Origin of the sequence: Streptomyces sp. x-19, from assembly GCF_046549115.1 — a bacterium.
Lineage (GTDB): Bacteria > Actinomycetota > Actinomycetes > Streptomycetales > Streptomycetaceae > Streptomyces > Streptomyces albulus_C.
In genome coordinates this window covers 171,038-226,274 of the sequence record NZ_JAJPWK010000004.1, presented here as the reverse complement: position 1 = coordinate 226,274, position 55,237 = coordinate 171,038, and the positions used below count along the sequence as shown (strand labels likewise).

Below are 55,237 nucleotides of genomic sequence, written 5' to 3'. Positions count from 1 at the left end.
ACCTCCGGCATCCGCTGCCACCCTCGCCCTCGCCCACACCCCGCCGGACGTGCCGAAGAACAGCTCCTACGCCATGGGCCGGCGGCGCAGCCGCGACGCCGGCGGTCCCGAACAGAGCCGCCACACCGGCGAGTTGCTGACCCACAACGCGATGGCGACCCTGCTGCCCGACAGCGGCATCGGCATCGCGGTCGTCACCGACACCGGCATGGTCTGCGGCGGCGACGCGCCCCAACTCGCCGAGGGGACTGATCGAACTGGCCGAGGGCAGGACCCCCGAGGTGGCCGAACCGTTCTCGATGACGGCCGACCGGGTCCTGGCCGGCCTGACCCTGCTGGCCGCCGGCCTCGGCGTGCGCGGGGTGCTGCGCGCCGGCCGCTGGGGGCGGCGCACCGCGCAACGGTCGTGGTGGCGCGGAACGCTCCGGCTGCTGCCCTACGCCCTACCGATCCTCTTCGCCATTCAACTGGCCATGCTGCTCGGCCTGTTGATGCATCGTTCGGGGACGCTGGAACAGGCCGCCTACGCCTGGCCCGCCCTCGCGGTCTGGGCGACGGCCGGCGCCCAGACCGCCACCGCTGTCGTCGTCGCCCGGTTGCTCGCCCTGCGCACCTACCGGCGGCGCCGCTGAACGGACCCGTTGATGTGGGGGCGGGCGCGCGGGTTCGGTACGCCCGGGCGGTCAGGGACGGGGAGCGGTCCGGACCTCGAAGCCGGCCAGTCCCGCCGGCTCCTCGTCCCGCACCTCGACCGCGGTCACGTGCGCGGTCGGTGGCCCTTGGCGGGCCCACTCGACCATCTGGGCGACGCCCTCCGGCGGCCCCTCGAAGACCGCCTCGACGTCCCCGTCGGGCAGGTTGCGCACCCAGCCGGAGACGCCGCGGGCCAGCGCGCTCTGGCGGCAGGAGTCCCTGAAGAAGACGCCCTGCACCCGTCCTGACACGATCACGTGCTTCCGCACCATGGGCAGGACTGTAGATCACGGGGCCCGGCCTGGGGACGACCTCCCGCGGCCGGCGTGCCCCTGTTCGGCGCCCGGGGCGCCGTCCGTCACTGCGCGGTGGCCGGCCGTACGTGTTTGACGTAGGCCGCGTCGAGGTCGCGGACCTCGACGGAGGCGTGCACCGTGCGGTCGGTCGCCGCGGCCGTGTGGGCGCGCACCAGCTCCAGCACCGCCTCGGCCAGGCGGGTCTTGGTGTCCGTGCTGCGTCCCGGCAGGATGGCGAAGTCCACGTGGACGAGGGCCTGTTGGGGCTCGTCATGGGCGATGACGGCCTCGTCGACGCAGCGGAACCGCGTCTTGCAGCTCTCGACGGTGATGCCGTCCACCGTCTCGGCGGCGAGGGCGTGCAGTGCGTGGGCGAAGCGGCGGGGGTCCAGGGCCTCGCGCAGCGACGCGTCGTGGTCGACCAGGATGTGCGGCATGGGGGTCTCCTCAGGAGCAGGGGGTGGCGGTGGCTGTGGGGTGAAAGCTAATGGACGGCCCAGCCGCGGTCGCGGAGGGCCTCGGTGAGGGGGCGTGCCACGCCCGGGGCCACCTTGAGGCCGACGGAGTCCGCCGCGGTGCCGGTGCCGCGGCGGTCCTGGCGGTGCGGTTCCAGACCCGCCAGGTCCACGTCGTCCAGCTCCAACCGTGCCTCGTCCACGTCGTCCAGGAGTCGCGACAGCGGCCGGTCGTGGTCGCCCAGGGCGACCGAGAGCATGGTGTGCGGGCGGGACGCCGGGTCGTTGTACGGGGGCGTGATGCGCGCGCGGCCCTCGACGCCGCGCTGGAGGAGCGCGGTCAGGTCGGCCAGGGCCTCGGCGGTGGCCGCCGGGTCCGTGGTGGTGGACAGCTGGGACAGTGCCTCGGCGGCGGTCGCCAGGTCCGCGCGGAGCTCGGTCAGGAGTGGGGCCAGGGCGGTGGCGTTGGCGGCGAGGATGTCGGCCCAGAGAGCGGCGTCGCCGGACGCGACCCGGGTGGCGTCGCGCATGCCGCGACCGGCGAGCCGGACCGCGTACTCCTCGCCCTCGCGCAGCCGACCGGCGGTGAGCGTCGCCATGAGGTGGGGGAGGTGCGAGACGAGGGCCACGGCGCGGTCGTGGTCCGGCGGTTCCAGCAGCGCCGGCACCGCTCCGCACAGCGACACCAGTTCCAGGGCCCGGTTGAGGGCGGCCTCGGTGGTGTCCGGCGTGGGGGTGAGCACCCAGTGGTGGTCCTGGAAGAGGTCGGCGCGGGCCGCGAGCGGGCCGGAGCGTTCGCGGCCGGCCAGCGGGTGGCCGCCCACCAACGTCGTGGTGTCGCAGCCGAGGGCCAGGCACTCGGCGTGCGGGAGGGCCTTGACGCTCGCCACGTCGGTGTAGACGCGGGCGAGCCCGGCCCGTTGGTGCTCGGCGAGGGCCCGGGCGGTGCGCGACGGGGGAACGGCGATGACCGCGATGTCCACCGGTTCCGACGGGGGCCCGGGGGTGCCGGCGCCGCGTGCGGCGGCTATCCGGACGCGGTCGGGATCGCGGTCGAGCAGATGCGTGGTGACTCCGCGGGCGGACAGGGCCAGGGCGATCGAGGTACCGATGAGACCGGTGCCGACGACTGCGGCGGTGTGCAAGGTGACGCTCCTCGGCCGTACGGGGGCGGACGGTGCGGGGTCCCGGGCCCGACCGGGACGGCGGACGGACGGGCCCGGGAGGGGCGTGCATGCGGTACGGGTGGTGCCGGTCGTGCCGGGTGGTGCCGCTACCGGTCGGCCGGGGCGGGTGCCGAGGGTTCCCCGGCCGGGGCCGGTTTGCCGGTCAGTCGCCGCAGCAGTGCCGGGTTGGTGAGCATCACCGCGTTGCCGAGGAGGATCAGCGCCACGCCCGCCAGGTCCCGGCCGGTCCAGGTGAACTTCTCGAAGACCGTGGACAGCAGCAGCGCCACGATCGGGAAGAGCACCATCGCGTAGGCGGCGCGTTCGCCGCCGATCCGGCCGAGCAGGGTGAGGTACGCACCGAAGCCCACCACCGAACCGAACACCGCGAGGTAGAGCAGCGAGCCGGTGTACTTCACGGTGGGTTGGAACAGCGCCCCGTGCCCGTAGAACGCGGCGAACGGGGCCATCAGCAGCGCCCCGTACGCCATGGCGTAGCCGGTGCCCTGGACCACCGGGACGCCCGCCGCCTGGGTCTTGCCGGAGACCACGTTGCCCAGGCAGAAGACCAGGGTGCCGACCACGGAGAGCGCGATGCCCTGGCCCGAACCGGAGGACAGGCCGAAGTGCTGGAACTCCGGCCAGAACACCGTGACGATCCCCAGCAGCCCGATGGCCCCGCCGACCAGCATCTTCGCCGTGATCGAACGCCGGAAGAAGACCCGCGCGAACACCATGTTCACCAGCAGCGACATGGCGAAGACGATCGAGACCAGTCCGGTGGTCAGGTACTGCTCGGCGAAGTAGAAGCAGACGAAGTTGGTCGAGAACATCAGCCCGCCCATGAGGACGAACTGACCGTGCACTCGCAGCGGGTAGCGCATCGGCAGCCCGCGCAGCCGGGCCCAGGCCAGCAGGATGACGGCGGCCAGCGCGAAGCGGTACGCGATCGACGCCGTGGGGTGCACGTCCCCCAACTGCCCCTTGATGGCCAGCCAGGTGGAGCCCCAGATCAGCACCGTCACGACGTACAGGACGGCGTTCATCCGCACCTCCCTTCCAACAGGGCGACCAGTCGGCGGGCGCCCTGCGCCACTTGAGTGGGCGTCAAGTAGCTCAAGGAGAGCCGTATTTGGTGACGTCCGCCGTCACCGTCGGGATAGAAGTAGCTCATCGGTGTCCAGATCACTCCGTGCTCGCGGGCGGACTCTTCCAACAGTGCATTGTCCGCCGGAACCGGGAGCGTCATGGTCAGGAAGAAGCCACCCGACGGCGCGTTCCAGCTGATTCCGGCCGCCTCCCGCCGGGCGCGGGGGAGCAGCCGGTCCAGACTGTCCAGCAGGACCCGGAGGTTGGACTGGTAGAAGTCCGCGGCCGGCTTGTTGGCCTCCCGCAGCCGGAAGTCGTGGCTGACCAGCATGCCGCCGATGACCGCCTGGCTGAGCGCCGGGGTGTTCACCGTCACCATGCCCTTGATCTTCGACAGTTCGTCGGCCAGCAGCGTGCGGGTGCCGTCCGGGGCCCGTACGTGCTGGTCGGCGACCACGTAGCCGACCCGGGCGCCGGGGAAGCAGGTCTTGGCGAACGAACCGAGGTAGACCACCCGCCGCCGCTCGTCCAGTGCCTTGAGCGTGGGCAGGCCGCTGCCCGTCGGGGTGAAGAACCCGTAGGGGTTGTCCTCCAGGACGAGCAGGTCCTCGGCCTCCGCCAGCTCCAACAGTCGCCGCCGTTCGGCGACCGGCAGACAGGTGCCGGTGGGGTTGGAGAAGTCCGGCACCACGTAGAACGCCCGCGGGCGCTTGCCGGCGGCCCGCAGTTCGGCGACCGTGCGCCGCAAGACGTCCGGATCACACCCCTCGGGACCCTCCGGCACGTGCACCGTCTCGATGTCCAGCAGCCGGGCCGCGCCGGTGATGCCCACGTAGCACGGCGAGGAGACCAACAGGACGTCCGACGGGTCGGCGAACAGGGCGCGCAGGACCAGGAACATGCCCTCCTGCGCGCCCACCGTGACGACCAGGGATTCCGGCTCGGCGGTGATGCCCTCGTCGTGCTGCAGGGCGCGCGCGACCAGTTCGTGGATCTGGCCGTTGGTGCGCCCGTACTGGAACAGCAGGGTCCGGACCTGGTCGGGGGTGCAGCCCCGGTCCTCGATGAGGTACCGCTGGTAGGCGGCGAGGTAGTCGCCGATCCGCTCGACCTCGAAGAGCCCCTCGTAGGGGCGGCCGGGGCCGAAGGAGATCGCCTCCGGGTAGCGGGAGGTGACCTCGTTGAGGAAGTTCATCACCTCCATCAGCGGATCGGCGAGCGAGCCGTGCAGCGCGCGGCTCGGCAGCTCGATGGTGGGTGGGTCCTGGCTCACCTGGCGTCCTCCCACAGGACCGGGCAGAAGTCCGGGTCCGTGTAGTCGGGGTTGCCGGCGGCGTCCTTCCGGACCAGCACGTCGTTGTTGTAGACGACCTGGCCGCCGTCGGACAGCTCGAAGGGACGCCACTGGTTGGTGCGGTCCTGGAGGTGCAGCGAGATGGCCCGGCGGGGCCGGTCGCTGACGTTGTAGCCGCTGCCGTGGTAGGTGCGGCAGTGGTGGAAGCTGATGTGCCCCTTGGGGATGGTGATGGGCACCTTGCGGACCTCCACGTTGTTGAAGGCGGCGTTCTCCGAGAGCATGTCCTCCAGTTCGGAGCGGTCGCGCTCGGCGAAGTGGCGGCTGGTGGAGTCGTCGGTGCCGGTCTCCTTCCAACGGTGGCTGCCGTCCACCATCGTGATGGTGCCCATCTCCTCACCACAGTCGTGGAACGGGATGAAGGCGGTCAGCATCTCGTCGGAGGAGCAGGTCTGCCAGTAGTGCCGGTCGAAGTGCCAGGGCACGATGTTGCGCTCGTCGTCCGCCCGCTGCGGCTTGTGGATCAGGGTGCTGTTCCACAGGCGTATCTGGCTGGTCCGCGAGATCAGGCCGGCGACCGCCGCGATGATCGGCTTGGCCAGGATCGAGCGGATGGTGTCGTCCTCGTAGAAGATGTAGTCGTTGTGCCGGTGTACGTCGCCCTTGTCCGGCTCCCAGTACGCCAGCCGCGGCGGTCGGGTGGGCAGGGTGCGGTCCCGGTGGCCGGCGTAGAAGCGGTCGGCCGCGGAGTCCAGCAGGTCGACCTCCTCGTCGGTGAGCAGCTTCTTCGACAGGTAGTAGCCGTGTTCCTGGAAGAACTGCACCTCCTCTTCGGTGGGCAGCAACTCCCGCTCGGCGGCGGTCAGTGGGAAACGGGCGTCGTCGATCGTCATGCCGGATCCTTCGTCTCGGTGGTGTGGGGTTGCGTGGGGAGGGTCGGGTGGTGCGGCTGGCCCCCGGCGGGGCGCAGCAGATCGCGGGTGACGTCGCAGAGCCGGGGCCGGCCGGTGAGTGCCATCGCCTCCTCCAACTCCGCCCGGAGGGTGGACAGCACCTGCGCCGCGCCGGGCTCGCCGTCGACCGCCAGGCCCCAGAGGACCGGCCGGCCGACCAGGACCGCGCGGGCCCCGAGCGCCAGTGCCTTGAGCACGTCCGTGCCGCGTCGGACGCCGCCGTCGACGAGGACCTCGCACCGGTCCCCGGCGGCCGCGACCACCTCCGGGAGCGCCTCCAACGCCGGTACGACTCCGTCGAGTTGACGCCCTCCGTGGGTGGACACGATCAGCCCCGCCACGCCCAGCTCGGCCGCCCGGTGGGCGTCCTCCGCGGTGAGCACGCCCTTGAGGACCAGCGGCAGGTCGGTCAGCGACCGGATCCACGCCAGGTCGTCCCAGGTGAACGCGGCGTCGTGGTGCCGGGCGGCGTGCCCGGCGAGCGAGGAGCCGCCGGCGCCGCCCTGGTGCAGCCCGGCCTCGTGGTCCCGGTCGAGGTTGGCCGGGCGGATGTGCGGCGGCAGGCGGAACCCGTTGCGCAGGTCGCGCTCCCGGCGGGCCATCCGCGGGGTGTCGACGGTGATCACCAGGGCCCGGTAGCCGGCGGCCTCGGCGCGCCGCACCAGCGACGCGGTGACCTCCCTGCGGCGCAGCACGTACAGCTGGAGCCACAGCGGTCCGCTGGCGGCCGCGGCGACGTCCTCCAGCGACGTGCTGGCGAAGGTGCTGGCGATGGTGAGTGCCCCCGCCGCGCCGGCCGCGCGGACGGTGGCGAGTTCGCCGTCCGGGTGCACCAGCTGGTGGTAGGCCATGGGCGCGATGCCCACGGGGAACGCCACCGGGTGGCCGAGCAGGGTGGTGGCCGGCTCGCAGTGGGACACGTCGACGAGGGCGCGGGGCCGCAACCGGTACCGGCCGTAGGCCGCGCGGTCCTCGTGCAGGGTCAGCTCGTCGCCGCTGCCGCCGGCGATGTAGTCCCACACCGACCGGTCGAGGCGGTCCCGGGCCGCGGACTCGTAGTCCCGCGGATTGAGCAGCAGGTCGGACCGGGTGCCGGGGGAGGTGGTGGGCGCGGTCACCCGCCGGCCCTCGCCGCGGCACCCGCCGGTACGGCGTTGTCGCGTTCCCGCTCGACGGCTTCGTAGAGGGCCTTGATGTTGCCGCTGCCGAAGGTGCGGGCGTCGAGCCGCTGGATCAGCTCGAAGAACACCGTGCGGCGGGCGTACGGGGAGCGGGTGAAGACCTGCACGAGCTGGCCCCACTCGTCCCGGTCGGCCAGCAGCCCCAGTTCCTGGAGGACGGCCGGGTCGACGCCCACCTCGATCCCGCGCTCGGCCAGCGAGGCGTAGTAGCCGGCCGGGGTGCTGAGCAACTCCACGCCGGAGCGGCGCAGTTCCCGGGCGGCGGTGACGATGTCGTCGGTGGCGTAGGCGACGTGCTGCACGCCGGGGCCGTCGAAGCCGTCGAGGAAGTCGTTGAGCTGGCCGCGGTCGCTGGTCGGGTCGGGCTCCACCATGGTGAAGGTGATGCCACGGGTCTCGTCCTGGACCACCTTGGAGGCCATCGCCTGGCCGCCGACGACGATGTACTCGTCGTAGGTGTGCTTCAGGCCCAGTGCCCGGCCGTAGAAGTCGACCATGGTGTCGAGGGATCCGGGGCGCAGGACGAACGCCAGGTGGTCGACGGACCGCAACAGCCCGGCGTCGGCCGCGTCGTCGTCGACGGGCAGATAACGCTGCGGCAGGAACGGGCCTGACGGATCGTCACGTTCGATGAAGGTGTGCACCAGGTCGTTGGTCGCGGCGATGGTGGCCCGGACGACCCGTCCGCCGGCGTCCTCGAAGGTCTCGGGCGCGGAGACCGGATCGGCGCCCGCGGCCACCGCACGGGCGAAGTCGCCGGCCGCGTCCGTCGACCGCAGGGCCACGTCCCGGATGCCGTCCCCGTGCTTGCGGACGAAGTGGGAGGCGGCGTGGTCGGCGTGCAGGGCCGAGGTGAGCACCAGGCGGACCCCGCCGTGGGCCAGGACGAGCGACCGGGCGCCGGCCAGTCCGGTGAGCGGGCCGGCCTCGGCCACCACCCGGAATCCGTAGGTGCTGCAGTAGTAGTGGGACGCCTGGTTGACGTCACCGACGAAGAACTCGACATGGTCGACGGAATGGGCGGTCACACTGGTCCAATCTCTCGAACTGAAGGGTGTGCGGGCGCACCGGCCGGCCGCGCCGCGGAACGCCGCGGGCGGGGGAGACGGTGCGGTCAAGGAGAGGGGGTCGCGGGTGCCCCCGCCGCTTCGGCGAGGGCGCGGAAGACGTAACAGGCCGAGGTGGCGCCGGGATCCTGGTGCCCGATGCTGCGCAGCCCCAGGTACGCGGCGCGGCCCTTTCTGGCCTGCAACGGGATGGTGGCGAGCATGCCGGTCTCGGCGGCGCGGGCCGCGGCGCGGGCGGCCGAGGCGAAGTCGCCGCCGGACTCCGCGGCCGCCCGGAAGGCGCTGACGGCGGGTGAACAGGCGTCGATCATGGTCTTGTCGCCGGGGACGGCCGCGCCGAGACGCTGCATGGTGGCCAGCGCGGCGGTGAGCCCGGCCGCGAACCGGAGGGTGCCGACTTCCGGTGCGGTGCCGAGGGCGGCTCCCCACGTGCGGAAGGCGCCCCCGTACAGGGGACCTGAGGCGCCTCCGACGACGGAGACGAGGGTGCTGCCCGCGGCCGTCAGGGCGGCGCCGGGGGAGGCCGGTGGTCGGGACGGGGCGTCGAGCGTGACGCGGACCGCGGCGAACCCGCGGGCCATGTTGGCCCCGTGGTCCCCGTCCCCGATGGCCGAGTCGAGGTCGATGAGGTGGTGCTGGTGCTGGTGCATGGCCGTGCTGACGCGTCGCAGCCAGTCGAGGACGAGGGAACTGTCCACCACGTCCCGACCGGGCACGTCGGCACGGCCCCGTAACGTCTCGGGCTCCCCCGCAGGCTCCCGCATGGCAGGCGCTCCTTCGATCCCCCGCGCCGCAGTGTTCCGCGGCTACTGGATTACCAACGCATTACCGAAAGGTGTTCGGCATTACCGAATGCCGATAGGAAGCAAAACCCAGCGACCCCGGCTGCGTCAAGGTTTTCCCGCACACGTGATCGCAGGCTTGACGGTCGTGGGGCGAAGCGCGGCCTGCGGAAGGCGGGTTGATGAAGCGGGGGTGACGTGGAGGTGCGGTGGCGGGACGGGAGTCCGGCCGCGGCTCGGGCGCCGGTGCGGGCCCGTGAATCCCGCGGCGCTGAAGGGGGAGGGGCGCCCGGCAACCTCAACCGCAGGCGTGCAGGCCGGCGTTGCGCGGGGCGCCGAGGTCCCGGGACAGGCTGCGGGCGGCCTCGCGCACCGCAATGGCGTGTTCCTGGCGGGTGCTTTCGGCCATGAGCCGCTCCACCGGACCCACCAGGCCCAGCCCACCGACCACTTCGCCGGTGCGGTCGAAGACCGGCGCCGCGATGCCCGCATCGCCGAGCGTCAACTCGTTCTCGTCCACCGCGTAGCCGGTCTCGCGCACCCGGTCCAACTGGGCCTCCAGGCGCTCCGGATCGTCCAGGCTGAATCCGGTGACCCGCGGCAAGGCGCCCGCCAGCAGTGCCCCACGGCCCGCTGCCGGCAGGAAGGCGGCGATCGCCTTGCCCAGCGCGCAGGCGTGCCAGGGCAGGCTGGCCCCCGTCTCCAACACCTGCACCGCCCCGCCCGGGCGGAACGCGTGGTGCACCACCAGCACCTGGCCGTCGGTCAGGATGCCGGCCCAGACCGCGGCCTCGGACTGGGAGGCGAGCCGGTCGGCCCAGGTCACCGCACGGGTCCGCAACTCGTGCGAATCGAGATAGGCGTTGCCCAACGTCACCAGGCCCGGACCCAGTTGGTACTTGCCGCTCTCCCGGTCCTGGACGACCAGGCCCTCCGCCTCCAGGGTGCGCAGCAGTGCGTGGGCGGTCGGCTTGGCGACGCCGACCCGGTCGGCCAGCTCCGTCACGCCCAAGCGCGGGGTCGCCGTGGCGAGTTCCCGCAGTACGTGGATCGCTCTGTGCACCGCCTGGACCATGAACCACTCCTCGGTCAGTATTGCTGAACAGCGTTCCGACCCATAGGGTCCTTGTTCATGACACCGCTGGTTGGCATCGTACTTGTGTCGCACCGTGCGGAAATCGCCCTGGGCGTACGGTCGCTGGCCACCGAGATGGCCGGTGGCACGGTCACCGTGGTCGCGGCGGGCGGCACCGACGACGGCCGCACCGGAACGAGTTACGCCCGCGTGCTCGCCGCGCTCGACCGCGCCGCCACCGGCGCCGGCGTGCTGGTCCTGCCGGACCTGGGCAGTTCGGTGCTCACCACCCGCCTGGTGCTGGACGAACACCCCGATATCCACGCCGTGCTCGCCGACGCCCCGTTCGTCGAGGGCGCCGTCGCGGCGGCCGTCACCGCGGCGACCGGCGCCGCACTGCCCGCCGTCGCCCGGGCCGCGGAGGAGGCCCGGACCCTCAGCAAGTTCTGACCGCACGCGAGGCCCGGCGCCGGTGCCCGAACGGCCGGCCGCGGCCGCCACCCGGGCCGCGTTCCGCCGGGCCCGTTGCCGCACAGCCATAGACGACAGCAATGGCCGCCATCGGAACTGCGTCATTGCCCCGCCGGCCGCCGTCGATCAAGGTGGAGGACATCGCCGCCCCCGCCCGTGCCCCCGATCAGAATTGCGGACCGTCAGCCATGACCTCCTCGCACGCCGCGCAGTCCCGTCCCCGCACCGTCGTCTTCCGCGGCGTCCGGCTCCTCGGCGGGCCGCCCGTCGACCTCACCGTCGTGGACGGCGTCGTCGACGCCGTGGCCGCCGCCGTGGCCGCCGCCACCGGCGGTGCGGCCCCTGGGGCGGCGTCCGAAGTGGTGGAATGCGCCGGCCTGCTCGCGCTGCCCACGCTCGTCGACGCGCACATCCACCCCGACAAGACGACGTGGGGCGAGCCCTGGTACACCCGCCGCCGCCCCGCCCACGGGATCGCCGACCACGTGGCGCAGGACGTCGAACTCTCCCGGGCGCTGCCCACTCCGGTCGGCGTGCGGGCGCACCGGCTGATGGCCCACGCGGCGGCGTGCGGCACCCGCGCCATGCGCGCGCACGCCGATGTGGCACCCGCCTTCGGGCTCGAAGGGCTCGTCGGCATCAACGAGGCGCGCGCGGCCCTCGCCGGCGTCCTCGACGTCCAGACCGTCGGATTCCCCCAGCACGGCCTGCGCCAGGCACCCGGCACCGACGCGCTGCTGGACGAGGCGGCTCGCAACGGCCTGATCGACCTGGTCGGCGGCATCGACCCGGCGGGCTTCGACGACAACCCCGAGCACCTCGACACCGTGTTCGGCCTGGCCGAGCGCCACCGCCTCGGGGTGGACGTCCACCTGCACGACCGCGGCGCCCGGGGCCTGGTCCCCCTGCGCGAGATCATCGCGCGCACCCGCGCCCTGGACATGGGCGGCCACGTCACCGTCAGCCACGTCTTCTGCCTTCCGGGACTTCAGCCGCGGGAACTCGACGAGCTGGCCGACGAACTCGCCGCGGCGGGCGTCTCCTTGACCACGGTGGCCGCCGACTCGGGGTCCGTGCTGCCGCACCGTCGGCTGCGCGCGCACGGGGTGCGGGTCGGCATCGGCTCCGACGGCGTGCGCGACGCGTGGAGCCCCTTCGGCACCGGCGACATGCTGCACCGCGCGCACCTCCTCGGATACTGCACCGGCGCCCGGCTCGACGAGGAGCTCGACGCCTGTTACCTGGCCGCCGCGCACGACGGGGCCGCGCTCGTCGGGTTGCCGCGTGCCGACTTCACTCCCGGGGCGCCGGCCGACTTCCTCCTCGTCGACGGCGAGTGCCTGGCCCAGGCCGTGGTGGACGTGCCGCAGCGGCGGATGGTCGTCCGGGCCGGCCGGGTGGTCGCCCGCGACGGCGCCCTCTGCTGACCGGCCGGCCGGCGGCGCACGGTCGACGCCGACATGAACGGGGCGATGCCCCGCCGGGCGGTCCCGTCCGGGGGAACCGGCCACGCCGGTGGCGCGCGGTGTCCCAACGCGGCCCGGTCTCCCGGGCGATGCATGCCTGGGAGTGTCCACGCGCGGCGTGCCGCACCCCCTGTGCAGGCACCCGCAGCCGGTGCTGGGCATGGCGGGCGAACCGATCGGCCGAAGTGGATCACGGCGCCCCGCAGCCTGCCCCGCACGTCACCGTCCCGGCCCCCGGAAGGGCCTGTGCGAGAGGCCACTTGGAGAGGGAAAACGCAACTTCGACATGGCCCGCAGAGGCAGCTACCTTCACCTGGTCTTCGGTGGTCGCCCACGGTCAGACGGGAGTTCCGTCAGGCTGAGCCACCCGTGACGGGACGCGGTGGTCACGCCCCACGAAGCCTCACCCCCTTGGGTAAGCCACCGAACCGGGTCCACGCCAGGCACCCCCCAACCAGGGAGAGACGCATGCCCCATCTTGCTCTGTACACATTCGGCGTCCTGAAATCGCCCCTCGCCGATCCCGCACCTCTCGCGCGCGAGTTCTACGACAGTGGTGAGGCCGTCTACCGGAAGATCAGTCAGCACCCCGGGTACCTCGCCCATGCTGAAGCGGCAGAAGGCGGCCGGGGCTCACACTTCGACTTGGACTGGGGTGCCTGGGGCGAGTTCGCCGTACCGACCTGGTACGGAAAGGGCCGCACGGTGGAAACCATCGCCCTGGCCGCGACCCTCTCGCTCTGGACCGATCTGCGCCCCGCCTTCGACGCCATCTACACCGGTCTGCACCGTGACGCGCTGAACAGGCGTTACGACTGGTTCGAGCGGGCGGCACACCCGAATTACGTGTTCTGGTGGGTCTCCGACGGGGTGACACCCACCTGGCAGGACGGGGTCTCCACGCTGGAACGGCTCCACGACCACGGCCCTGCGCCGCATGCCTTCACCTTCCACCACGCGTTCGCCCCGGACGGAACTCCGACCAGGATCAAAGGCATCGGGCCGAAGAGCGACCAGGCTCGCTGACAAGGAAGCCTGAACGACTGGGTTCGCTGTCGAACGCCCTCCACGCCCTCCCTTATATTCCCTAACCTTCCCTATTGGAGTTGCCGATAGGGAAGGTTAGGGTATTTTCATGAGTGATCGTCTGTACTCCGTGGAGCAGGTGGCCGAGCGGTTGGGCCTGCACGTGCGCACCGTCCGCAACTACGTGCGCGACGGGCGGCTGCCCGCGGTCCGCATCGGCAAGCAGTACCGCATCGCGCACGCGGACCTGGAAGCCTTCACCGGCCGCCCGGTGCCCGCGCCGCACGACGAAGCGGTCGGCCGGGAGCGTCACTGCGAGGCGTCGAGCATCGTCGAGATCGAGGACATCGACACCGCGACGGCCGATCGGCTGGCCGCGCTCCTGATGTCCGCCGCCACCAGCCGCGGGCCGGGGGAGCGACCGCTGCGGATCCAGACGGTCCACGACAAGGACCGGGCCCGGTTGAAGGTCGTCGTCCTGGGCGGACTGGCCGACACGGCCCGGCTGTTCGACTACATGGAGGGGGTACTCACATCGTGAGCACGAGCGAGGGCACGAGCACGGGGACGGGCGGCGGGACGAGCGCGCTGTACACGTCCGAGGCCGGCGCGGCGGAGATCCGGCGCCGCTACCAGGAGGCGCTGGACGCGTGGCCGGTGCCGGCCGAGCGGTTGCGGGTGCCGACCCGGCACGGCGAGACCTTCGTCGTCGTCTCCGGCCCCGAGAACGCCCCGCCCGTGGTGCTGCTGCACGGTTCGGGCGCCAACGCCACGATGTGGCGGGGCGACATCGCCTCCTGGGCGCAACACTTCCGCACCTACGCCGTGGACGTCCTCGGCGAGCCCGGCCTGAGCGCGCCCCACCGGCTGCCGTTGGCCTCGGACGCGCACGCGCAGTGGTTGGACGACGTCTGGCAGGGGCTCGGCCTCACGGCCGCTGCGGTGGTCGGGACCTCCCTCGGCGGGTGGCTGGCGCTGGACTACGCCGACCGCCGCCCGGAGCGGGTGACGCGGTTGGCGCTGCTGTGCCCCGGTGGTGTGGGCCGGCAGAAGATGGGGTGGCTGTTCAAGGCCCTGCTGCTGCGGGCCTTCGGTCGCCGGGGGATGCTCCGTTCGGTGCGTGCGGGGACGGGCATCAAGGACCCCGCGCTCCAGAACGTCCTCGACACCGTGGTCCTCACCTTCACCCACTTCAAGGCGCGGACCGAGCGGCTGCCGGTCTTTCCCGACGAGGCGCTGAGCCGACTGGGCGGGCCGGTGCTGGTGATCACCGGGGACCAGGACGCCCTGTTCGACGCGGCGGAGACCGCTCGGCGGATGCGCCGTTGCGTCCCACAGGCCACGGTCCACCTGCTGCCCGGCGTCGGCCATGCGATCTTCGGCCAGACCGAGGTGATCCGGGACTTCCTGCGGGACTGAACTGGTCGTCGTCAACGACGTTGCGGGAAGGGTCAGTTGGGGGCGGGTGGTGTGGTGTCGGTGGAGGGCGGAGCCGGCGTCCGGGCAGGGGTGCGCCGGCGCCCGGGCATGCGCCCCCTACGCCCCCACGCACCCCGCGAGGCTCTCTGTACGGCCCCCAGGGCGGGCCCTAGCGTCACGCGTCGTGACTAGCATCCCGCAGGCTCCTGACATCCTGTCGGCACAGTTCGCGACCGACCCCTACCCGGCGTACCGGGTGCTGCGCGAGCACTATCCGCTGCTGCACCACGAGGGCACGGGCAGCTATCTGCTCTCCCGCTACGACGACGTGGAACGGGCCTTCCGCGAGCCGGTGTTCACCAGCGACAACTACATCTGGCAGCTGGAACCGGCGCACGGCGGACGCACCCTGCCGCAGCTCAGCGGCCGCGAACACGCCGTGCGCCGGGCCCTGGTGGCCCCCGCCTTCCGCGGCCGGGAACTGCGCGAGACGTTCCTGCCCCTCATCGAGCGGAACGCCCGCGAACTGATCGACGCCTTCCGCGACGACGAGGTGGACCTGGTGGCACAGTTCGCCACCCGACTCCCCATCAACGTGATCGTCGACATGCTCGGACTGGACCGGGCCGACCACGACCGCTTCCACGACTGGTACACCGCGGTCGTCGGCTTCATCGCCAACCTCGCCCAGGACCCCGCGATCGCGGACGCCGGGCGCCGGGCGGGGGAGGAACTCGCCGCCTACCTCCACCCGATCATCCAGGAACGGCGCGCCGCACCCGGCGACGACCTGCTCTCGCGGTTGTGCACCGCCGAGGTCGAAGGCGTCCGGATGAACGACCAGGACATCACCGCGTTCGTCAGCCTGCTGCTGTCCGCGGGCGGCGAGACCACGGACAAGGCCATCGCCCTGGTCGTCCGCAACCTCCTCGCCCACCCCGAACAACTCGCCGCGGTCCGCGCCGACCGCTCCCTGGTGCCCGCCGCCTTCGCCGAGACGCTGCGCCACACCCCGCCGGTACAGATGATCATGCGGCAGCCCGCCGAGGACGTCACCGTCAGCGGGGGCACCGTGCCCGCCGGCGCCACCGTCACCTGCCTGATCGGCGCGGCCAACCGCGACGCCGACCGCTACGCCCACCCCGACGCCTTCGACCTCCTCCGCTCCGACCTCACCCCGGACACCGCCTTCAGCGCCGCCGCCCGGCACATCGCCTTCGGCCTCGGCCGGCACTTCTGCGTGGGCGCCCTGCTGGCCAAGGCCGAAGTCGAGACCAGCGTCAACCAACTCCTCGACGCCTTCCCCGACTTGGCGTTCGCCGACGGCGTGGCACCGCCCGACGCGGGCGTTTTCACCCGCGGACCGCGGCAGCTGCGGCTGCGCCTGCGCGACCGCGAGCGCTGAACGACCCCGTTGCACGCGGGCCGGCCGCACCCCCGACGCCGCGGAGGATCACGCCTCCGCGGCGCGGGCGTCCGCCCAGGGATCCACCGGGACCACCCCGGTCACCCGGCCCCGCGGATCCAGCAGCCGCCCCATCAGCTTGGTCTGCCGCAGGACCACCGAACGGTCCCGCAGGACCAGCTGCGGCAACCGCTCCCCGAGCTGCGTCTCCAGCCGTTGGACGTCGGCCACGGTGTGCAGCCACACCGTGAACAGCAGGTTCTGCGGACCGGTCACCGAGGAGCACAGCCGGACCTCGGGAAGCGTCAGCAGCACCCGCACCGCCTCCGGCAACCGCTCCGCGGGCACGCTCGCCCACAAGGTCGCGGAGACCGGCCACTCGGTCAGTTCGCGCGCCACCTCACAGCGCAGCGCCAGATCGTGATCGGTGAGCAGCCGCCCGACCCGGCGCCGGACGGTGGGCGCGCTCAGCCCGACCGCCCGGCCCAGGGTGACCGCGCTCGCCCGGCCGTCCCGCGACAGCTCGGGCAACAGCGCCCGGTCGGGACCGTCGAGGGGGACCGCGGCACCGGTGCGCGGCGGAGGCGCGGCGGTGGTCCGCAACTGCTCGCCCTGGGCGGCGGTCAGCGCCCGCAGCCGCCACCGGCTGCCCTCGCCGTAGAGGCGGGTGGCGATTCCCGCACGGGTGGCGGTCACCCCCGGCAGGGTCGCGATGGTGCCGAGCAGCAGCGCGGAGAGTTCGCCGAGGCCGGGCACGAAGACGGTGATCAGCAGGTCCCGTCCGCCCGCCATGTGCTCGACGGTCGCGACCTGCGGGACGTCGGCGAGCGCCCGGGCGGCCGCGTCCACACTGCCCGACCGGCAGTCGATCTCGATGAACGCGGTGACCAGACGCTCCAAGAGGCGGCGCCCCGGATAGCCGGTCACCCAGGCCAGCCCCGAGCGTTCCAGCCGGTTCCAGCGGCGGGCCGCGGTGACCGGGTCGATGTCGAGGACCGGTGCCACGGTCTGCCAGGACGCCCGCGGCGAGATCTGCAGCGCATGGACCAGCCGCGCGTCGAGACCACTGAGGACACCGGTTTCCTGCATGAGGGCCGCCTTGCTGTGTCTTTCCTGCATTCCCAAGGTATTCCGTTTGCCGCGTTCACGGCGCTGAGCAGCATGTCCTCCCAGCCGGGCAGGCCGCCCGGCACGGACGGTCCGGGGAAGTCCCGGGTCCCGTGGGGAAAGAGGTTCGCGATGACTCCAGCGGTCGCCGGCGGCGGAACGCAGACCGGAGGGGGCAGCACCCCACATACCGGCGAGGACGTCCGCAAGGGCCGCCGCGCGCTGCTCGCGGCGACCGTCGGCGGCGTCGTCGAATCCTTCGACTGGACGCTCTACGCGGTGCTGGCCCCGTTCTTCGCCGCGCAGGTGTTCCCCGGCGACGACCCCGTGACCCAGTTGCTCGGCGCCTACCTCGGCTTCGCGGTCGGCTTCGTCGTCCGGCCGCTCGGCTCGTACCTGATGGGCCGGATCGCCGACGTCCGCGGCCGCCGCTTCGGCCTGACGCTCAGCATGGCCGTGATCTCGGCGGCGAGCGTGCTGATCGCACTCCTCCCGACGGCCGCGACGATCGGCGCGGCGGCACCCGTGCTGCTGGTGGGGCTGCGCCTCGTCCAGGGCCTGTCGATGGGCGGCGAGAACCCCAGCGCCGCCGCGTACGTCACCGAGACCGCGCCGCGCTCCGTGCGGTTCCTCTACAGCGCGCTCTCCTACTCCGGCGTGATCATCGGCAACATCCTCTCCTTCGGCGTGCTGACGCTGCTGCTCACCACCCTCGGCAAGGACGGCGTCACCGGCGGCGGCTGGCGGATCGGCTTCCTGGTGGCGGCCGTGCTGGGACTGCTGGCCCTGTGGATCCGGCGCGGCGCCCAGGAGAGCGAGGAATTCGCCGAACAGGCCGCCCACCGCCCCACCGGCGCCGAGCGGCGCGCCCTGCTGCGCAGCCACTCCCGCCAGCTCGCCGCGGTGTTCCTGATCACCCTCGGCGCCACCATCGGCTACTACTTCGGCACCACCTACCTGCCCCAGTACGCCGCGCAGCTGGGCGTCGTCTCCGCCGCCGATTCGGCCGCCGCGATGCTGCTGCCGCTGCTGGCACTCATCGCCGCGATGGCCGTCGTCGGCCGGCTCGCCGACCGGCTCGGGGCGCTGCGTACCCTGCGCACAGGTCTGGCGCTGCTGACCGTCGCCACCGTGCCGCTGATGACCGCGCTGGCGCACCGGACCCTGCCGATGTGGCTGGTCACCGTCGTCTACCTGCTGCTGATCGCGGCGCCGATCGGGCTGGCGAACGTGCTCTTCGCCCAGCTGTTCCCGGTGGCCGTGCGGGTGGTGGCGATGGGCGTGCCGTTCACCCTCGCCACGGGACTGTTCGGCGGAACCTTCCCGCTGCTGGCCCAGGCGCTCGGCAAGGCCGGGCACCTGACACTGGTGCCCTGGTGGGCCGCCGGCGCCGCGGCCGTCTCCTTCCTCGGGACCTTCCTGCTCCGCCCCCCGACCGACCCCTCCACCAACGACACCACCTCCCCTGCGACCTGTGAGGACCCCGCATGAACCTCCGTGACGACGCCCGCGCCCTCTCCGCCGACCTGGTGCACCTGCGGCGCACCCTGCACCGTACGCCGGAGGTCGGCCTGGACCTGCCCCGCACGCAGGAGACCGTGCTGGCCCAACTCGCCGGCCTCCCCTTGGAGGTGACCGCCGGCGGGGGACTGAGTTCCGTGACGGCGGTGCTGCGCGGTGCCGCCCCCGGCCCCGTCGTGCTGCTCCGCGGGGACATGGACGCGCTACCGGTCGCCGAGCGCACCGGCCTGGACTTCGCCGCCGACAACGGCCGCATGCACGCCTGCGGCCACGACCTGCACACCACCATGCTCACCGGCGCCGCGAAGCTGCTCTCCGCCCACCGCGACCGGCTCGCGGGCGACGTGGTCTTCATGTTCCAGCCCGGCGAAGAGGGCTTCGACGGCGCCCGGCACATGCTGGCCGAAGGACTCCTGGACGCCGCCGGGCGCCGACCCGACGCCGCCTACGCGGTGCACGTGATGTCCGCCGGGCTGCCCGGCGGCGTCTTCGGCACCCGCGGCGGCCCGGCCCTCGCCGCGTCCAACGTGCTACGGGTGACGGTGCGCGGCGCCGGCGGGCACGGTTCGATGCCGCACCGCGCCAAGGACCCGGTGCAGGCCGGCTGCGCCATGGTGACCGCGCTCCAGACGTGGATCACCCGCACCTTCGACGTCTTCGACCCGGTGATCCTCACCGTCGGCACCTTCCACGCCGGCACCCAACAGAACGTCATCCCCGACACCGCGGTCTTCGAGGCGACCGTCCGCAGCTTCTCGGCCGAGGCCCAGGCGCGCGTCAAGGACGGCACGGTGGAGGTGTGCCGGGGCATCGCCGCGGCGTACGGCGTCGCGGTGGACGCCGACTTCGCCGAGCTGTACCCGGTCACGGTCAACGACCACGCCGAGGCCGAGTTCGCGGCGCACACGGTCCGCGAGGCCCTCGGCGAGGAGCGCTTCGCCCCCCTGCGGCAGCCGCTGCACGGGTCCGAGGACTTCTCCCGGGTGTTGGCCGAGGTGCCCGGCGCGATGCTCACCCTCGGGGCGCCACCGGCCGGTGCCGACCCCGAGCGCAGCGCCAACAACCACTCCCCGCTGGCCGAGTTCGACGACGCGGTGCTGGCGGACGGCGCGGCGGTCTACGCGGAACTGGCGGCCCGGCGGCTGACGCGTACCGCCTAGGTGCTTGCACCGTCCCGCCCTCCCGGTCACAGTGACAGGACCCTCGGCATCCCCTATGTCCGGTCCGTCCCCGGTGGAGGAGTCCCGCATGACGCACTTCGAACAGTGGGACATCGTCACCGGGGTGGGACTGACCGCGCTCGGCGTCGCGGCCGGCCGGGCCCTGGAGACCGAACGCCCCGACCACCTCGTCAGCGACCCCTACGCCGCCGCCTTCGTCGCGGCCGCCGACCCGCCCGTGCCCGTTCCCCAGCGGCAGGCCGACACCGCGCGGATGTCCGAGGTCGCGCGCGACGTGTGGACCTCGATGGCGCAGTACCTCGGAGTCCGGTCCCGGTTCTTCGACCGGTTCCTGATGACGGCGGCGGCCGGCGGCGTCCGCCAGGTGGTGGTGACGGCCGCCGGCCTGGACGCCCGGGCCTTCCGCCTGGACTGGCCGCCGGGCACCGAACTGTTCGAGATCGACCAACCACGGGTGCTGGCGTTCAAGGACGGCGTCCTCGACCGCCTCGGCGCCCGCCCCCGCTGCGCCCGCCACCCGGTCCGGGCCGACCTGCGGGGCGACTGGCCCACGGCGCTCCGGGACGCCGGATTCGACCCCGACCGGGCGACGGCGTGGCTGGCCGAAGGACTCCTGCCGTTCCTGCCCGCCGACGCCGAACGGCGCTTCCTCGACCGGATCGGCCGGCTGTCCGCGCCCGGCAGCCGGCTGGCCGCCGAACACCTGGCGCCGAGCGTCCGCCCCCTCATCGAGGACCCGGAGTTCCGCGCGGCCGCCGGCCAACTCGGCGTGGACATCGCCGACCTGTGGCACTTCGCCGGCAAGACGGACCCCGACCGGCAGCTCACCGCCGCCGGCTGGGCCGTGCGGTCCGTCCCGACCTACGAGATCGCCGCCGCGTACGGGCGGGACCTGCACGGCCTGATGGGCCGCACCGCGCAACACGGCCGCTTCCTCACCGCCGAGCGGTGACCCGGCGGTGCGGAAGCGGCGCGTCCGACGCCTCGGGGCGGTCGTCAGCGGTCAGACGCGGGCACCGGTGTCCCACCGGTCCGGGCGGCCACCGCGCCGCGCCGGGCGGCGGCCCGACCGCCGCGGCGACGCACCGCCGTTCCGCTCCAGGGCGACCGCCAGCGGAGTCGCGGTGAACACCGACGAATACGTTCCGACGACGATGCCGATCAGCAGCGCCAGCGCGAAGTCGGTCAGGGTGTCCCCGCCCAACGCGGCGAGCGCGGCCAGGATGAACACCGCGCCCATCCCGGTGTTGACGGTGCGCGGCACGGTCTGGAGCACGGCCGTGTTGGCGAGGTCGGGGAACGGCGTGCCGCGGCCGGCGCCCCGCAGTTCCCGGACCCGGTCGAAGACCACCACCGAGTCGTTGACCGAGTAGCCGATGACGGTCAGCAGCGCCGCGAGGAACACACCGTCCAGCGGCTTGCCGAGCCAGGCGAACACCCCCACCAGCACGACGACGTCGTGCGCCATGGCGACCACGGCCGACAGTGCGAACGTCCAGCGGAAGCGCACGGCGAGGTAGCCCAACTGCGCGACGAGGGCGAGCCCGAGGGCCACCAGCGCACCGCGGCGCAGTTCCTCGCCCAGGCTCGGGCCGATCAGCTCGTCCCGCACCTTCTGCGCCCCGCCGCCGAGCTCGTCGACGACCCGACCCGCCGCGGTGAGCTGCGCCGCCGACAGCCGTTCGGTGCGCACCGTCAGGGTGCGGTCGCCGGAGGTGGAGACCTGGGCCCGGTCCAGGCCCGCCGTGCCGAGCGCGGCGCGGGCCCGCTCGGCGTCGACCGGCCGGGTGGTCGTGTACTCGACCATCCGGCCCCCGGTGAACTCCACCCCGTAGTCGAGGCCGCGGACCGCGATCCCGGACCCGGCCAGGAGCAGCGCGGCACCGCTCAGCGCCAGCCAGCGGCGCCGGTGCCGCATCAGGTCCGGGCGGCGCCGGGAGAGCCAGGACCGCACCCGGCCGAGGCCGGCCAGACCGGTCAGCCGAGGGCGGCGCCGGACCGGCCGGAGCGCGAGCGCGCACTCCGCGAGCACCCGGGTGACCAGCAACGCACTGACCATCGAGGCGGCCACCCCGATGCACAGGGTGACGCCGAAGCCGCGCACCGGCCCGGACGCGAAGAAGAACAGCAGCACCGCGGCGAGCAGGGTGGTGACGTTGGAGTCGGCGATGGCGCTGAACGCGTTGCGGAAGCCGGCGGCCAGCGCACTGCGCAGGGTGCGCGGACGGGCGCGGGGCCCCGCCGCGTACTCCTCGCGGGCCCGCTCGAAGACCAGCACGTTGGCGTCCACGGCCATCCCGATCGCCAGGACGAACCCGGCGAGGCCCGGGAGGGTGAGGGTGGCGCCCAGGGCCAGCAGCGCCGCGTAGGAGATCAGCGCGTAGCAGGCCAGCGCCAGCGTGGCGAGCGCGCCGAGCAGACGGTAGACGACGGTGATGAAGACGGCCGTCAACGCGACCCCGATGACCGCGGCCTGGGCGCTGGAGGTGATGGCCAGCGCGCCCAGCGTCGGGCCGACCGCCCGCTGCTCGACGATGTCCACCGGCACCGGCAGCGCCCCGCCGTTGATCAGCAGCGCCAGTTCCTGCGCCGCGTGCTGGTCGAAGCCGCCGGTGATCCGGGTCGTCCCCCCGGTGATGCCGACGCCGCACGCCACGGACGTCTCCACCCGCGGCGACGAGATGACCTTGTGGTCCAGGACGATCGCGGCGCGCCGGGCCGGATCGTCGGGTGCGGCGCAGGCCGCCTTGCCGGTCAGTCGGGCCCAGGCCCGTTCCCCGGCACCGTGCAGGGTGAGGCCGACGGACCAGCCGCTGCCGTCCTGGCCGTCGAACTCGGCCGCGGCGCGCCGCACTTCGGCACCGGTCAGGGCGGCGGGGCCGAGCCGCAGTGGGGTGCCCGCGTCGTCGGGCAGGACGGTGGAGCCGTCGGCGGGGGCGGTGCGGCCGGCGTCGGTGCCGGGGGCGGCCGTGCCCAGGACCGGATGGACGGTGAGTTGGGCGGTGCGGCCGAGGACTTCGGCCGCCTCGTCGGGATCGTCGAGGCCGGGCAGTTCCACCACGATGCGGTGGTCACCGGCGCGGGAGAGGTTCGGTTCGCTCACGCCGAGGGCGTCCACCCGGCGGCGGAGCACCTCCAGGGTGCGGTCGGTGGCTTCCCGATCGGCCTCGGCGGTCGGGGAGTCACGGGTTTCCAGTACGAGTTGGGTGCCGCCGCGCAGGTCGAGACCGAGCCGTGCGGGCTGGGTCAGCGCGAGGAACGTGGAGAGGGCAAGGATCGCGAGCGCGAACAGCGCCCGCACCCTCGTGGCGCGGGTCAAAATGCCTCCAGCAGGCATGGGTGGGCCGCGGGTGCGGCCCCGGTGGTGGGTTGTGCGAGGGAGCTGGAGGCTGGGGCGGGGCCCGGTCCCGGCACCGGCCGGCGTAGCGGAGCGAGTCGGCCACGACGGCACCGGGCGGTGCGGCGTGGTGCGTGCGCTGCGGCGTCCGGGCACCCTGACGCGCGGGCAGGGTGCCGGGCGTCGGCGCGGGGGCGGGAAGGTGACGGGTCGTCGGACCGATGAAGTGGGGCAGCCCGCGGTCGGCGGCGTCCCGGGACGCCGTGTGGTGCGCGCAGGCCGTGGCGGACGGAGCGTCGGCCCGTACAGCGGCCGCGGCGTCGCCGGCCCCCGGCACGAGCAGTGCGAGCACGGCGAGGAAGGCGAGCAGGACGGATCGGCGCCGCCGCGCCACATGAACAGACACAGTACGCAAACCCTCCCCTAGCGACACTCTGCCATGTCCGGCGCCCGCGCCGTCCGGCAGGGCCGACTGCGGCGCCCCCCGTGGTCGGCCGGCCCGTCGGCAGTGCGGTTCGGCCCTCGTCAACGCACTAGGGTAGGAACGGAAGTTGCGGGGGGACGCACGACAGCACGAGGGAAAGGTGGCCCGCGCATGGCAGTGTCGGAGGACTGGATGGGGGCGCCGCCCCAGGAGCCCGTGGAACTTCACACGGACCGGCCGCACGCCGCCCGGGTCTACGACGTCCTGCTCGGCGGCAAGACCAACTACCCGGCGGACCGGGAGGCGGCGGAGCAGACCCTCGCGGCGCTGCCCAACGCCGGCGCGATCGCCCGCCAGAACCGCGCCTTCATGCAGCGGGCGGCCCGCTACCTGGCGACTGAGGCCGGCATCCGCCAGTTCCTGGACATCGGCACCGGCATACCGACCTCGCCCAACCTCCACGAGGTCGTCCAGGCGACGGCGCCGCAGGCCCACGTCGTCTACGCGGACAACGATCCGATCGTGCTGGCGCACTCACGCGCCCTGCACACCAGCCGCCCGGAGGGCCGCACCGCCTACATACAGGCGGACCTCTGCCAGCCCCACGCGATCCTGCAGAACCGCATCCTGCGCGAAACCCTCGACCTCAGCCAGCCGGTGGCCCTCACGCTCATAGCGGTGCTCCACTGGCTCCCGACGGACTGCGACCCCTACGACGTGGTCCGGGACCTGATGGGGGAGTTCGCCCCGGGCAGCTTCCTGGCGCTGACGTACGTCACCGCCGACTTCGAGCCGCAGGCACTCCGGGAGGTCTCGGACAACTTCGAGGCCAAGGGCTCGCACGTGAACGCGCGGAGCAAGGACGAGGTGCTGGGCTTCTTCGACGGACTGGAGCTGGTCGAACCCGGCCTGACGACGGTTCACCGCTGGCGCCCGGACCACGTCGAGGTGGGCAGCGAAGCCTGGTCCGACGCGGACATCCCGCTCTACGCCGGGCTCGGCCGCAAGGACTGACCGGCCGACGGACGCAGGCCCCCGGCGCGACGGCGCCGGGGGCCTCTGCTCATTTTCATTCCGCTGCCGGGAGCGCCGCCCAGACGGCCTTGCCGGCCGCGGTCGGGGTGGTCCACCCCCAGGACGAGCTGAGGCAGTCGATGATGTGCAGCCCGCGCCCGCTCTGGGCGAAGTAGTCGGGCTCCCGCAGCACCGGGACGTCCGAGCTGTGGTCGAAGACCGTGCACAGCACGAGGTCCCGGCAGCGCAGCAGTCCCACCCAGAGCGGGTGTGGTGCGACCCCGCGGGGCTGTCCGTCGGGTTTGACGAGTCCGTAGCGCAGGGCGTTGGAGAGCAGCTCCGAGACGATCAGTACGGCGTTGTCCACAAGGGGTTTGAGGTTCCAGCCGTCCAGGGTGGCTCCGGTGAACCGGCGGGCTTCCGAGGCCGCCTTGCCGTCCGCCGAGAGGGCGCGGGCGGCGAGCCCGGCGGGCCGGATCGCACGGTCGTCGAGCCGGATGTCGCGCGGGGCCTGGGCGAGCCAACGGCTGAGGGGCTGGGTGGGGAAGAGGGCGGCAGGCGGTCCCGCCGGGTGGGTTGTCATCACGAACTCCGTGGCGCCTCTCAGACCTTCGTCACGAACGGGTGATTCGGCTCCCACTATCCCCGGCCGCCGCTGGCGCTGCAAGTGCATCTGCAATTACATTCGGGGCGAACGTAATTGCATCGGTAAGTGCATCCGCCCGTGCGGCTGCACGTGATGCCTGGTCAGACGCGTGAGCGTGGAGTAAGGGAGTGGCGGGATGCAGCAGTTCGACAACGGTGTGGCCGCGGGCCTGATCGAGAACGCGGTCTGGCGGAAGAGCCGGCGCAGCGCGCCCGGGGGTGACTGTGTCGAGGTTGCCGCGCTGACCGACGGCGGTTTCGCGGTCCGTAACTCCCGCGATCCGCAGGGCCCGGCGCTGATCTACACCCGGGCGGAGATGGTGGCGTTCGTCGGCGGCGCCAAGGACGGCGACTTCGACGCGATGTTGGGCTGAGCGACCGCGGAGCGGGCCCGCCGGCACGGGCCCGTCCTCACGCGTACCGTTGGCGCATTTCTGTACCTGACGGCCGGTAAGTGCGACACTGGGGGTATCAACACTGTCGCTCACGGGAGTTGGGATGACCGCGATGAGCCGGCCGGAAGGCGAGCTGTCGATAGCGCGATACCTGCAGGAGCCGCAGGTGGGGCCCACCGCTGCGCGCATCGTGCTGGGAGCCCAGCTCCGGAAACTGCGGGTCGGCGCCGGGATCTCACGTGAGGCCGCCGGCAAGGCGATCCGTGGGTCTCACGCCAAGATCACCCGACTGGAACGGGGCCAGGTCGGCTTCAAGAGACCCGATTTGGTCGATCTTCTGACGCTTTACCAGGTACTCGACCCGGAACGCCGGGACGACTACTTCGCCCTGGCGGATCAAGCCAACTCCTCCGGCTGGTGGCACGAGTACAGCGATGTCCTGGAGGACTGGTTCGAGCTCCACCTCGGCCTGGAGGAAGCCGCCGCGCTGATCCGGACCTACCAGGTGCAGTTCCTGCCCGGACTGCTGCAGACCGAGGAGTACGCCCACGCCGTCACCCGCATCGGCTACCCCAACGCACCGCAGACCAAGGTGGACCGCCTGGTCGCGCTGCGGATGGACCGCCAGCGGCTGCTGACCCGGACGGACGCCCCGCGGCTGTGGGCGGTGGTCGACGAGGCCGTGCTGCGCCGTCCGTTCGGCGGCCGCGAGGTGATGGCGGCCCAGTTGCGCTCCCTGCTCAAGGCGGTGGAGATGCCGAACGTCACGCTCCAGATCGCCCCGTTCAGCGTGGGGGCGAACGCGGCGGCCGGCGCCCCCTTCAGCATCCTGCGGTTCGCCGAGCCGGAACTCCCCGACAAGGTCTACCTGGAGCAGCTGACCAGCGCCCTCTACCTGGACAAGCAGGAGTCCGTCGACCAGTACACCGCGGTCATGGACCGACTGTGCACCGAGGCCAACACCCCCTCGGAGACCGCCGACTTCCTCACCCGGCTGATCGACGAGCTCGACTGAGCGACGGCTCGGCCGAACCGAACCGCGCCAGGGGCCCGAGCAGTCGACGATGCACCCCCCGCGCCCGCGCCGCCCGATCCCGCTCCCGCGATGAAGTCCTCCGGGGGCGTGCAGCACGCACGTGTCGTGGCGCGCGGGGGCCGGTCCCTCCTGCCCGGAGCGGTGCGCCCAGCCCACCCGCATCACCCGCGCCCGCCCAGGAAGCCGTACCACTCCTCCAGCCGGTCGGCCACCGCCGCGAGCGAGAACTCCGCGGCGACCGCGACCCGGCCGGCGGCCGCCCGCCGGTTCCGCAACCCGGCGTCGTCCAGGAGCTCCAACACCGCCCCGGCCAGCTGCTCCGGCGAACCGTCGGTCACCGCCGCGGCGTCGTGCCGCCGCAGCGCGGCGGCGATCCCGCAGCGGTCCGTGCAGACCACCGGGGTGCCCACCGCCAGCGCCTCCAACACGCCCATCGGGAACGGCTCGTCGACGCTGGGCAGCACGTACACGGTGGCCCGCGCCAGGCGCCGCACCGCCGCATCGTGGTCCAGCGTGCCGCCGTAGGCCACCACGCCGCCCACCCCCTCCTCGGCGACCGCCAGCCGGACCTCGGCCAACCGCCCCTCGTCCGCACCGTGCACCGGAAACGTCACCTCCGGCCGCTTGGCGTGCACCAGCGCCGCCATCCGCACGAACGCCTCGGGCCGTTTCCGGGCCTGGAGGCGGGCCAGGAACAGCACCTCGGTCGGCTGCCGCTCCGCAGCCGCCCCGCGTGCTTGCACCCGCACCCCGTTGGGCATCCGGACCAGGCGCGGTCCGCCCGGCCCGAGCACCTCCCGCAGTCCGGCCTCCTCCGCGTCGGTCAGCACCAGCACCGCCGCCGCGCGCCGCAGCAGCGGGACGAAGCACCGGTCGAAGACCCTGGCCGGCACCGTACGGCGGGGCTGGACCATGCCGTGCGTCTGCGCCAGGAACGGGCGCCGGCGCAGCACGGCCGCCGCGAGCGCGGCCAGCGACACCAGATCGCGCCCGGCGTGCAGGTGGAGCACGTCGGCCCGGCCGGCCAGTCGCCACAGCAGCGGCAGCAATCCGAAGTGGAACAGGCCCGAGAACCCCTGCCGCGGTACGCAGGTGCGGGCGCGCCGGGCGTGCAGCGGCACCCCGTCCACGGTGCGCGGCGGCGCGCCGCGGCCCCGCCACAGGGCGACGAGCCCGACCTCGTGGCCGCGCCCGGCGAGTTCGCCGAGCTGCGCCGTGGCCACGCCGACCGGACCGCCGTACGGGCCGTCGTCACTGACCAGCGTGACCACGTGGATGATCCTCATCGGCTGCCTCCGGCGGCGTGCGCGGTGCCCGCCGGCACGCCCTGTCCGGACGGCGGTCCCGCCGGCCCGGCGGGTGGCACGAGCCCCCGTGACGCGACAGCTTCGAACAACCCCATGGCCCCCCGCTCGGTCGTCCCCTATGACCGGCGCGGCCCCCCCAGGCACGCGACGGCCGCCGTAGTGGAGCTGAACGGTAGAGCACGTTGCACCCAACTACCGCCGTTTATCTAATTTGAGGGCTCTTGTGGCTCGTTGTCGGCAAGTACCCCGTGCGGCGACGCCCGCCTGTCGACGCGGTCGCGCACCGGAGTGCACCCGTCCGGTCGCCTTCCCCCGCAGGTCACACGCCCTGCGCGCGGTTCGTCCGGGTGCCCGCTGGTGCTGCGCGCCCGCCCCGGGGCGGGCGGTGCTCCGGCTCCGAGAATGACCGCTTTGCGCGTCTGCACCGCCGCCGTACCGAACCCGGCCGTTCCGCGGCGCGTGGCCGGGATCACAGTGTCCTGCGCCGAGTGGTCGGAATGCCACCGCCGACGGAGCGGTTGGTGACTACACGCAAGCACCGTGCACACCCGTACCAACCGGTACATACGAGGAGTTTTCCGTGACCGTCACCGCGTCCGCAGCCTCCCGCGCGGCCGAGATCCTCTCCCGGCCCGTCGCACTGAACGGCCTGACCGTTCCGAACCGCATCGCGATGGCGCCGATGACGCGCATGTTCTCCCCGAACGGCGTCCCCGGCGAAGACGTGCGCTCCTACTACGCCCGTCGCGCCGCCGCGGGGGTGGGCCTGATCGTCACCGAGGGCACCTACGTCGGCCACGCGTCGGCCGGTCAGAGCGACCGAGTGCCGCGGTTCCACGGGGACGAGCAGCTGGCCGGCTGGGCGCAGGTCGCCGAGGCCGTGCACGAGGCGGGCGGCACCATCGTGCCGCAGTTGTGGCACATCGGCATGGTGCGCCAGCAGGGCGAACCGCCCTTCGCCGACGCCCCCGCCGTCGGCCCCTCCGGCATCCGCGTCGACGGCACCGAAGGCACCGGCCGGGCGATGACCCGGGGCGACCTGGACGACGTCATCGGCGCCTTCGCGGAGGCCGCCGCGGCCGCCGAGCGCATCGGCTTCGACGGCGTCGAACTGCACGGCGCCCACGGCTACCTCCTGGACCAGTTCCTGTGGGCTCGCACCAACCGCCGCACCGACGCGTACGGCGGCGACCCCGTGGCCCGCACGAAGTTCGCGGCCGAGATCGTGGCCGCGGTCCGGGCGACCGTGTCACCCGACTTCCCGGTGATCTTCCGCTACTCGCAGTGGAAGCAGGAGGCGTACGACGCGCGGCTGGCCGAGACCCCCGACGAGCTGGAGGCGATCCTGGCCCCGCTCGCCGCGGCCGGCGTCGACGCCTTCCACGCCTCCACCCGCCGCTACTGGGTCCCGGAGTTCGACGGCTCGGACCTCAACCTCGCCGGATGGACCAAGAAGCTCACCGGCCGGCCCACCATCACCGTCGGCTCGGTCGGCCTCGACGGCGACTTCGAGCGCGCCTTCCAGGGCGAGGGTGCCCCGGTGCAGGGCATCGACGACCTCCTGGACCGCCTGGAGCGTGACGAGTTCGACCTGGTCGCCGTCGGCCGCGCCCTGCTCCAGGACCCGCAGTGGGCCGCGAAGGTCCTCGGCAACCGCACCGAGGAACTCCAGCCGTACGACGCCCAGGCGCTGAAGTCCCTGAGCTAGCCGATCGGTGGCGGGGCGGCGGCGCAGCGACGGCCGCCCCGCCACGCCCGGCACCTGCTGAGGGGCGCCCTCGGCCCTGTGGGGCGGAGGTCGCGGCGCGGGGCGATCGCCCGGTCAGGTCAGCTCGTCGGCGAGCAGGTCCATGAGCAGCGCGTCCTGCCAGCGTCCCGTCCGGTGGTCGCGTCCGTACGCCCGCATGATGCCCACCGGCCGGAACCCGACCTTGCGGTAGCTGCGGATCGCCGCGGTGTTGGCGGCGGCGGGGTCGATGGTCAGCCGGTGGTGGCCGCGTTCCGTCACCAGCCACCGGGCCAGCGTGCGCACCGCGTCGGTGCCCAGTCCCTTCCCCTGGTGACGTGCCGTCAGGAAGACGTCGATGCCGGCGTGGTGGAATTCGGGGTCGGTCTCCTCGTGGAACTGGATCGCTCCGACGACCTCGCCCCCGAAGACGATGGCGAGCATGCCCGCGAAGTCCTCCGGGGGCGACCACCACGCCGCCACCTCCGGCTCCCGGACGATCCGGCCGAGCACCTCGCCCTCGTCGTCGGCCACCGGTCGCAGTACGACGTCGTCCCCGCGCAGCTCCATGCCCCCATTGTCCCCCACGGCCGACGACGCCCTTCGCTCGCACGACCTCGGGCAACGCGCCAACCTCATGGTGGACGTTCTTATTACAGTGACGACGTCACTTACTGACGATCCACGGACCAAGTGAGGTAATCGCCAACCATGTCGACCGAAACGTTTGAGTTCCAGGTAGAGGCCCGTCAGCTGCTCCAGTTGATGATCCACTCGATCTACTCGAACAAGGACGTCTTCCTCCGAGAACTCGTCTCCAACGCCTCCGACGCACTGGACAAACTGCGCCTGGCCGCGCTGCGGGACGAGGCCCTCGACGCCGACGTCTCCGACTTGCACATCGAGCTTGAGATCGACAAGGACGCCCGTACGCTCACCGTCCGGGACAACGGCATCGGCATGTCGTACGACGAGGTCGGACAGCTCATCGGCACGATCGCCAACTCGGGGACCGCCGAATTCCTCCGGGAACTGAAGGAGGCGAAGGACGCGGCCGGCGCGGAGGGCCTGATCGGCCAGTTCGGCGTCGGCTTCTACTCCGGCTTCATGGTGGCGGACGAGGTCACCCTGCTGACGCGGCGCGCGGGCGAGAAGAAGGGCACCCGCTGGTCGTCCCGCGGCGAGGGCACCTACACCCTGCAGGAGGTCGACGAAGCGCCGCAGGGCACCTCGGTGACGCTGCACCTCAAGCCGGCCGATCCCACCAACCAACTGCACGACTACACCGCGGACTGGAAGATCAAGGAGATCGTCAAGCGGTACTCGGACTTCATCACCTGGCCGGTCAAGCTCGTCGGGGAGCCCCCGGCCGAGGGCGACGGGCCGGCCGAGCCCGAGACGCTCAACTCCATGAAGGCACTGTGGGCGCGTTCCCGCGACGAGGTGTCCGAGGATGAGTACCACGAGCTGTACAAGCACATCAGCCACGACTGGCGCGACCCGCTGGAGACCGTCCAGCTCCAGGCCGAGGGCACCTTCGAGTACCAGGCCCTGCTGTTCGTCCCGTCGCACGCCCCGCACGACCTGTTCACGCAGAACTCCGCACGTGGGCTCCAGCTGTACGTCAAGCGCGTCTTCATCATGGACGACTGCGAGGCGCTGCTGCCGCCGTACCTCCGCTTCGTCAAGGGCGTGGTCGACGCGCAGGACCTCTCGCTCAACGTCTCCCGCGAGATCCTCCAGCAGGACCGGCACATCCTGATGATGCAGCGGCGGCTGACGAAGAAGGTGCTGTCGTCGGTCAAGGGCATGATGGCCGACGACGGCGACCGCTACGGCACGTTCTGGCGGGAGTTCGGCGCGGTGCTGAAGGAGGGCCTGGTCTCCGACTCCGACAACCGCGACGCCCTGCTCGCGGTCGCGTCGTTCGCGACCACGCGCGGCGAGGACGAGTCCGTCACGCTGGAGCAGTACGTGGAGCGGATGGGGGAGGGGCAGGAGGACATCTACTTCATCACCGGCGAATCCCGCCAGAGCATCGACAACTCCCCGCACGTGGAGGCGTTCCGCGAGCGGGGCATCGAGGTGCTCCTGCTCACCGACCCGGTCGACGAGGTCTGGGTCGACGTGGTGGGCGAGTTCCAGGGCAAGCGCCTCCAGTCGATCGCCAAGGGCGAGATCGACCTCGGCGCCAAGGACGACGCGGAGTCCGAGGGCGAGCGGGAGAAGCGGGCCGAGGAGTACGCGGGCCTGCTCGGCTGGATGGGCGAGCAGCTGGCCGAGGACGTCAAGGAGGTGCGGCTGTCGTCGCGCCTGACGGTGTCGCCGGCCTGCATCGTCGCGGACGCCGACGCCATGACGCCGGCGCTGGAGAACATGTACCGGGCCATGGGGCAGGAGGTGCCGCGCACCAAGCGCATCCTGGAACTCAACCCCGACCACCAGCTGGTGAAGGGCCTCAACCAGGCGTACGGCGAGCGTGAGGACCGCACCGACCTCACCGAGAACGCCGAACTGCTCTACGCCTTGGCGGTCTTGGCTGAGGGCGGCCGGCCCACCGACCCCGCGCGCTTCGTGAAGGTGGTGGCGGACCGCCTGGGCCGCTCCCTCTGACCGTCCGCCGTTCCGCGGTCACGGTATGAGAGCGTCCGCCGGCAGGCGTCCACAAGCGGTGACCGGAGCACCGCAATGGGCCTGCCGGCGGGCGCTCCGCCGCGTCCGGGGACCGGCGCTACCCCATGCTCTTGGCGCCGTCCAGGGACTCGCGGAGGATGTCCGCGTGGCCGGCGTGCTGCGCGGTCTCGGCGATGATGTGCATCAACACCCGACGGGCCGACCAGTGCGTGTCGGCCTGGAACCAGGGCGCCTTGGGGAGCGGCCACGAGGCGTCCAGGTCGGGCAGGGTGGCGATCAACTCGTCGGTACGGCGGGCCACTTCCTCGTAGGCGGCCAACACGCCGGCCAGCGTCTCGCCCGGCAGCAGTCGGAACTCCTCGGCCCGACGCTCCCAGTCGGCGGCGGTCATCGCCGTGAAGTCGGGCATCGCCGAGGGGCCGTACTGGATGAAGTCCACCCAGCTGCGTTCGGCCGAGGTGACGTGCTTGATCAGGCCGCCCAGACACAGCTCGCCGGCGCTGGTCCGCCGGCCGGCCTGCTCGTCGGTGAGGTCACGGGTGGTGAAGCGCAGGAAGTGCCGGTGCTTGGCCAGCGCCGCCAACCACTCGGCGCGCTCGCCGGTGACCGCGGGTGCTTCGGTGGGGTGGTCGGTGGTGGGTTCGTTGCCGGTCATGGCGGCCGCCTCTCGGTGTTGCCTGTGTCATCGGTGAGGATCACGTTAGGCGGCATGGAGGACAGCCGCTGTCCTAGAGGGAAAACCCAAGGGCCGCGGATCGGGTTCCGGGCGCCGATCCCGCCTCCCCGCCGCGACACACGCCCGACATCAACCCGTCACGCATGCCCCGGAATAGCGCCCCAACGCGCCCGGTTCTCAACGGACATGACCGTTGGAGTTTCCCTCAACCCGATCGACCCCACGAACCAGATCGACGCGAGTGTGCAACTCGCCAAGGAGGCGGCGGCCGCCGGACTGCGGTCCGCCTGGTTCGGCCAGACCTTCGGCGCCGACTCGCCGCAGCTCGCCGCGCTCGTCGGGCGCGAGGTGCCCGAGCTGCAGGTGGGCACGTCCGCCATCCCCGTCTTCGGTCGGCACCCGCTCGTCGTCTCCAGCCAGGCCCAGACCGCGCAGGCGGCCACGCACGGCCGCTACCACCTCGGACTCGCGCTCGGCACCAAGCTCCTGACCGAGACCGGCTTCGGCGTCCCGTTCGAGCGACCCGTCGCCCGACTCCGCGAATTCCTCACCGCAGTAAGGCAGTTGACCGAAACGGGCAGCGCCGACTACCACGGCGAGCTCCTCACCGCGACCACGCCGATCCCCGCCCGGGTGCCCGGCGCGGAGTCCGGCGTCCCGCTGCTGGTCGCCGCCATGGGACCGCAGGCGCTACGGGCCAGCGGCGAACTGGCCGACGGGATCCTGCCCTATCTCGCCGGGCCCCGCGCCCTCGGCGAGCACATCGTCCCGGCCCTCACCGCGGCCGCCGAGGCCGCCGGGCGCCCCGCCCCGCGGATCGTGGCACTCGTCCACGGCGTGGTCACCGACGACGTCGACGCGGTCCGCAGCACGTTCACCGAGTCGCTCGCGTTCTACGAGCAGATCCCCTCCTACGCACGGGTCATCGGGCTGTCCGGCGGCCGGCGGGCGGTCGACGTCGCGGTCATCGGCGACGAGAAGAAGGTGGCCGCCGAGGTGCAGCGCTACCGCGACGCCGGGGCCACCGAGGTGGTGTTCTCGGGCACCGAGGCCAGTGGCGCCGCCGACCGGCGCCGCACCTGGGAACTCCTGGGGGAGCTGGCGGGCTGACCGGACGGGCCGCCGGGAAAACCGGATGCATCGACCGGCGGCCGGCCGTTACCGTGTCCGTATGTCCACGCCCCGAATTTCCTAGCTGAGGACCCGCTTCCACACCAGAAGTCTGTCCTCGTGCTTATTCGGAGCGTTATCCCATGATCACCGTTCGTGGCGTCGAGCTGCGTGCCGGCGCCCGCCTGCTGCTGTCCGACGTGTCCCTCACCGTCTCTCCCGGCGACCGGGTCGGCCTGGTCGGCCGCAACGGGGCGGGCAAGACCACCCTGCTCACCGCCCTCGCCGGACGGGCCGAACCAGCAGCCGGAACCCTCACCCGCACCGGCCCCCTCGCCTACCTCGCCCAGGACTCCCGCGCCGCCGACCCGGCCCAGCGCGTCATCGACCGGATCCTGTCCGCCCGCGGCCTGGACGCCGCCCTGCACCGTCTCCGCGCCGCTGAATCCGCGATGGCCGACGCCGACGGTCCTCAGAGGTTGGAGCGCGCGATGGCCGCCTACGCCCGGGCGGAGGCCGCCTTCCAGGCCGGCGGCGGCTACGCGGCGGAGGCCGAGGCCGCCCGGGTGACGGCCGGCCTCGGCCTCCCGGAACGCGTGCTGGCCGAGCCCGTCGGCGCGCTCTCCGGAGGCCAGCGGCGCCGGGTCGAGCTGGCCCGCATCCTCTTCGCCGGGCACGACGGCACGCTGCTGCTGGACGAGCCCAGCAACCACCTCGACGCCGACTCCCTCGGCTGGCTCCGCGGCTTCCTCCAGGCCCACCGGGGCGGCCTGGTCGTGATCAGCCACGACACCGGACTGCTGGCGGACGTCGTCAACCGCGTCTTCCACCTCGACGCCACCCGCGCCACGATCGACCAGCACAACACCGGTTGGGCCGGGTACCTCGCCCAGCGCGCGGCCGACGCCCGGCGCCGCACCCGCGAACGGGCCAACGCCGAACGCAAGGCCGCTTCCCTGCACGCCCAGGCGGACAAGATGAAGGCCCGCTCCGCCACCGCCGTGATGGCCAAGAGCATGGCCCGCCGCGCCGACCGGATGCTCGCCGAGCTGGAACCGGTCCGGCGGACCGAGAAGACCGCCCGGATCCGCCTGCCCGAACCGCACCCCTGCGGCCGGATGCCGCTCGGCGCGATCGGCCTGACCAAGTCCTACGGCGACCACCCGGTCCTCACCGGGGTCGACCTCGCCGTGGACCGGGGCAGCCGCCTGGTGATCCTCGGCCTCAACGGCGCCGGCAAGACCACTCTGCTGCGCCTCCTCGCCGGCGCGGAGACTCCGGACACCGGTCGGGTGGTGCACGGCCAGGGACTGCGTCTGGGCTACTTCGCCCAGGAACACGACACCCTCGACGGCGCCCGGACGGTCCGGGAGAACCTGGCCGCGGCCGCCCCGCACCTCACGGAGCAGGACGCCCGGCGCGTGCTGGGTGCGTTCCTGTTCACCGGAGACGACGCCGACAAGCCCGCCGGCGTCCTCTCCGGAGGGGAGAAGACCCGCCTGGCCCTGGCCGGACTGGTCCACTCCGGAGCCAACGTGCTGCTCCTCGACGAGCCGACCAACAACCTCGACCCCGCCTCCCGGGACGAGGTGCTGGCGGCGGTCGGCCGCTACCCCGGCGCGATCGTGATGGTCACCCACGACGAGGACGCCCTCGACGCCCTGCGCCCCGACCGCGTGCTGCTCCTGCCGGACGCGGACGAGGACCTGTGGAGCGAGGAGTACCGCGACCTGGTGGCCCTCGCCTGACCGAGCCGGGGCGTACCGGACCGGACCGGGTCGGGTGATCCGGTCCGGTGACGTTGCTGGTTCCCGGGCCCGGGCCGTGGTGGCGGCCGGGACCCGGGAACCAGCCGCTCACGTCACGACTTGGGCGCGGCTGCCGGCGTGGCCGTCGGCGTCGGGTAGGCCGTGGTGGCGGCGGCCGACACCTGATGGGCCTCCTTGGCCACCAGCGCGGCCAGCTTCGCCGGGGTCAACTTGGTGGCCGGGTCGGCGACGGTCTGCCCGTTGATCTGGACGACCGGGACGGGCCCCAGGCCCGAGGCGGCGTAGTCCTCCTGGGACTTCTTCACCCACCCCTGGCGCTGGCCGCGGTCCAGGCACAGGTTGAACGTGTCGTGCTGGATCTTCCCGGCCTTCTTCGCGATCTCCTTGAGGAGCTTGGGGTCCTTCAGGCCGTCGGTCTGCGGTGCCGGCTGGTGCTGCCAGAGCTGGTCCATGAAGGGGCCGAAGCGGCCCTGGTCCTGGGCGCAGGCGGCTGCGGCGGCGGCCTCCTGCGCGCCGGTGCCCCCGTACTGCCGGTCGCTCTGGGTGACCAGGCGGTAGTCGATCTGGACCTGCCCGGACGCCAGGAGCTGCGCGATCGTGGTGGCGTACTTCTGCGCGAAATCGCGCGACTGCGGGCTGCGCGGGTCCTCGTACACCGTCATGCTGACCGGCACGGTCGGCTTGACCGGCAGGGCGAGCTTCGTGCCGTCCGGCGTGCCCACGGCACCGGAGGGCGGCTCGAACGCGGTCGCCTCGCCGGCCCGGGAGAACTGGCCGACCACGACGGCCGCCCCGCACACCACGGCGATGCCGACGCCGGCCACCACGTAATTGCGCCAGTGGCCGCCGGAGCCCTTCTTCGTCGCGTCGCCGTTGTTCTTGTTCCCTGCGGAGGCCACCATGCGCACCCTTTCACCAGGCAGTTCTCTGTGCTTGCCGACGGCGCCGTTCGCCGCGCCGGGCCGTCCTCAGCCGTCTCCGCGGGGTGCGGACCACGGCTGTGGCACGCACAGTGTGGCAGCATCCGCGCACTACCCCCGGCCCGGGGCCCGTGCTGGGCTGCTTCCGGTCGGAACGCCGCCACCGCCGTGCGGAGCAGTGCGCGCGCCCCTACGGAGAGCGAGCAGCCCGACGAGGCCGGGGAGGCGAGCAGGGACGACCGCCCGGCCGGCCCGCCGCGGGTCAGGCCCCGGGCGGCGACCAGACGTAGGGCGTGGTGGTGGTGACGGCGTGGAACCCGAGCCGGCCCAGGATGGGGGCGCTGTCGGCGGACGCGTCGACCTGGAGGTACCGCACACCGCGGGCCACGGCGAGTTCGGCGCGGGCGGCGACCAGCGCACGGTAGATCCCACGGCCGCGCCAGGCAGGCACGGTCGAGCCGCCCCACAGACTGGCGAACTCGGTGCCCTCCCGGAAGACCAGCCACGCCGCGCAGACCACCTCGCCGCCGGCCTCGGCCACCAGGACGGCGATCTCCTCCGGGGCCGCCGCGATGCGCCCGCTCAGGTCCTCGGCGAGCCAGCTCCAGTCCTGGCCCCAGACCGCCGACTCCATGGCGGCGATGCGGTGCAGGTCGACGTCGGCGGTCACCCGCCGCAGCCCGACACCGGGGGGCAGGACGGGAGCGCCGACCAACTGCCCGGTCCGGCCGACGAGCACCGTCTCCGGCTCCTCGGGGACGAAGCCCGCGGCGCGGAGCCGGTCCGTGAGGTCCGCCGGCCGGTCGTGCCCGCGGGTCTTCCACTCCACCGCTTCGCCGCGGGCGGCGAAGCGGTCGCGCTGGCGGGCGATCAGCCGGTCCAACTCGGCACCGCGCAGGCCCACGTCCGGCGGTGCGCTGACGAACCCGCGGAACTGCCCGACGATCCGCAGCACCGGACCGTCCTGCTCGTAGGTGACCCCGTCGGGAGGCGTGGGAGGCACTCCTCGCATCTGCTCGTCGTAGGCCGCGAGCAAGCCGTCGATGTCCGTCACGCACCTGACGGTACTGAGCGGTGGCAACTGGTTTTCCGGGCCGGCCCCGGCCCCGGCCCCGCGGCCACGGCGCCTATCGTCACTCGTGCCCCAGCCGGCCGACGGCCCCGTCAGGGCCCCTGCGCCGGCCACGGCGCCGCGCCGGACCAGCGGATCGGCCACCCTCCAGAGAGGCACGACCATGACGTTCACCCTGACCACGCAGACCCTGACGGTGCGGGGTCGGCGACTGGCCTACGCGGACGCCGGCGGACCGGGAACGCCGGTGCTGGCCCTGCACGGGCACTTCGGCCGGGCCAGGGCGTTCGCCGCCCTGGCCGCCGCCCTGGTACCGGAGTTCCGGGTCGTCGCCCTGGAGCAACGCGGCCACGGCCTCAGCGCACGCGACGACGACGTGTCCCCGGACGCGTACGTGGCCGACGCCGCCGCCTTCGTCCGGGCGTTGGGACTGGGACCGCTGCCGGTGCTCGGCCATTCGATGGGCGGGGTCGTGGCGTTCCGACTGGCCGCGCACCATCCGGAACTGGTCCGGGCGCTGATCGTCGAGGAGGGCGGTGCGCTCAACCGCCGGCCCGAGGTGGCGCATCCGGTGCTGGACGTCCGGGACTGGCCGCGCCGGGCACCGACGCTGGGTGAGCTGCGCCGCCAGGTGGAGGCCCGGGGCGTTCCGGACGCCGGCTACTTCCTGGAGAGCGCCGTCGAACGGCCCGACGGGTGGGGGTTCCTCTTCGACCACGCGGACATGGTGCGGTCGCAGGAGGCCCTGATCGGCGACTGGCGGCCCGACTGGCTGGCCACCAACTGCCCCGCGCTGCTGCTGCACGGCCTGGACAGCGTCGTCCTCCCCACCGCGATGGCGCGGGAGATGGCGCGGCGACGGCCGGGCACCACCCTGCGCGAGTTCCCCGGGTGCGGGCACTGGCTGCACGACGACGACCCGGCCGGATTCGCGGCGGCGGTGCGGGAGTTCCTCACCGCGTTGTGAGGGCGCTGCCGGTCCTCGCCCCCGGCTCGGCGGGTCTATCGGGCGAGCAGGCCGTCCAGGATGCGGCCGTACAACCACCGCGCCGAGCCGGCCACCACCGGTCCGAAGGCGCCCGGGACGCCGCGCGGGTGCACCTCGCCGCGCCAGACGACGCGGCAGCCCCCGTCCCGCGCACCCACCTCGACCTCGGCCCAACCGGTCACCACCCGGCCCTGCTTCACCAGCCGGCAGTGGCCCACGGCCGAGGCACCGGTGGCGTCCGGCGGCTCCCACCGCACGACGCGCATCACGTCGTCGAACGCGAGCCGGCCGAGGCCGGTCCGGGCGACGAAGGTGGTCCCCTCCCGGGTGGGCGGCGGCGTGGTGACGGTGATGGTGGTGAGCGGCACGTAGGCGGCGTGGGCCGCCCAGTCCGTCAGCCGTCGCCATGCGGCGTCGGGGGAGAGGGACGTCGTGCGTGCGATCACAAACCTGGCCACGGCCCCATGCTAGGAACTCCCGACAGCACGGACCAACGACGGGTCGGCCGGCCGGCGGTCACTCGACGCGGTGCCCCGGCGGACGGCTGCCGCCCTCCGATCCGGCCAAAGGGAGGACTCGGCAGTCCAGGCCCGGCCGGTCCCGGTCCGGCTGCGGCCGGAGTGCTTAGGCTGTCACCGCTACGGAAAGGTGCTGCCATGGATGCTGACTCCCGACGCAGGGCCGCGGTCGAGGAGCACTGGCGGGCGTCGGAACGCGGGGACACCGAAGCCGAGCACGCCCTCTACGCCACGGACGCGATCCTGGACTACCCGCAGTCAGGTGAGCGGTTCCGGGGCCGAGCGGTGATCGCGGCGCAACGTGGCGGGCACCCGGCAGACCGGCACTTCACCGTCCAGCGGATCACCGGCCAGGCGGATCTGTGGGTGAGCGAATGCCTCATCACCTACGACGGGGTGCCTTCGTACTCGGTGAGCATCATGGAATTCGCCGGCCAGCACGTGGTGCACGAGACGCAGTACTTCGCCGACCCCTTCGGCGCGCCGGCCCGGCGGGTCGCGCTCGCGGAGCCGATGCCGGGCCGGACCATCGCCGAAGCCTGATTCCCAGCGGATCCGCAGACGGCGGAATCCGTGCGGGTGGGCGAACGCACTCTCCACGGAACGGCGTTGTTCTCGGCAGTCCGCGCGGTCCCGGCCCGTCCGGCCTCAGGCCGGCGCGTATCCCCGGCTGTGCACCAGTTCCCCGGCGAGGCGGGTGAAGGCCCGCGCCGCGGCGGTCCGGTAGGCGTCGGTGCGACGGAGCAGCGTGACGGTCCGGGTGGGCAGGGCGGGGGCGAGGGGGAGCGGGGTGAGGTGGGGGTGGTCGTGGGTGATGGCGTCGGGGAGCACGGTCGCCAGCGAGGTGCGCCGGACGATCTCGGTGAGCGCCTGGATGGAGTTCGCCTCCACCGCGATGCGCGGGCTGACGTGGTGCTGGGCGAAGTAGGCGTCGATGTGCGTGCGGGTGGCGAAGTCGCCGCTCAGCAGGGCGAGTTGGCGGTCGGCGAGGGTGGTGACCGGTAGGGGCCTCGGAGGGGCGGCGGAGGGGCCGGCGGCCGCGGTCACCAGGCTCAGCGTCTCGGTGAACAGCGCGGCCGCCTCGATCCCGGCCAGATGCGGGCCGGCGAAGGCGATGCCGAGGTCCAACTCGTCGTCCAGCAGGCCCGTTTCGATGCGGTCCTGGGGCATCTCCCGGACCGCCAGGGTGACGCCGGGGTGGCGGGCGTGCAGCTCGGCGATGAGCGGCCCGACGAGGTAGGCGGTGAACGTCGGGGTGAGCCCCAGGCGCAGGTGGCCCCGGGAGAGGTCCCGCACGTCGTGCACGGCCCGCTCGGCGGCGGCCAGGTCGCGCAGCGCGTGCCGGGCGTGGTGGGTGTACGCCTCGCCGGCGTCGGTCAGGCGCACGGTGCGGCCGGTGCGGTCCAGGAGCTGCACCCCCACCGTCCGCTCCAGCTGCTTGACCTGCTGCGAGAGGGTCGGCTGCGAGATGTGCAGGTCCTCGGCGGCACGGGTGAAGCTGCCGTGCTCCGCCACGGCGAGCAGGTAACGCAGATGACGCAGTTCCAGGGCCATGTCACCACTATAGGACCTCCTATAGATGCGATCTATGAGAGGCATGCCTAGTGGCTCTTGGACTCTATAGGTCCAGGTCGTGCATGGTGGATCTCGCCGGCCCCACCGGACCGGTCAGCCCGACCGAAGGGAACGACCATGCCAGACCTCGCCGAGCGCGTCGCGCGCTTCCAACGCGACGTCCACCCGGCCAAGGCCGACCTGTTCGGTCACCTGGCCACCCACCACCAGCCGCACACGCTGTTCATCGGCTGCTCCGACGCCCGCGTCGTCCCGGAACTGCTCACGTCGAGCGAACCGGGCGAACTGTTCGTCGTCCGCACCGCCGGCAATCTCGTCCCGGCCCACCACCACGGGTCCGGCGACGGGGTCGCGGCCAGCATCGAGTACGCCGTCGCGGTGCTCGGGGTCACGGACGTCGTGGTGTGCGGACACGCGGCGTGCGGCGCGATGACGGCGCTCGCCACGGGCCACGACCTCTCCGGAACCCCCGCGGTCGCCCACTGGCTGCACCACGCGGACGCCGCCCGGGCCCGCGCCGCCGTCGGCGGGCCCGCCGCGGACGTGGCGGAGCTGGTGCGGCAGAACGTCCGCACCCAGCTGGCCAACCTGGTCACCCACCCCTCGGTCGCCAGGGCCCTCGCCGAGCGGGCGCTCCGCCTGCACGGCTGGGTCTACGACATCGCCTCCGGCGGCGTGGAGCGCATCCCGCACGACGAGGCGACCCCGGGCGCCGCACCCCGCGCCGCCTGACCCCGCCGGCCTCTTCCCCGGCACCCGACCACCCCACCACCGAAAGGAACCCGTCACCATGACCGACGCCACCACCCCCCGCACGCCGCACGCGCAGTTCCACCCCGACGCCCGCCAGGCCCTGGCCCTCGCCGCGGTCGAGGCCAAGACGCGCAAGGACCTCACCTGGCAGCAGATCGCCGACGCCGCCGAGCTGTCGGTCGCGTTCGTCACCGCCGCCGTGCTCGGCCAGCACGCCCTGCCGGCCCGGTCGGCCCGCGCGGTCGCCGAACTGCTCGGCCTCGACGAGGACGCGGTGATGCTGCTCCAGACGATCCCCACCCGCGGCTCGATCCCCGGCGGGATCCCCACCGACCCGACCATCTACCGCTTCTACGAGATGCTCCAGGTCTACGGCACCACCCTCAAGGCCCTGGTCCACGAGCAGTTCGGCGACGGCATCATCAGCGCGATCAACTTCAAGCTGGACGTGAAGAAGGTCGCCGACCCCGAGGGCGGCGAGCGCGCCGTCATCATCCTGGACGGCAAGTACCTGCCGACCAAGCCCTTCTGACCCGGCAACCCCACCCGCCCCACCCGGAAGGAAGCCCCACCATGGACTTCGCCCAGCGGACCATCGACCTCGCCCGTCAGAACGTCATCGACGGCGGCCGCCCCTTCGCCACCGTCATCGTCAAGGACGGCGAGGTCCTGGCCGAGAGCCCCAACAAGGTCGCCCAGACCAACGACCCCACCGCCCACGCCGAAGTCCTCGCCATCCGCGAGGCGTGCACCAAGCTGGGAACCGAGCACCTGATCGGCACCACCATCTACGTGCTCGCCCAGCCCTGCCCGATGTGCCTGGGCGCGCTCTACTACTGCTCCCCGGACGAGGTCGTCTTCCTCACCACCCGCGACGCCTACGAGCCGCACTACGTCGACGACCGCAAGTACTTCGAACTCGCCACCTTCTACGGCGAGTTCGCCAAGGAATGGGACCAGCGCCGACTCCCGATGCGGTACGCGCCCAGCGACGCGGCGGTGGACGTCTACCGCTTCTGGCAGGAGAACAACGGCGGCCGACGCAACGCGACCTCGATGCCCGGCCAGTAAGACCGCCGTCCCGACTCAACACCTCCGGCGCCCGGCAGCCGGGCACGCTCCGCAGCGTGCCGCGGCCGCCGGGCTCCGGCCCGTGCGCCGCTACCCGTCGAAGTCGGTGGAGCGGCTCAGTTCCTCCCAGGCGGCGAACTCCGCCCGGGAGCCGTCCCCATGCGTCGAGAGCGCATCGGCGGCGTCGTTGCCCAGCGGCAGCCGCAGTGGAGTGTGCTCGGCGTCGAGGGCGGTTAGCAGCGCGGCGGCGGCCTTCGCGGGGTCGCCGGGCTGCGCGCCGTCGCTCGCCGCGAGCGACGCCCGGACCGGGCCGACGGTCTCCTCGTACGCGGGCAGGGCGGCGGACCGTCGCAGGGTCCCGGCAGCCGCGAACCCGGTGCGGAACGCGCCCGGTTCGACGATCAGCACCTTGATCCCCAACGGTGCCACCTCGGCCGCCAGCGCCTCCGAAAGCCCCTCCAACGCGAACTTCGACGCGCAGTAGGCCCCCACGCCGGCGAACGCGAACCGCCCGCCCATGCTGCTCATCTGCACGATCGCCCCCGACCGGCGGCGGCGCATGTGCGGGAGCACCGCCCGGGTCAACGCGGCCGGCCCGAACAGGTGCAGGTCCATCACCTCGCGCAGTTCCCGGTCCGTGGTCTCCTCGACCGCCCCGACGACGCCCCGACCGGCGTTGTTGACCAGGACGTCGATCCGGCCGTACCGCTCGACGAGCTCGCCCACCGCGCTCTCGGCGGCGGCCACGTCCGTGACGTCGAGGCGCTGCGCCACCACCCGGCCCGGATGCGCCGCCACCAGCTCGTCCAGTGCCGCGGTCCGTCGGGCCGCGGCCACCACGAAGTCACCGTCCGCGACCGCGGCCTCGACGATCGCCCGCCCGAAACCGCTGCTCGCACCGGTCACCAGCCATGTCCTGCGCATCCTCGTGCTCCCTAGATCGCCCGGCTCCTCGCGGACCATCCTGCGGAGTCGCCGCGTCACCCGTCCAAGATCCCTTGTGATAGCCGATGGTTATCACCGGGCGCCGGCGACGGGGCCCCCGCCGAGGCCAGTTGCCGCCGGGCGAAGTCCACGAAGGCGGCCGTGGCGGGGTGGGACGGCTCGGCCGGCCGGGCCAGGTGGACGGTGACCGGACCGGCATCGACGATCGGGAGGTAGCGCACGCCGGGGTGCGGATGGTCATGGGCGGTGCCCTCCGCGGTGACACCGACCGCCTCGCCGGTGGCGATCGCGGTCAGCCACTCGTCGACCCCCGGCACGTCCAGGGTCGCCGGGCGCCGCCCGGCCGGCCACAGCTCCGGGCCGGTGGTCGACGCCGTCGCGCACAGCGCGACGACCTCCCGCCCGACTTCCGCCAACCGGACCTCGGCACGTTCCGCCAGCCGGTGGCCCGCCGGCACCGCGGCCATCCGCCGCTCCCGCACCAGCGCGCGATGAACCAGCCCGGAGTCCTCGACCGGACGGGTGCGCAGGAAGGCCAGATCGGCCTCGCCGCGGCGCAGCGGCGCCTCGGGATCGTCGACCCGGCGCACCCGTACGGGGACCTCCGGACATTCCGCGCGCCAGGCCCGTAGCAGGGGCACGGTGTGCCGGCCGAGCGCGGCCCAGGCGAAGACCAGCCGCAGCGGTCGCGGCCCGGGCGGGGCCACCGCCTCGGCCAGTGCGTCGTCGAGCTGCCGCAGGATGCGCCGGGCGTGCGCGCACAGCCGCCGTCCTGCCGGGGTCAGGGCCAGACTGCGCGTCGTGCGCGCGACCAGCCGCACCTCCAGCCGGCCCTCCAACTGCTCCAGCGTGCGGGAGAGGGCCGGTTGCGTGATCCGCAGGGTCCTCGCGGCGTCGGTGATCGTCCCCTCGTCGTCGATCGCGACCAGGGCCCGCAGATGACGCAGCTCCACATTCATAAACACCAAGCATAAATCGAGCCCGGAAGGCATTTCCCGGTCCGCAGGCGGCGGCCGTAGCGTCCCGGGCATGAACATTGCGCTGATCGGAGCCACCGGCACACTGGGCACCGCCGTCCACACGGAGCTCACCGGCCGCGGCCACCACGTCCTCACCGTCGGACGCACCGCCGGCGACCTCCGCCACGACCTCACCGACCCGGACCAGATCGCCGCGCTCTACCGGGCGGCCGGCCCGCTGGACGCCGTGGTCAGCACCGCCGGCGACGTCCCCTACAAGCCGGTCGCGGAACTCACCGCCGACGACTGGCAGGCGGCGTTCCGCGGCAAGGTGCTGAGCCAGCTCGAACTGGTCCGCCAGGGCCTGCCGCACGTCGCCGAGCACGGTTCGTTCACCCTGATCACCGGCATCCTGGCCCGGGAACCGATCCCCACCGGCGCCGCCGCCTCCATGGCCAACGGCGCCGTCGAGGCGTTCGTCCGCGCCGCCGCGATCGAGATCGCACCACAGCGGATCAACGCCGTCAGCCCCACCGTCTTCACCGAATCCCTGGACGCCTACGGCGACTTCTTCCCCGGCATGGGCTCGGTCCCGCTGGCCGACGTCGCCCGCGCCTACGTCCGCTCCGTCGAGGGCCGCCAGACGGGACAGGTCTACACGGTGCAGTAGCGAACGGGGCCGGCGAGCGCTCAGTGGCCCGCGTGTGCGGCGTGGGCCGGAGCGGTGTGCCGGATCAACTCGTCGACGACGTCCCGCGCATCGCCCCGCCGCGCGAACGCGGCCCGCTGCCGCCGCGCACCGCACCCGCCCGCCCCGCGCGCACCGTCGTCCGCATCGTCCTGGGCACCGGCGAGCCGGAGCACGGCCGCGGTGACCGCCGCCAACTCCCCGGACGCCTCCAGGGCCGGCCGGATGTACGCGACGAGTTCCCGCAGCAGCCGACCGGCCGGGACGGCCCGGCCGGTGCGCACGTCGAGGGCGTGCTCGGCACAGCCGTCACGAGCCGCCCGCCAGTAGGCCGCCCGCAGCAGGGACGGGCACACGTCGGGACCCGGGTCGCCGTGCCGCACCTGCTCCAGGGCCTGCACGACCAGGGCCCGGACCAGGACGCCGAGCATCGCCGCCTGCTCGACGCCCACCGGCACGTCCATGGCGCGGACCTCCACGGTGGGCAGGTGCGACGACGGCCGCACGTCCCACAGCAGCGTGTGGTCGCCGACGACGGCTCCGGCGTCCTCCAGGGCCGCGCACAACTGCGCGTAGTGGTGGGCGGAGCGGAAGTAGGGCGGCGGCCCGGCGACCGGCCACCGACCGCCGGCGGCGGTGCGCCAGCTGGCGTACCCGGTGTCCCGACCGTCCCGGAACGGGGAGTTCGCCGACAGCGCGACCAGGGACGGCAACCACGGCCGCAGGTGGTTGCAGACCAGGACCGCGTGGTCCAGGTCGGGGACCTCGACGTGCGCGTGCAGGCCGCAGTGCGTGTGGGTCTCGCTGAGGGCCCGGTACGCGGCGAGCCCGGGCCCGTAGGCGGGGTCGTCGCGCAGCGGCGTCGGGTCGGCCGCCCCCAGGACCGGCGTCCCGGTCGCCGCGATCCGCAGTCCCTCCGCGGTGGCCGCGGCGGCCACCGCGGTCCGCATCCGCTCCAGGTGGCCGTGGAGTTCGTCCAGTCCGCCGCAGGGCGGCGTCTTGGCCTCGATCTGATACTCAGTCAACTCGCCGGAGACCCGGTCGGCCAGGGCCGCCGCCGCGCGCCGCAGCACCCGGGAGCCGGCCGGCACGACCTCGCGGGTCTCGGGGTCGACGAGGAAGTACTCCTCCTCCACGCCCACGGTCGGGATCCGCGCGTCACTGCTCATGTCCGGTCTCCTTCGTCGCCCGGTCCGGCCGCGCCACCACAGCCGTGGGGCGCGTCGGCACGGGGCTGCCCGGTTCCCTCGGGAGGGCCGGGGCGCCCGCGGAGCCGGACCGCCCCGAGCCGCCGGGGCCTGGTCGCTCTCCTGCGCCCCATGCTCGGGCCGCGGCGGAGGACCTGCCACAGCGGTTCACCCGCCCGGGAGGCGCCGGGGTGCCCGGCACGACGCCTCCCTTCACGCCGGTGGCGCAGCGCCCCGACCGTGCGAACGCAGCCGAGACCCCGTGCCCCACCCGACGTCCGCGCCGGAGGAGGCCGTCCGGCGGTCGCCGGAAAGGTCCCGGACCACCTGCTCCGGGCCAGTGACCTCGACCCCACGGCCCGGACCGAACCGAGTACAGGTCACAGGGCCTGGAACGGCCGTGCGACGAGCACGCGTCGCCGGTTTGAGATCCGGACATGACCCCTTCAGGTGGAAGAAGGCGTGAAGTCTCCCCACTCGCCCCACCCCTCGCCGACGATTCGGAGCGTCACTGATCACCGGTGTGATCAACATAAAGGGGTGGGCCGGCCCGCGGGCCGGTAGCGGCCATTCCGCGGCGCCTACGGGTGCCGCCGGGTGGCCGCGCCCACAGAAGGGGACGAATCACGATGAACGTCAAGCTGCTCTCCGCCACGGCTGCCGCCCTGGCCGTGGCCGGGGTCGTCGCCGGATCCGCCGCCGCGTACGCGACGGTGTCCGGCGACGGTGGAAACCGCATCGGCACGGTGCGGGCCAACGGCAAAGCCTCCGTGAAGCAGGGGGGCCTCAGCGCCACCTGGGTCGAGGAGGCCGGCGACGTCAAGCAGGTCGTGCTCACCGGCAACCGCATCGGTGTCCTGAAGGGCAACGGTGACGCCTTCGTCAAGGAGGGCGGTCTCAGCGCCACGTGGGTCAAGGAGGCGACGGACGTCAAGCAACTGGCGCTGTCCGGCAACCGGATCGGGGTGCTCAAGGACACCGGAGAGGCGTTCGTGAAGGAGGGCGGCCTCAGCGCGACCTGGGTGAAGGAGGCCGGCAAGGCGAAGCAGCTGGAACTCTCCGGGCGACGCATCGGCGTCGTCAAGGGCAACGGTGACGCCTTCGTCAAGGAGGGCGGCCTGAGCGCCACGTGGGTCAAGGAGGCCGGCAACGTCGTCGACATCGACCTCGCCGGCAACCGCATCGGCGTCTTCAAGGGCAACGGCGAGGCGTTCGTGAAGGAGGGCGGCCTCAGTGCCACCTGGGTCAAGGAGGCCGACGACGTCATCCAGTTGGAACTGTCCGGCAACCGCATCGGTGTCCTCAAGGACGACGGTGACGCCTTCGTCAAGGAGGGCGGCCTGAGCGCCACGTGGGTCAAGGAGAGCGACAAGACGACCCAGATCGCGTTGTCGGGCAAGCGCATCGGCGTCCTCAAGGGCAACGGCAACGCCTACGTGAAGGAAGGCGGCCTGAGCGCCGCCTGGGTCCTGGAGGCGACCAACGTCACCGAGTTGGCCTTCTCGTAGCCGGCCATCAGGAGGAGTCGGAGCCCCGGTCGGCGCGTGACGCCGGCCGGGGCCTCAGCGTGCGGCGCCCGGCGGCCCGTCGGCGTCGGCGTACTGGGCCACCCCGTTGCCGAGCGACCAGTCCAGCGAGGCGTTCTCGGTCAGGGTGACGAACACGTTCCGCGGCTCGGTGCCCGCGTACTCCTCGGCCAGTTCGGCGATCCGCCGGTAGAGCGCCTGCTTCTGGTCGGAGCTGCGCCCCGCGCGCAGGGTGATCGCGACGTACACGATGCCGTCGTCGCGCTGAATACCGAAGTAATTGCCGTACCGCAGCGTGCCGTTGGTGCCGTCGTGGCTGGTCAGGACCTGGAACCGGTCCTCCGGCGGGATCTGGATCGTCTCGATCAGGGCGTCGTGCACGGCCCGGCCGAGCGCGTCGAGCCGCTCGGCGTCGGCCCGCAGTGCGTCGATGCGGACGAAGGGCATGGGGCTCTCCTCGGTGCGGTGCGGTGCGGTGCGGTGCGGAGGCGTGGCGCGGTCTGCGTGTGACCGGGCGCGGCCGGCTCGGTCGTGATCGTACATACTAGTAGGTACAACCGTGCTGGGCCTCCTCGATCAGCAGTGCACCTCGGGCTCCCCGCCGACGGCCGCATGGACCCGCCGTTGCCGCGCGCCACCGGGCGTGCCGCAGTCCTGTCCCCGGACCGCCGCCGGCTCGCCGTGCTCACCGCGACCGACAACGACGGACGCCCCGGGCGGAGCCGGCCTCACGGGATCAGTCGCTGCTCCTTCGCCGCCGCGACCGCACCCGCGCGGGTCTCTACGCCGAGCTTGGCGTAGATGCGGACCAGGTGCGTCTTGACGGTGGCCTCGCTGATGAACAGGGCGCGGGCGATCTCGCGGTTGCCGAGCCCGCGGGCGAGCTGGCCGAGGATGTCCAACTGGCGCTCGGTCAGCGCGGCATGGGGCTTGCGCACCCGCTCCATCACGCGGTTGGCCGCGGGCGCGGAGAGCACGGCCCGGCCCTCCGCGGCGGCGGCGATCGCGGCGAACAACTCCTCGGGCCGTTCGGCCTTGAGGAGATAGCCGGTGGCGCCCACCTGCACGGCGCGGGTGACGTCGGCGTCGGTGTCGTAGGTGGTGAGCACCAGGACGCGGGTGCCGGGCACCTCGGCGACGATGCGGCGGGTCGCCTCGATGCCGTCGATGCCGGTGCCGAGGCTGAGGTCCATCAGCACCACGTCGGGCCGGCGTCGGGCGGCGACGGCCAGCGCCTCCTCGCCGGTGGCCGCTTCGCCGACGACCTCGATGCCGGGATCGGCGGACAGCAGGGCGCGCAGGCCGGCCCGGACCACGGCGTGGTCGTCGCACAACAGCAGGCGCACCCGCCGGCCGGGGGCGTCGGGGGAGTCGGATGGGCGGGACATGCGGGTCACTCCTCGTCCGGGTCGGTCGCCGGGCCGCTCGCCCGGAGCGGAACGGCCGCGGAGACGACCGTGCCCTCGCCGGGATGGGACTCGATGGTCAGGGTGCCGTCGAGCTGTCGCAACCTGACCTCCATGGCGCGCAGCCCGTGGCCGCGGTGTGGTGCGGTCCCGGGTGCGTCCTGTTGGCCGGGGCGGAAGCCGCAGCCGTTGTCGGCGACGTCGAGGACCACGTCCTCGTCGAGGTAGCTGAGGGTCAGGACGGCGTCGGTGGCGCGGGCGTGTTCGCGGACGTTGGCGACGGCGCCCTGGGCCACCCGCAACAGGCCCGCCTCGACGGCCGGCGGCAGCGGTACCGGATCGCCGTCGATCCGGAAGTGCACGGCCGGACCGCCGTGCGCCGCCTCGGCCGAGGTGCCCGCGGTGGCCGCCCCGGCCGCGGTCTCGCGGCGGGCCAGCGCACGCAGCGCCTCGGGCAGGCCGCCCCCGTCGGCGAGGTCGGCGGGCGCCAGGTCGTGGACGAACCGGCGCGCCTCGACGAGGTTGCGCTCCGCGATGGCGGAGGCGGTGGTCATGTGTTGGTGGGCCGCTGCCGGGTCCGCGTCCCAGAGCCGTTCGGCGGCCTGGAGCAGCATCCGTTGGCTCGACAGGGCCTGGGCGAGCGTGTCGTGGATCTCCATCGACAGACGCTCGCGCTCGGCGAGCATGCCCGCCCGGCGTTGACTGCCGGCCAGTACGCGGCGGGTGCGCACCAGGTCCTCGATCAGCAGGTGCTGCCGGGCCGACTGGCGCTGCATGTGCGTGAACACCGTCGCAGCCAGGCCGGCGACCACCGGCGGCACCACGATCAGCAGCGGGTCGGGGCCGTTGATCCGCACCTGGGCGACCACCACCAGGACCGTCAGCACGGTGATCAGCGCCAACGCGGCGCGCGCCGGGAGCAACTGCAACGCCGTGTAGACGATCGCCACCGCACTCCAGGCGAAGCTCGGTGCCTGGAGTACCAGGGCCACCCACCCGAGCACGAAGACCCCGAGCCAGACCCGGCGCCACCGCGGTGCGATCGCCCCGTCCACGGCCGGCCGCGCCACGTACGCCACCGCCAGCAGCGTGGTGAGCGCGATCACCCACCAGGTGCCGGGGGCGCCGGGATGGTGGGTGAGGTAGCGGGCCATGGCGGCGATCAACAGCAGGACGAACGAGGCCGAGATGACCGCCTCCATGCCGCGGCCGGTCGGTCCGTCCGCGGGGTCCGTCCGCGGTACGCCGTCCGCCGCTCCGGTACGGCCACCGCTCACGTGCTTCACGTCCATCCTTGATTCGTAGCCCGGATTCCGGCCCGCGCCCGTCATCCGATCGGTTGACACCGACGTCATCCATCATGCTCCGCGACGCCATCCGCTCCGCGGACCGCCGTCCCGCCCACGCCACCAAGGATGGAACCACCGCAACCACTGCGGACCGCGGGGCCCCGGCCCCCGGGCGACGAAGAGGAGCACCTCCCATGCAGATGCCGTCCACACGGACCAGGATCATCGCCGGCGCGGCCGTCCTGGCGGCCGTCGGGGTGACCGCCGTCGGCGCGGTCGCCGTCGCGGCACCGGACAACGCCGCCCGCAGCGGCGCGGCCACCGCGGTCCGGGCGCAGAACGTCGTCGCCACCGACCACCTGACCGTCGCCGCGGCGGCCAAGGCCGCGCAGGCCGCGCTCGCCGCCGCCGAGAAGGCCGACCAGCACGTGTCGGTGGCCGTGGTCGACCGCAACGGCAACACCCTCGTCACGCTGCGCGGCGACGGCGCCGGCCCGCAGTCGTACAAGGCGGCGGAGGAGAAGGCGTTCACCGCGGTGTCCTGGAACGCGCCGACCTCGACGCTGGTCAAGCGCCTGGAGCAGGCCCCCACCCTGAAGGACATCCCCGGCACGCTGTTCCTCGCCGGCGGCGCCCCCGTCCAGGCCAAGGGCGCCCCGGTCGCCGGCATCGGCGTGGCCGGCGCGCCCAGCGGCGACCAGGACGAGCAGTTCGCCCAGGCCGGAGTCGCCGCGCTCAACGGCTGACGTCCACCCGCCGCCGCAGCGGTGCGAGTCGCGCGGCGGCGCGTCGGGGGCGGCCCCGTCCACGGATCGTGGGCGGGGCCGCCCCGGTCTTCCGTCTCCCACCGCGCCGTGCGAGGGTGTTGAGCAAGATCGTCGCGGCCGTCGGGCCGCTCGACCGCTGGAGGACGCCCGATGGACGGGAACCGCACCGTGCTGGTCACGGGGGCCGCACGCGGCATCGGCCGCGCGATCGCCACGGCCTTCGCCGCCGACGGCGACCGGGTCGCCCTGCACTACGCCTCCCGCCGGGCGGAGGCCGAAGAGGCGCTGGATGGCCTGGCGGGCAGCGGTCACGTCCTGGTGCAGGGGGACATCAGCATGGCGGAGGGCGCCGCCGGCGTGGTCGCCGCGGCCGTCGACGCGCTCGGCCCGCTGGACGTGCTGGTCAACAACGCCGCGGTAAACGTCGCGCACCCGTTGGACCGCACCACCTTCGAGGACTGGCAGGACGCCTGGCGGCGCACCGTCGATGTGAATTTGCTGGGCACCGCCCACGTCACCTACTGCGCGGCCCGGAACATGATCGACCATCAGGTCCGGGGCCGCATCGTCAACGTCGGTTCCCGCGGTGCCTTCAAGGGCGAGCCCGACCATCCCGCATACGGGGCGACGAAGGCCGCGACGCATGCACTGGGCCAGTCGCTCGCGGTCTCCCTCGCCCCACACGGCATCACCGTCGCTTCCGTCGCCCCCGGTTTCGTCGCCACCGAACGGGTCGCCGAGCGGATCAGCGCGGCCATCGAGGAGCAGAGCCCGTTCGGCCGGGTGGCCGCGCCCGAGGAGATCGCCGCCGCGGTGAAGTACCTCGCCTCGCCCGAGGCGGTGTGGTCCTCGGGCGCCGTGCTCGACGTCAACGGGGCGTCATACCTGAGGTGACGCCGTGGTCCGGGCGGGGGCCGGGGACGCCGGCTCGGGGGGCGGTGCCGGTGGCGCGGGCCAGCGGCGTGCGAGGTAGGCGCAGAGCACGAGTTGGAGCGTGTGGTAGAGCATCAGGGGCAGCACCACGACCCCGATCCGGTCGGCCGGGAACAGCACGGTGGCCATCGGCAACCCGCTGGCCAGGCTCTTGTTGGAACCGCAGAAGACGGCCGTGACCCGGTCGGCGCGGGACAGCCCCACCAGGCGGGCGGTGCCGTGGGCGGCGGACAGCGCGAGGGCCAACAACAGCGCGCAGACCGCCGCCAGGAGCAGCAACCGCGCGGGCGGGATGCGGTGCCAGATGCCGGCGGTCATGCCGTGGCTGAACGCCGAGTAGACCACCAGCAGGATGGAGCCGCGGTCGCACACCGTGGTCAGGATCCGGTGCCGGCCCAACCAGTCGGCGATCCACCGCCGCAGTGCCTGGCCGGCGAGGAACGGCAACAGCAGCTGGACCGCGATGTCGAGGAGGCTGGACGGGGTGAGCGGTACGTCCCCGACCCCGGCTCCGGTCTGCCGCAACAGGGCGACCGCCAGGAGCGGGGTGAGCAGCACGCCGAGCACCGTGGAGAACGACGCCGAGCAGATGGCGGCGGCCACGTTGCCGCGCGCCATCGAGGTGAAGGCGATGGCGGACTGGACGGTGGACGGCAGCACGGTCAGGAACAGGACGCCGGCGGCCAGTTCGGGACTGAGGACGCCGGACGGCAACAGCCCGATCGCCAGACCCGCGACCGGGAACAGGACGAACGTGAGGCCGAGGACCGGCAGGTGCAGGCGCCAGTGCCGTACCCCGTCGAGGGCGGCCCGCGGCGAGAGCCGGGCGCCGTACAGGAAGAAGAGCAGGCCGACCGCCAGGCGGGCGGTGAAGGAGACGCCGTCGGCCGCCGCCCCGTCGGCCGGGACGAGGGCCGCCAGGCCGATGACGCAGAACAGCGCGACGACGTACCAGTCGACGCGGCGCAGCACCCGGCGGGCGCCGCCGGGGGAGTGGTGCGGCACGGATTCCTCCGTCGGGAGGTGGGAAGCGGTGGGTGGACGGTCGGGGCCGCGCCGCGCGGCCGTCTGACGACCAGGACGACGGCGCGGCCCCTCCGCAGCTGCTCGGATCAGTCGTCAGCGCGCGGCGTCGACCGGGAGGGGGTCGTGGTGGCGGCTGATGTTCTGCTCCAGCAGCGCCAGGCACTCGGCGACGCCCACGGCGTCGGGGGTGTGCTCCGGCAGCCGGCCGTCGGCCCGCTTCAGGTCGTCCAGCGCCCGGTCGATGGCCGTCTGGGCGGCGAACAGGCAGGGCGTGCTGTAGATGGCGACGTCGACGCCGAGTTGGTGCAGTTCGCCCAGCGACAGCCGGGGTGACTTGCCGCCGGCGATCTGGTTGAACAGCAGCGGCTTGTCGTCGATGACGCGGCGCACCTTGTGGATCCAGTCGACGCTGCGCACGCCGTCCACCAGGATCACGTCGGCGTCGGTCGCGGCGAGCGCCTTGGCGCGGCGCAGGATCTCCTCCTCCTCGGTGGCGTCGGTGCGGGCGACGACGACGAGGTCCCGGCGTGCCTGGAGGACCAGGTCGAGTTTGGCGAGGTACTCCTCCAACGGCAGGACCTGCTTGCCGTCGACGTGGCCGCAGCGCCGGGGCCGTTGCTGGTCCTCCAGGATGATGCCCGAGGCGCCGCCGGCCTCCAACTGCTGGACGACGTGGCACGCGGTCTCGGGGTCGACGTAGCCGTCGTCGATGTCGACGAGCAGGTGCTGTCGGGGGAAGGCCAGGCGGAGCCGCTGTACGAAGCCGACGATGTCGGGCCAGGCGATGAACCCGATGTCCGGCAGGCCGTAGTGGGATGCGGCGAATCCGAAGCCGGAGACGAACATCCCGTCGTAGTGACGCGCCGCCAGGGACGCGGAGAACATGTCGAAGACGCCGATCAGCGGGGTGGTGCCGTCCGCATCTATCGCGGCTCTTAATCGATCGGGGTGGTTCACGGTACCCTCCGATGCGTGGTCGCGTGGACTGCGCGTCGTGGTCGACCCGTTGCCCGCCAGAGCTGGTGGTCGGCACGACGCTTCACGGGCCAAACAAACCGGGGGCACGCTGAGTGGCGTGCCCCCGGTTTTTGCCTGCGTACTGGCTCGTGCGGGGTGCGGTTGTCGCCCTCCGTGACAGCAGGTTAGGAAAAGGGATGGTCATGTGACAACCATGAATTGGTAATGACAGCTGGTGGGCGTCGTTTTTGAGCCGCACCACCGCGGTGCACGGGGTGGTTGCGGCGGGTGCGGTAACGGGGGCAAAGCCGCTCCGAACACCGGGTACGGCCGCTTGGTCCAGACAAGCCCGGGAGGCGGCGCGGCGCAGCAGCCACCGGTGAACTGGCTTGATGGGATGGATGGCACGGCCCGGCCAGTGCCACCGGGGGACGGCACTCGCCCAGCGGCCCACGCGACCAGCGCGGACCCATCGGACACGCCCTAGGCGCCCGCACCCGCGACGCCCGGCTCCACCCCTCGGCAGGTCAATTCCGTTTGCCCGCCCGCCGACCCGGAACCGAGGTCGTGGCGGATGTACCACTCCGTCGCCAACAGCCTTTCCCGCTCGGCCGGTGCCATGCGGGCGAGCCGGCCCGGCAGGGCACCCCGTTCCACTTCGCTGCGGTGCGCCAGCACGGCACCGATCTTCTGCGCCAACCAGGGACGGACGTCGACGGCCGCGTCGATCCGGTCGTCCGGCACGCTGTACACGGCGCGGCCGTCCCGCATCAACCGCCCACCCAACTCCCGTGCGGCGGAGTCCGGATGCGTGGCCAGGTACAGAGCGCACGGCTGCCAGGGGGCACCCGCCTCCGGATAGAGGTCGGCCCACCCGGACGCCTGGACCGCGAGCACGGTCAGCCGGTGCGTCTGCCGGTGGTCCGGATGACCGGTC

General features: G+C 73.1%; 55 protein-coding genes (1 of these 55 only partly in view). 26 read left to right on the top strand and 29 right to left on the bottom strand.

The genetic code is table 11. The features are described 5' to 3' along the window. Positions 1–281 precede the first annotated feature (281 nt). Positions 282–632, top strand: coding sequence for a hypothetical protein (locus ACLJT4_RS13555; RefSeq protein WP_411122553.1), 351 nt, complete (start codon positions 282–284; stop codon positions 630–632). Positions 633–683: 51 nt separating this feature from the next. Here the strand turns inward: ACLJT4_RS13555 and ACLJT4_RS13550 are convergent, their stop codons facing one another. The 10 genes from ACLJT4_RS13550 to ACLJT4_RS13505 all read right to left on the bottom strand — a co-directional run bounded on the left by ACLJT4_RS13550 (position 684) and on the right by ACLJT4_RS13505 (position 10,051). Further along, a complete protein-coding gene (locus ACLJT4_RS13550; protein ID WP_411122552.1) occupies positions 684–965 on the bottom strand; it encodes an acylphosphatase in 282 nt (93 codons plus the stop codon). Positions 966–1,051: 86 nt separating this feature from the next. Continuing rightward, a complete protein-coding gene (locus tag ACLJT4_RS13545; RefSeq protein WP_411122551.1) occupies positions 1,052–1,426 on the bottom strand; it encodes a 5-carboxymethyl-2-hydroxymuconate Delta-isomerase in 375 nt (124 codons plus the stop codon). Between the two features lie 47 nt (positions 1,427–1,473). Further along, on the bottom strand, positions 1,474–2,589 hold the full coding sequence (locus ACLJT4_RS13540) for a prephenate dehydrogenase (RefSeq protein ID WP_411122550.1): 1,116 nt from the start codon (positions 2,587–2,589) through the stop codon (positions 1,474–1,476). 128 nt (positions 2,590–2,717) lie between these two features. Further along, positions 2,718–3,656: a DMT family transporter gene (locus ACLJT4_RS13535; RefSeq protein WP_411122549.1), complete on the bottom strand. Its 939-nt coding sequence runs from the start codon at positions 3,654–3,656 to the stop codon at positions 2,718–2,720. Further along, a complete protein-coding gene (locus tag ACLJT4_RS13530; protein WP_411122548.1) occupies positions 3,653–4,972 on the bottom strand; it encodes a PLP-dependent aminotransferase family protein in 1,320 nt (439 codons plus the stop codon). The genes ACLJT4_RS13535 and ACLJT4_RS13530 overlap by 4 nt, the downstream gene beginning before the upstream one ends. Further along, a complete protein-coding gene (locus tag ACLJT4_RS13525) occupies positions 4,969–5,886 on the bottom strand; it encodes a phytanoyl-CoA dioxygenase family protein (RefSeq protein WP_411122547.1) in 918 nt (305 codons plus the stop codon). Before ACLJT4_RS13525 ends, ACLJT4_RS13530 begins: the two co-directional genes overlap by 4 nt. Beyond that, positions 5,883–7,064 carry an alpha-hydroxy acid oxidase gene (locus ACLJT4_RS13520; RefSeq protein WP_411122546.1) on the bottom strand — a complete coding sequence of 394 codons (1,182 nt, stop codon included), beginning with the start codon at positions 7,062–7,064 and terminating at the stop codon, positions 5,883–5,885. The genes ACLJT4_RS13525 and ACLJT4_RS13520 overlap by 4 nt, the downstream gene beginning before the upstream one ends. Then, entirely contained in the window at positions 7,061–8,155 is a 1,095-nt protein-coding gene (gene hppD / locus ACLJT4_RS13515; RefSeq protein ID WP_411122545.1) for a 4-hydroxyphenylpyruvate dioxygenase, read from the bottom strand. The genes ACLJT4_RS13520 and hppD overlap by 4 nt, the downstream gene beginning before the upstream one ends. Before the next feature lie 86 nt (positions 8,156–8,241). Next, positions 8,242–8,958 carry a dihydroxyacetone kinase subunit DhaL gene (gene dhaL, locus ACLJT4_RS13510; protein ID WP_411122544.1) on the bottom strand — a complete coding sequence of 239 codons (717 nt, stop codon included), beginning with the start codon at positions 8,956–8,958 and terminating at the stop codon, positions 8,242–8,244. Positions 8,959–9,274: 316 nt separating this feature from the next. Then, positions 9,275–10,051 (bottom strand): IclR family transcriptional regulator, encoded by a 777-nt coding sequence (locus ACLJT4_RS13505; RefSeq protein ID WP_411122543.1) that lies wholly within the window; start codon positions 10,049–10,051, stop codon positions 9,275–9,277. Positions 10,052–10,108: 57 nt separating this feature from the next. On the opposite strand from ACLJT4_RS13505, the gene dhaM reads away from it, so the two are divergent. The 6 genes from dhaM (at position 10,109) to ACLJT4_RS13475 (ending at position 15,838) form a co-directional block, all read left to right on the top strand. Next, a complete protein-coding gene (gene dhaM / locus ACLJT4_RS13500; protein ID WP_411122542.1) occupies positions 10,109–10,501 on the top strand; it encodes a dihydroxyacetone kinase phosphoryl donor subunit DhaM in 393 nt (130 codons plus the stop codon). Positions 10,502–10,710: 209 nt separating this feature from the next. Further along, positions 10,711–11,949: an amidohydrolase gene (locus ACLJT4_RS13495; protein ID WP_411122541.1), complete on the top strand. Its 1,239-nt coding sequence runs from the start codon at positions 10,711–10,713 to the stop codon at positions 11,947–11,949. Between the two features lie 507 nt (positions 11,950–12,456). Continuing rightward, positions 12,457–13,014 carry a DUF3291 domain-containing protein gene (locus ACLJT4_RS13490; protein ID WP_411122540.1) on the top strand — a complete coding sequence of 186 codons (558 nt, stop codon included), beginning with the start codon at positions 12,457–12,459 and terminating at the stop codon, positions 13,012–13,014. A 109-nt stretch (positions 13,015–13,123) separates the two neighbouring features. Next, complete coding sequence (locus ACLJT4_RS13485; protein ID WP_411122539.1) at positions 13,124–13,555, top strand: helix-turn-helix domain-containing protein; 432 nt, start codon at positions 13,124–13,126, stop codon at positions 13,553–13,555. Next, positions 13,552–14,433, top strand: a complete 882-nt coding sequence (locus ACLJT4_RS13480; RefSeq protein ID WP_411122538.1) for an alpha/beta fold hydrolase — start codon at positions 13,552–13,554, stop codon at positions 14,431–14,433. The genes ACLJT4_RS13485 and ACLJT4_RS13480 overlap by 4 nt, the downstream gene beginning before the upstream one ends. A gap of 184 nt (positions 14,434–14,617) precedes the next feature. Next, positions 14,618–15,838 (top strand): cytochrome P450, encoded by a 1,221-nt coding sequence (locus tag ACLJT4_RS13475; protein WP_411122537.1) that lies wholly within the window; start codon positions 14,618–14,620, stop codon positions 15,836–15,838. A gap of 48 nt (positions 15,839–15,886) precedes the next feature. Here ACLJT4_RS13475 and ACLJT4_RS13470 read toward each other — a convergent pair whose 3' ends face one another. Continuing rightward, positions 15,887–16,927: an Lrp/AsnC family transcriptional regulator gene (locus ACLJT4_RS13470; RefSeq protein WP_411122536.1), complete on the bottom strand. Its 1,041-nt coding sequence runs from the start codon at positions 16,925–16,927 to the stop codon at positions 15,887–15,889. Positions 16,928–17,077: 150 nt separating this feature from the next. Here ACLJT4_RS13470 and ACLJT4_RS13465 point away from each other — a divergent pair, with 150 nt between their 5' ends. From ACLJT4_RS13465 to ACLJT4_RS13455, 3 genes are all read left to right on the top strand, one after another. Then, entirely contained in the window at positions 17,078–18,436 is a 1,359-nt protein-coding gene (locus tag ACLJT4_RS13465; RefSeq protein ID WP_411122535.1) for an MFS transporter, read from the top strand. After that, on the top strand, positions 18,433–19,626 hold the full coding sequence (locus tag ACLJT4_RS13460) for a M20 metallopeptidase family protein (protein WP_411122534.1): 1,194 nt from the start codon (positions 18,433–18,435) through the stop codon (positions 19,624–19,626). Before ACLJT4_RS13465 ends, ACLJT4_RS13460 begins: the two co-directional genes overlap by 4 nt. 88 nt (positions 19,627–19,714) lie before the next feature. Beyond that, positions 19,715–20,599 (top strand): SAM-dependent methyltransferase, encoded by an 885-nt coding sequence (locus ACLJT4_RS13455; RefSeq protein ID WP_411122533.1) that lies wholly within the window; start codon positions 19,715–19,717, stop codon positions 20,597–20,599. Positions 20,600–20,650: 51 nt separating this feature from the next. Here ACLJT4_RS13455 and secD read toward each other — a convergent pair whose 3' ends face one another. Beyond that, positions 20,651–22,966 (bottom strand): protein translocase subunit SecD, encoded by a 2,316-nt coding sequence (secD, locus tag ACLJT4_RS13450; RefSeq protein ID WP_411122532.1) that lies wholly within the window; start codon positions 22,964–22,966, stop codon positions 20,651–20,653. Positions 22,967–23,579: 613 nt separating this feature from the next. Here secD and ACLJT4_RS13445 point away from each other — a divergent pair. After that, positions 23,580–24,422, top strand: a complete 843-nt coding sequence (locus ACLJT4_RS13445) for an SAM-dependent methyltransferase (RefSeq protein WP_411122531.1) — start codon at positions 23,580–23,582, stop codon at positions 24,420–24,422. 55 nt (positions 24,423–24,477) lie between these two features. Here the strand turns inward: ACLJT4_RS13445 and ACLJT4_RS13440 are convergent, their stop codons facing one another. Next, positions 24,478–25,005 (bottom strand): ATP-binding protein, encoded by a 528-nt coding sequence (locus ACLJT4_RS13440; RefSeq protein ID WP_411122530.1) that lies wholly within the window; start codon positions 25,003–25,005, stop codon positions 24,478–24,480. Positions 25,006–25,204: 199 nt separating this feature from the next. Between ACLJT4_RS13440 and ACLJT4_RS13435 the strand changes: the two genes are divergently transcribed. Next, positions 25,205–25,441, top strand: a complete 237-nt coding sequence (locus tag ACLJT4_RS13435; protein ID WP_020930295.1) for a DUF397 domain-containing protein — start codon at positions 25,205–25,207, stop codon at positions 25,439–25,441. Between the two features lie 124 nt (positions 25,442–25,565). Continuing rightward, a complete protein-coding gene (locus ACLJT4_RS13430; RefSeq protein ID WP_038516648.1) occupies positions 25,566–26,477 on the top strand; it encodes a helix-turn-helix domain-containing protein in 912 nt (303 codons plus the stop codon). 182 nt (positions 26,478–26,659) lie between these two features. On the opposite strand, the gene ACLJT4_RS13425 is transcribed toward ACLJT4_RS13430, so the two are convergent. Continuing rightward, positions 26,660–27,784, bottom strand: a complete 1,125-nt coding sequence (locus ACLJT4_RS13425; protein ID WP_411122529.1) for a glycosyltransferase — start codon at positions 27,782–27,784, stop codon at positions 26,660–26,662. Positions 27,785–28,385: 601 nt separating this feature from the next. Between ACLJT4_RS13425 and ACLJT4_RS13420 the strand changes: the two genes are divergently transcribed. Beyond that, on the top strand, positions 28,386–29,513 hold the full coding sequence (locus ACLJT4_RS13420; RefSeq protein WP_411122528.1) for an NADH:flavin oxidoreductase: 1,128 nt from the start codon (positions 28,386–28,388) through the stop codon (positions 29,511–29,513). Positions 29,514–29,627: 114 nt separating this feature from the next. On the opposite strand, the gene aac(6') is transcribed toward ACLJT4_RS13420, so the two are convergent. Then, complete coding sequence (gene aac(6'), locus ACLJT4_RS13415; protein WP_411122527.1) at positions 29,628–30,101, bottom strand: aminoglycoside 6'-N-acetyltransferase; 474 nt, start codon at positions 30,099–30,101, stop codon at positions 29,628–29,630. Between the two features lie 141 nt (positions 30,102–30,242). Between aac(6') and htpG the strand changes: the two genes are divergently transcribed. Beyond that, the gene (gene htpG, locus ACLJT4_RS13410) at positions 30,243–32,144 is read left to right on the top strand and encodes a molecular chaperone HtpG (RefSeq protein WP_055582895.1); all 1,902 of its coding nucleotides are present in this window, start codon (positions 30,243–30,245) and stop codon (positions 32,142–32,144) included. A gap of 118 nt (positions 32,145–32,262) precedes the next feature. On the opposite strand, the gene ACLJT4_RS13405 is transcribed toward htpG, so the two are convergent. Continuing rightward, positions 32,263–32,820, bottom strand: coding sequence for a DinB family protein (locus tag ACLJT4_RS13405; protein ID WP_411122526.1), 558 nt, complete (start codon positions 32,818–32,820; stop codon positions 32,263–32,265). Positions 32,821–33,027: 207 nt separating this feature from the next. Here ACLJT4_RS13405 and ACLJT4_RS13400 point away from each other — a divergent pair, with 207 nt between their 5' ends. Then, positions 33,028–33,951 carry an LLM class F420-dependent oxidoreductase gene (locus ACLJT4_RS13400; RefSeq protein ID WP_411122525.1) on the top strand — a complete coding sequence of 308 codons (924 nt, stop codon included), beginning with the start codon at positions 33,028–33,030 and terminating at the stop codon, positions 33,949–33,951. A 143-nt stretch (positions 33,952–34,094) separates the two neighbouring features. Next, positions 34,095–35,699: an ABC-F family ATP-binding cassette domain-containing protein gene (locus ACLJT4_RS13395; protein ID WP_411122524.1), complete on the top strand. Its 1,605-nt coding sequence runs from the start codon at positions 34,095–34,097 to the stop codon at positions 35,697–35,699. A 113-nt stretch (positions 35,700–35,812) separates the two neighbouring features. Here ACLJT4_RS13395 and ACLJT4_RS13390 read toward each other — a convergent pair whose 3' ends face one another. Both ACLJT4_RS13390 and ACLJT4_RS13385 read right to left on the bottom strand, forming a co-directional pair. Then, on the bottom strand, positions 35,813–36,622 hold the full coding sequence (locus ACLJT4_RS13390) for a DsbA family protein (RefSeq protein ID WP_411122523.1): 810 nt from the start codon (positions 36,620–36,622) through the stop codon (positions 35,813–35,815). A 280-nt stretch (positions 36,623–36,902) separates the two neighbouring features. Continuing rightward, positions 36,903–37,694 (bottom strand): GNAT family N-acetyltransferase, encoded by a 792-nt coding sequence (locus ACLJT4_RS13385; RefSeq protein WP_411122522.1) that lies wholly within the window; start codon positions 37,692–37,694, stop codon positions 36,903–36,905. A gap of 181 nt (positions 37,695–37,875) precedes the next feature. Here ACLJT4_RS13385 and ACLJT4_RS13380 point away from each other — a divergent pair, with 181 nt between their 5' ends. Further along, entirely contained in the window at positions 37,876–38,679 is an 804-nt protein-coding gene (locus ACLJT4_RS13380; RefSeq protein WP_411122521.1) for an alpha/beta fold hydrolase, read from the top strand. 35 nt (positions 38,680–38,714) lie between these two features. Here ACLJT4_RS13380 and ACLJT4_RS13375 read toward each other — a convergent pair whose 3' ends face one another. Further along, the gene (locus ACLJT4_RS13375; protein WP_411122520.1) at positions 38,715–39,158 is read right to left on the bottom strand and encodes an SRPBCC family protein; all 444 of its coding nucleotides are present in this window, start codon (positions 39,156–39,158) and stop codon (positions 38,715–38,717) included. Between the two features lie 198 nt (positions 39,159–39,356). Here ACLJT4_RS13375 and ACLJT4_RS13370 point away from each other — a divergent pair, with 198 nt between their 5' ends. Continuing rightward, positions 39,357–39,761, top strand: a complete 405-nt coding sequence (locus tag ACLJT4_RS13370; RefSeq protein WP_411122519.1) for a nuclear transport factor 2 family protein — start codon at positions 39,357–39,359, stop codon at positions 39,759–39,761. A 105-nt stretch (positions 39,762–39,866) separates the two neighbouring features. On the opposite strand, the gene cynR is transcribed toward ACLJT4_RS13370, so the two are convergent. Continuing rightward, on the bottom strand, positions 39,867–40,772 hold the full coding sequence (cynR, locus tag ACLJT4_RS13365; RefSeq protein ID WP_411122518.1) for a transcriptional regulator CynR: 906 nt from the start codon (positions 40,770–40,772) through the stop codon (positions 39,867–39,869). A gap of 138 nt (positions 40,773–40,910) precedes the next feature. Here cynR and ACLJT4_RS13360 point away from each other — a divergent pair, with 138 nt between their 5' ends. From ACLJT4_RS13360 to ACLJT4_RS13350, 3 genes are read left to right on the top strand one after another with little or no spacing between them, the layout of a single operon-like run. Next, on the top strand, positions 40,911–41,525 hold the full coding sequence (locus tag ACLJT4_RS13360; RefSeq protein ID WP_411122517.1) for a carbonic anhydrase: 615 nt from the start codon (positions 40,911–40,913) through the stop codon (positions 41,523–41,525). Between the two features lie 58 nt (positions 41,526–41,583). After that, complete coding sequence (gene cynS / locus ACLJT4_RS13355) at positions 41,584–42,078, top strand: cyanase (protein ID WP_411122516.1); 495 nt, start codon at positions 41,584–41,586, stop codon at positions 42,076–42,078. A 41-nt stretch (positions 42,079–42,119) separates the two neighbouring features. Then, positions 42,120–42,617 carry a nucleoside deaminase gene (locus ACLJT4_RS13350; RefSeq protein ID WP_411122515.1) on the top strand — a complete coding sequence of 166 codons (498 nt, stop codon included), beginning with the start codon at positions 42,120–42,122 and terminating at the stop codon, positions 42,615–42,617. Between the two features lie 90 nt (positions 42,618–42,707). Here ACLJT4_RS13350 and ACLJT4_RS13345 read toward each other — a convergent pair whose 3' ends face one another. Together ACLJT4_RS13345 and ACLJT4_RS13340 are read right to left on the bottom strand one after the other, a co-directional pair. After that, positions 42,708–43,541 (bottom strand): oxidoreductase, encoded by an 834-nt coding sequence (locus tag ACLJT4_RS13345; RefSeq protein ID WP_411122514.1) that lies wholly within the window; start codon positions 43,539–43,541, stop codon positions 42,708–42,710. A gap of 56 nt (positions 43,542–43,597) precedes the next feature. After that, positions 43,598–44,521 (bottom strand): LysR family transcriptional regulator, encoded by a 924-nt coding sequence (locus ACLJT4_RS13340; protein WP_411122513.1) that lies wholly within the window; start codon positions 44,519–44,521, stop codon positions 43,598–43,600. A gap of 70 nt (positions 44,522–44,591) precedes the next feature. Between ACLJT4_RS13340 and ACLJT4_RS13335 the strand changes: the two genes are divergently transcribed. After that, positions 44,592–45,191, top strand: a complete 600-nt coding sequence (locus tag ACLJT4_RS13335) for a short chain dehydrogenase (protein WP_020931175.1) — start codon at positions 44,592–44,594, stop codon at positions 45,189–45,191. A gap of 20 nt (positions 45,192–45,211) precedes the next feature. Here ACLJT4_RS13335 and ACLJT4_RS13330 read toward each other — a convergent pair whose 3' ends face one another. After that, entirely contained in the window at positions 45,212–46,378 is a 1,167-nt protein-coding gene (locus ACLJT4_RS13330; protein WP_411122512.1) for a glutamate--cysteine ligase, read from the bottom strand. Positions 46,379–47,025: 647 nt separating this feature from the next. Between ACLJT4_RS13330 and ACLJT4_RS13325 the strand changes: the two genes are divergently transcribed. Then, positions 47,026–47,904 carry a peptidase S1 gene (locus tag ACLJT4_RS13325; RefSeq protein ID WP_411122511.1) on the top strand — a complete coding sequence of 293 codons (879 nt, stop codon included), beginning with the start codon at positions 47,026–47,028 and terminating at the stop codon, positions 47,902–47,904. A 54-nt stretch (positions 47,905–47,958) separates the two neighbouring features. Here ACLJT4_RS13325 and ACLJT4_RS13320 read toward each other — a convergent pair whose 3' ends face one another. From ACLJT4_RS13320 to ACLJT4_RS13310, 3 genes are all read right to left on the bottom strand, one after another. Continuing rightward, positions 47,959–48,369 (bottom strand): tautomerase family protein, encoded by a 411-nt coding sequence (locus ACLJT4_RS13320; protein WP_411122510.1) that lies wholly within the window; start codon positions 48,367–48,369, stop codon positions 47,959–47,961. 281 nt (positions 48,370–48,650) lie between these two features. Continuing rightward, a complete protein-coding gene (locus ACLJT4_RS13315) occupies positions 48,651–49,310 on the bottom strand; it encodes a response regulator (RefSeq protein ID WP_411122509.1) in 660 nt (219 codons plus the stop codon). Between the two features lie 5 nt (positions 49,311–49,315). Next, positions 49,316–50,620: a sensor histidine kinase gene (locus ACLJT4_RS13310; protein WP_411122508.1), complete on the bottom strand. Its 1,305-nt coding sequence runs from the start codon at positions 50,618–50,620 to the stop codon at positions 49,316–49,318. Positions 50,621–50,811: 191 nt separating this feature from the next. Between ACLJT4_RS13310 and ACLJT4_RS13305 the strand changes: the two genes are divergently transcribed. Both ACLJT4_RS13305 and ACLJT4_RS13300 read left to right on the top strand, forming a co-directional pair. Beyond that, positions 50,812–51,363 (top strand): GlcG/HbpS family heme-binding protein, encoded by a 552-nt coding sequence (locus ACLJT4_RS13305; RefSeq protein ID WP_411122507.1) that lies wholly within the window; start codon positions 50,812–50,814, stop codon positions 51,361–51,363. Between the two features lie 171 nt (positions 51,364–51,534). Further along, positions 51,535–52,278, top strand: a complete 744-nt coding sequence (locus tag ACLJT4_RS13300) for an SDR family NAD(P)-dependent oxidoreductase (protein WP_411122506.1) — start codon at positions 51,535–51,537, stop codon at positions 52,276–52,278. Here ACLJT4_RS13300 and ACLJT4_RS13295 read toward each other — a convergent pair. The 3 genes from ACLJT4_RS13295 to ACLJT4_RS13285 form a co-directional block, all read right to left on the bottom strand. Continuing rightward, positions 52,264–53,322, bottom strand: a complete 1,059-nt coding sequence (locus ACLJT4_RS13295; protein ID WP_411122505.1) for a bile acid:sodium symporter family protein — start codon at positions 53,320–53,322, stop codon at positions 52,264–52,266. The genes ACLJT4_RS13300 and ACLJT4_RS13295 overlap by 15 nt on opposite strands. Positions 53,323–53,436: 114 nt before the next feature. After that, positions 53,437–54,300, bottom strand: coding sequence for an oxaloacetate decarboxylase (locus ACLJT4_RS13290; protein WP_411122504.1), 864 nt, complete (start codon positions 54,298–54,300; stop codon positions 53,437–53,439). A gap of 483 nt (positions 54,301–54,783) precedes the next feature. Then, on the bottom strand, positions 54,784–55,237 hold the 3' portion of the coding sequence (locus tag ACLJT4_RS13285) for a PIG-L deacetylase family protein (RefSeq protein ID WP_411122503.1). Its footprint extends 347 nt past the window's final position; only the last 454 of its 801 coding nucleotides appear in the window; the start codon falls outside the window, past its right edge — the gene reads right to left on this strand; the stop codon is at positions 54,784–54,786.

Coding starts and splice junctions, on each gene's coding strand:
- ACLJT4_RS13550 (WP_411122552.1), bottom strand. CDS start 965: ATGGTGCGGAAGCACGTGATCGTGTCAGGACGGGTGCAGGGCGTCTTC.
- ACLJT4_RS13545 (WP_411122551.1), bottom strand. CDS start 1,426: ATGCCGCACATCCTGGTCGACCACGACGCGTCGCTGCGCGAGGCCCTG.
- ACLJT4_RS13535 (WP_411122549.1), bottom strand. CDS start 3,656: ATGAACGCCGTCCTGTACGTCGTGACGGTGCTGATCTGGGGCTCCACC.
- ACLJT4_RS13525 (WP_411122547.1), bottom strand. CDS start 5,886: ATGACGATCGACGACGCCCGTTTCCCACTGACCGCCGCCGAGCGGGAG.
- dhaL (WP_411122544.1), bottom strand. CDS start 8,958: ATGCGGGAGCCTGCGGGGGAGCCCGAGACGTTACGGGGCCGTGCCGAC.
- ACLJT4_RS13505 (WP_411122543.1), bottom strand. CDS start 10,051: ATGGTCCAGGCGGTGCACAGAGCGATCCACGTACTGCGGGAACTCGCC.
- dhaM (WP_411122542.1), top strand. CDS start 10,109: ATGACACCGCTGGTTGGCATCGTACTTGTGTCGCACCGTGCGGAAATC.
- ACLJT4_RS13495 (WP_411122541.1), top strand. CDS start 10,711: ATGACCTCCTCGCACGCCGCGCAGTCCCGTCCCCGCACCGTCGTCTTC.
- ACLJT4_RS13490 (WP_411122540.1), top strand. CDS start 12,457: ATGCCCCATCTTGCTCTGTACACATTCGGCGTCCTGAAATCGCCCCTC.
- ACLJT4_RS13485 (WP_411122539.1), top strand. CDS start 13,124: ATGAGTGATCGTCTGTACTCCGTGGAGCAGGTGGCCGAGCGGTTGGGC.
- ACLJT4_RS13470 (WP_411122536.1), bottom strand. CDS start 16,927: ATGCAGGAAACCGGTGTCCTCAGTGGTCTCGACGCGCGGCTGGTCCAT.
- ACLJT4_RS13465 (WP_411122535.1), top strand. CDS start 17,078: ATGACTCCAGCGGTCGCCGGCGGCGGAACGCAGACCGGAGGGGGCAGC.
- ACLJT4_RS13460 (WP_411122534.1), top strand. CDS start 18,433: ATGAACCTCCGTGACGACGCCCGCGCCCTCTCCGCCGACCTGGTGCAC.
- ACLJT4_RS13455 (WP_411122533.1), top strand. CDS start 19,715: ATGACGCACTTCGAACAGTGGGACATCGTCACCGGGGTGGGACTGACC.
- ACLJT4_RS13445 (WP_411122531.1), top strand. CDS start 23,580: ATGGCAGTGTCGGAGGACTGGATGGGGGCGCCGCCCCAGGAGCCCGTG.
- ACLJT4_RS13440 (WP_411122530.1), bottom strand. CDS start 25,005: ATGACAACCCACCCGGCGGGACCGCCTGCCGCCCTCTTCCCCACCCAG.
- ACLJT4_RS13435 (WP_020930295.1), top strand. CDS start 25,205: ATGCAGCAGTTCGACAACGGTGTGGCCGCGGGCCTGATCGAGAACGCG.
- ACLJT4_RS13430 (WP_038516648.1), top strand. CDS start 25,566: ATGACCGCGATGAGCCGGCCGGAAGGCGAGCTGTCGATAGCGCGATAC.
- ACLJT4_RS13425 (WP_411122529.1), bottom strand. CDS start 27,784: ATGAGGATCATCCACGTGGTCACGCTGGTCAGTGACGACGGCCCGTAC.
- htpG (WP_055582895.1), top strand. CDS start 30,243: ATGTCGACCGAAACGTTTGAGTTCCAGGTAGAGGCCCGTCAGCTGCTC.
- ACLJT4_RS13405 (WP_411122526.1), bottom strand. CDS start 32,820: ATGACCGGCAACGAACCCACCACCGACCACCCCACCGAAGCACCCGCG.
- ACLJT4_RS13400 (WP_411122525.1), top strand. CDS start 33,028: ATGACCGTTGGAGTTTCCCTCAACCCGATCGACCCCACGAACCAGATC.
- ACLJT4_RS13395 (WP_411122524.1), top strand. CDS start 34,095: ATGATCACCGTTCGTGGCGTCGAGCTGCGTGCCGGCGCCCGCCTGCTG.
- ACLJT4_RS13390 (WP_411122523.1), bottom strand. CDS start 36,622: ATGGTGGCCTCCGCAGGGAACAAGAACAACGGCGACGCGACGAAGAAG.
- ACLJT4_RS13380 (WP_411122521.1), top strand. CDS start 37,876: ATGACGTTCACCCTGACCACGCAGACCCTGACGGTGCGGGGTCGGCGA.
- ACLJT4_RS13370 (WP_411122519.1), top strand. CDS start 39,357: ATGGATGCTGACTCCCGACGCAGGGCCGCGGTCGAGGAGCACTGGCGG.
- cynR (WP_411122518.1), bottom strand. CDS start 40,772: ATGGCCCTGGAACTGCGTCATCTGCGTTACCTGCTCGCCGTGGCGGAG.
- ACLJT4_RS13360 (WP_411122517.1), top strand. CDS start 40,911: ATGCCAGACCTCGCCGAGCGCGTCGCGCGCTTCCAACGCGACGTCCAC.
- cynS (WP_411122516.1), top strand. CDS start 41,584: ATGACCGACGCCACCACCCCCCGCACGCCGCACGCGCAGTTCCACCCC.
- ACLJT4_RS13350 (WP_411122515.1), top strand. CDS start 42,120: ATGGACTTCGCCCAGCGGACCATCGACCTCGCCCGTCAGAACGTCATC.
- ACLJT4_RS13345 (WP_411122514.1), bottom strand. CDS start 43,541: ATGCGCAGGACATGGCTGGTGACCGGTGCGAGCAGCGGTTTCGGGCGG.
- ACLJT4_RS13340 (WP_411122513.1), bottom strand. CDS start 44,521: ATGAATGTGGAGCTGCGTCATCTGCGGGCCCTGGTCGCGATCGACGAC.
- ACLJT4_RS13335 (WP_020931175.1), top strand. CDS start 44,592: ATGAACATTGCGCTGATCGGAGCCACCGGCACACTGGGCACCGCCGTC.
- ACLJT4_RS13330 (WP_411122512.1), bottom strand. CDS start 46,378: ATGAGCAGTGACGCGCGGATCCCGACCGTGGGCGTGGAGGAGGAGTAC.
- ACLJT4_RS13325 (WP_411122511.1), top strand. CDS start 47,026: ATGAACGTCAAGCTGCTCTCCGCCACGGCTGCCGCCCTGGCCGTGGCC.
- ACLJT4_RS13320 (WP_411122510.1), bottom strand. CDS start 48,369: ATGCCCTTCGTCCGCATCGACGCACTGCGGGCCGACGCCGAGCGGCTC.
- ACLJT4_RS13315 (WP_411122509.1), bottom strand. CDS start 49,310: ATGTCCCGCCCATCCGACTCCCCCGACGCCCCCGGCCGGCGGGTGCGC.
- ACLJT4_RS13310 (WP_411122508.1), bottom strand. CDS start 50,620: ATGGACGTGAAGCACGTGAGCGGTGGCCGTACCGGAGCGGCGGACGGC.
- ACLJT4_RS13305 (WP_411122507.1), top strand. CDS start 50,812: ATGCAGATGCCGTCCACACGGACCAGGATCATCGCCGGCGCGGCCGTC.
- ACLJT4_RS13300 (WP_411122506.1), top strand. CDS start 51,535: ATGGACGGGAACCGCACCGTGCTGGTCACGGGGGCCGCACGCGGCATC.